Consider the following 54,902-nt stretch of genomic DNA (forward strand, 5'->3'; position numbering starts at 1 on the left):
TCATGGCTGGCATTATAGACATATTTCATACAAAAACTTTCTGCGAAAAAAAGGCGCTGTACAAAGTATGTCCAGAAAAGGAAACTGCCTTGATAATGCAGTAATTGAAAACTTCTGGGGAACCTTGAAATCAGAATGGTTTTATCTTAATAAGTTTTCTTCAGTTGAAATATTTCTGGAACAACTAGAACATTACATTTATTATTTTAATTATGAAAGAGATTCAGGTGTCCTTAATTATCGGACACCTGTTGATGTTCGTAATGAAAAACTGGTAGCATAAAAACTGTCCAAAAAATTGGGTTCAGTTCAATTTCAGGGTTCGCTATCCGCTCAGTCCTTCGGACCGGCTTCGCCGCCCTTCAATTCTCCGGCCCGCTGCCGTCTAAAAATGCAGCCGCCTCAAATGCGTAATCCGGCTCACATTGATATTCAAATGCTCTTCTTCATCCTTTAATGCCAGAGTCAAAATCGCATCGCTTTCCATGCGCTCAAGATTACGTGGAGTTCCCACAATTGTCGAATAACCGGCGCCATTTGCCTGCGGCATTTTGATTTCAACAAGATCACCCTCTTTTATCGCCGCATCAATCAAATAAAATTTACCAGTAAAATCCATTCCATCTGCTTCAAGAATTTCCGTCCGGACAGCTTCGCTTGAAAGCTGTTCAGCCGTTACAATCAGGCGATTTTTAATTCGGTTGGCAAGATTTTCCTTTTGATTTTTATCCAGCTCCATACTTGCAAGCTTTTTTTCCAGGCTAACAAGGAGATTTTCTGCTTCTTCAGCATTTGAAGATGAAGGGCAGCTTTCGCTGCGTACTCCAAGTCTTCCATCCACGTGCCCGGCGCCGTTCACAAACGCCGGCTTTCTTCCATCTCTCAGCAAAGGAAAATCAAGTACCTCGGCCTTTGTAACAGCAGTCTTTAAATTTTTTGCAGGCAGCCCGCATTCTTCAAAGAAAGCATTGATGTTTATGTCTTCCGGCAGATTCAAAAGATAAATTCCGTCCGTAAGTTTTTCCTGCACGTACTTCTGGATTTTAGGATTGTTTTCCGCAAAGGCAATATTCTCTTTTGCAACCTTCAGCACAAAACCGTGATACAAAACCGCAGCAGAATAGGAATTATACCATTCTTGAATATTCACCTTCATATTCTGCGGAATTTCGTAAGGACAGAAAGTTTCCAGAGTTTTGAAGATTTTCTCTACATCCATGCCCGAATCAAAGGCGCTGGTAGCAGAAGTTTTTGTAATTTCAAACTGGCTTACAATTCCATAGCTTTTTACATCAAGAAAATGTGTAAGCGGCAAAAGTGAGGAAAGAGCAAGTCCCGGCATCAAAGAAACAGAAAATGCAGATTCAATATTTACAGGCTTAATGTTCTGAGGAGCAAGAGCCTGCAATTCTGCAGCAGTATAAATCTCCTCACCGTCAGTACTCAATCCCTTTTTCTGAATAAAACCGAATTCCACTGCTGAATCCATCATGCGGTCAAGGAAATCCTTGTTCTGAGCGGCATCTTCCGGCTTTTGCTGGGCGCGGGCAGCTTCAAGAATTTGGGCAAAGCGGCCTTTTAGAGCGGCAGAGCCTGCCCCTGCACTATCACCTTTCTGCCCCAGAATAAATGCAAGGCGCAGAATTGATTTTTCTGTAAGGCCATCCTGCGGAATTGATGCAATAGTGTCCAGCAAAAGCTGCGACTGCTTTCTAAGGCCTTCGCGGCTTAAGTGGGTAGAAGATGCGGCGCAAAGGAAAGCGTACTGCTGCTTGGGAGAAAGTTTTGCAAATTTTAAAAGCTTATCGTCATCAACATCAACTTTCTTGCTTTCGTGGAAAAGTCCCAGGTTCAAAAAAGCTGTCATCAAAAGCTGCATGCACTTTTCGCGGCCGGGAAAAATCTCTTCAAGACGGTTTATAGCGTTCTTTTTCAGCGAGCCGTCAGTTTTCAGGGTAAAAGTATTGTTTCTAACGCAGCAGATAAATGAGGCCAAAAACTCCTGAGTAAGGACAAAATTATCATCCATATTAAGGTTCATAACCTGAGGTCGCGGAAGAAGTTCTTCTATATTCAAAAGAGGTTCAAGAGACGGCAGAATTACCGGATTCAAAAGCAGATAAGTTTTTCCGTCGTCCTTTGTGACAGAATAAATTAAAAGGCGGTCGCGAAGATTTGCAAGCTTGGTATAGAATTCTGAAATCTGGTAGCTGCCGGTAAAAAACTGAAGAAAGGCTTCCTTATCAATTCCCTCCATAAAATAAACGGCGCTCAAAAACTCAAGGTCTTTTGCGGTTAAAAGTGTAAGGATTGCCTTTGTATTTTTAGGAGTCTTTAAAAAACTTGCCAGCTGGCTTGCAAGGCGCTGCTTGTTGTAAGGAGTCTGGATTTTTCCCAGATAAAGACGCATGAGGTTGAAAAAATCTTTATCTGGCAGGGCAGAAATTGCTTCTGCCCAGGTATTAATGGTATTTTCCATTTAGCGTCCTCCTGCCTAGAGCTCGCAGCCCGGCGAATAGCGCACAATTCTATACTGATAGCCCTGTTCGGCAAGGAACTTCTGACGGTTAGAGCCGAACTCCTCTTCTACAGTATTGCGTGTAATCAAAGTGTAAAAACGCGAAGTTCTTTCTTTTGGCCTGAGAATTCGTCCAAGACGCTGAGCCTCTTCCTGACGGCTTCCAAAAGTTCCGCTTACCTGAATGGCAAGGCTGGCATCAGGAAGATCAATCGCAAAGTTTGCAACTTTAGAAACTACAAGCACGCGGATTTTTCCGCTTCGGAAGTCGGCATAAATCTTATCGCGTTCAGCATTAGGAACCTTACCGGTAATAATCGGCGCCCCGATTTTCTTTGCAATCTGATCAAGCTGCTCAAGGTACTGCCCAATTACAAGGATTTTATCCTCCGGATGAGTATTTATGATTTCTTCTACAACCGGAAGTTTTTCCACATTCTGACTTGCCATCTTGTGCTTTTCGCGGACAGTCGCAACCGCGTAATCAATTTCCTGACTTACAGGAAGGTCAATGCGCACTTCTATACACTCGGCAGTTGCAATCCAGTGGTCGCGTTCAAGCTCCTTCCATGGAACATCATAGCGCTTAGGGCCTACAAGACTGAAAACGTAGCCTTCGCAATGGTCTTCGCGGACAAGAGTTGCTGTAAGGCCGACACGGCGCACAGCCTGAAGCTCGGCAACTACGCGGAAAACCGGAGCCGGCAGCATGTGAACTTCATCGTAAATAATAAGCCCCCATGGGCGTTCGTGGAAAATACTGAAATGAGGATAAGGACCTTCCTTATCCGGCCTCCAGGTCAAAACCTGATAAGTTGCAACCGTAACCTGCTTGATTGTCTTAGATTCACCGGTGTATTCGGCAATCTGGTCAGCAGTAAGATTTGTTTTATCTAAAAGTTCATCAATCCACTGGTGAACGGCAGAAATATTCGTGGTAATAATCAGTGTACTTGTTTTAAGCATGTCCATAATCGTCATGCCAACAACAGTTTTACCAGCTCCACATGGAAGAACGATTGTTCCAAAGCCAGTTCCGGGTCCCTTGTCACCAACAAGGGCATGTGCCGCTCCCCTCTGATATTCGCGAATAACAAGGTCTTTTCCGCTGGAAGTTTTTTCCCGAAGGCTAACATCAAGAGGTTCACCATCCTGAAGAACAACTTCATCCTTTACCGGCCAGCCAGCCTGAAGTAAAAGCTGTTTGATTGTTCCCCGGTCTGTAAGATGAAGCAGAAAGCAATACTGTTTTTCATCATCTGTGAGCGGAGTCAAAAGCTTCTGAGCTCCGTCCTCTCCCTGTGGCTCTACATAAGTTGAAGCACAAAGATATTTTTTTACCGCAGGATTTACCCCGATTTCCTTAAAAACAGGTGCAGTTTTTGCAGTAAGATAAAGATATTTTTCTATGATTGGTTTTCCGTCTTTGTCTTTAGTCTCTGTTTCTTTTTCAGGCCCAGGAATAAGCCGCAAAGTTCCAAATCGGTTTGAGATTTCCTGAATCCACTGGGGAATAGACTGGGGCACATCGTAGCGGGCATATTTTTCCAGCACCGCTACCGCATCATCAGCCGAAAATCCAGCACTTGCAGCATTCCAGAGAGAAAGCGGAGAAAGTCTGTAAGTATGAAGATGCTCCGGTGACTTTTCAAGCTCGGCAAAAGGAATAAGCGCATTTCGGCATTCTTCTGCAAGCGGTGCATGCACATCCAAAAGAAGAGTTCGGTCACTTTGTACAATCAACGGATTTTCGTAATTCATAATAGCCAATTATTATACTAAAAATCCGCCCTAACGAAAACCAGAAATCTAAAAATAAAAGAATATTACAATTATTGAAGCACCATCTGGTCGTTGGTCATTCCGGATTTTTTGATTTCGCGGAACTTCTGTGCAAGGTCATCAAGTGTAAGCTTCTGCTTTTCTTCTCCGCTTACGTCATAGATGATTTCGCCTCCGTCCATCATCAAAAGCCGGTTACCGTAGTCCAAAGCCTGCTGCATGTTGTGGGTTACCATCATTACAGTAAGGTTGTATTCCTCTGCAAATTTTCGGGTAAGCTTCATGATTAAAGCTGCGTTTGTAGGGTCAAGGGCAGCTGTATGCTCGTCCAGAAGCAGAAGTGCCGGCTTAGACATTACCGCCATCAAAAGGGTAAGAGCCTGACGCTGACCGCCCGAAAACTGTTCTACGTTGTCGTTAAGACGTTCTTCCAGTCCCATGTTCAGAACTTTAAGCTGTTCCTTAAACTCGTCTCGGAGTTTCTTGTTCAGACTGATTTTTAAGCCCTTCCAGCCTTTTTTGCTGCAGATTACCATGTTGTCTTCAAGACTCATTTTTCCGGCTGTTCCCAAAAGAGGATTCTGGAAAATACGACCGATATATGAAGCGCGCTTGTATTCTGCATCGTCTGTAATTTCGTGCTCTGTATTGTTGTCGTCCAGGAAGATTTTTCCCTGTGTAGGGCTCAAAGTTCCTGCAATCAGATTGTAAAGAGTCGTTTTACCAGCACCATTTGAACCGATTACTGTGATAAAATCACCCTTATTGATTGTAAGAGTGATGTTTTTAAGTGCTGTATTTTCATCCGGAGTCCCGGCATGGAAAGTAATTCCGATATTTTCAAGTCTTAACATTTTCGCTCTCCTTTTGTGCCGCATTTTGCAGGGCGCATAAGGTGTTTTTTTAAATCAGTTTTGCCTTTCATGTTTGCAATAATAAGACAGATTATGATAAGAAGACCCGTAATCAGCTTGAGGTCGTTTGGTGTAAGGTGAATAAAATGACCGTAGCGGCGGGCAAGAAGCATGAGGGCACGGTAAATAATCGAACCAATCAAAACGCGCAAAGTCTGATACTGAATCTTATTTGAGCGGATGATGAATTCACCAAGCATCAAAGAAGCAAGGCCGCTTACAATAACGCCGGTTCCGCTTCCTACGTCGGCAAAACCGTTATACATTGCAGTAAAGGCACCAGAAAGGGCTGCAAGGCCGTCTCCAACGCAAACGCCGATTCCGCGAACAATCTGAGGATTTACACCCTGCGATACAATCATCTGCTCGTTTGAACCGAGGGCGCCCATTGTAAGTCCCAAATCTGTGTGGAAGAAAAGGTCCAAAACGGCCTTAAAAATCACGATAAAGATGATTAAAAAAATCAAAATTCCTGTATCGCCTGGCAAAGAAGGAAATTTATCTGCAAAAAAGTCCTGAATGCGGGAGAACAAAGTCTGAATGCGGAGGAAAGAAACGTTTGCACGATTACTCATGATGCGGAGGTTTACAGAATAAAGCATTGTCATCATAAGGATTCCGGCAAGCAGATCAGGGATGCGGAGTTTTGTGTACAAAAATGTTGTACAAAGTCCGGCTACGCAGCCGCCTAAGAAAGCGAAAATAAGAGCAAAAAACGGCGGAACTCCGTGCAAGAGGCAGGCTGCAAGAATACAGCCGCCCATCGGGAATGCGCCGTCTACTGTCATATCACAGAAATTTAAGGTTCTGTAGGAAATAAAAAGGCCTAAAACCATTATTCCGTAGATTAGGCCTTCGATAAGAATTGTTTCTAACATGGAAAACTCACTGATAAAAAAATCAAACACCAATAAAAAAATGGCTTCCGGTCGTGTATCGTAGACCAAAACCGCGCGATATCGCGCTACACGCTGATTACTGCAAAGTAACTATAGGACTGACCGCTTACGCGGTCGCAGTAATCAGAGTGTTTTTGGCCTGCGACACACTCCCTGGCGCCATTTTTTTATAATGCAGTCTTATTTCTCTGTAAGTTTACCATTTTCGATAATAAATGTCGCCTGTTTGAGGTATTCTTCTGGGATTGTAATTCCGCAAGCCTTTGCTACGTCCAAATCAAAGAGCAAATCTGAATCACTTGGCTGTGTCATAAAGCGAACCGGGATTTCTGATGGTTTCTTGCCGTTCAAAATCTGAACTACGATTTCACCAGTTGCGTAACCTGCCTTGTAGTAGTTGAAGCCGCTAGCCATGAAACAGCCGCCGTTTTTAGCACCAGTTACGTCACCAGAGAAGATTGGCTTTTTAGCCTTGTTGAAAACGCTTACCAGACTTGGAAGAGCGCTGAATACTGTGTTGTCTGTTGTAAGATAGATTCCGTCAACGCGGTTTACGATTGCTTCAGCAGCCTGACGAACTTCAGCAGAAGTAGAAATTGACTGAGTTACAAGTTCAAGACCAGCTTCTTTACAGCCTTTTTTTACGAGTTCAAGACCTGAAATTGAGTTGTCTTCGTTTGAAGTGTAAATGTAACCAAGAGTTTTGATTCCTGTGATTTTCTTGAAAAGCTTGATGTGTTCAACTGAAGGAAGCTCGTCACTCATACCAGTGATGTTGCGTTCACCGTGTTCAAGAGTTTTTACAAGGCCAGCTCCAAGAGGATCTGTTACAGTACCAAATACGATTGGTGTATCTTTCATTGTATTTGCAAGTGCGATTGCGATTGGAGTTGCAATACCAACTGCAACGTCTACGCGCTCGTCGCGGAACTGAGCCGCAATCTGGTTAGCTGTATTTACATCGCCGTTTGCGTTCTGCAAGTCATATTTTGCATCGATTCCGGCAGCCTTAACTGCATCAATTACACCGCGTTCAACGTCATCAAGAGCAACGTGCTGAACAATTTTTGCAATACCGATTTTTACCTGCTTTGCTTTTTTAGCTTTTGCAGCAGAAAGTGAAGAAAGGCAGAGAGAAACTGCCATAGCTGTAAGTATAATTTTTTTCATATTTATCCCCCTAAGGTTTTATGTTTCTATTTATAGTAACATAATAAGAGGATTTTGCTTTGTTGTCAAGCGAAAATTTAAAAATAACTACTTTCTGCGGACAATAAATTCTGTCTGTTCTTTCTTGGCAATCTTTTCTGCGCGTTTCTTGTAGATTTTGTAAAGTTCGGCCTGAGCCTGGAAAGGAGCCTTTCCTTTTTCAACAGGCAGCCAGCTTCCGTTCGACTGCAAAACCTGAGCGTTGGTATTGTCTTCAAAGTAAGTGTCCAAAATCATCTTAACTTCCTTGAAGGCATCCTTATCTAGAATCGGGAACATAAGTTCGATTCGGCGGTCAAGGTTGCGGCTCATCCAGTCGGCAGAGGCGCAATAAAGTTCAGGATTTCCGCCATTTTCAAAATAGAAAATGCGGGAATGTTCAAGATATCGGTCTACAATCGAAGTAACTGTGATATTTTCACTCATGCCAGGCACGCCCGGAACCAGCATACAGATTCCGCGGACATTGAGCATAACCTTAACGCCTGCCTGACTTGCCTTGTACAAAGCGTTGATAACTTCCTCGTGGGTAAGGCTGTTCATTTTTGCGATTATAAGCCCCGGTGTGTCCGGCGTGCTTCTTTCAATTTCACGCTGAATCATGCTCAAAAGGCGGGATTTAATTGTAACAGGCGCCATTCCAAGATAAGTCATCTTCTGCAGGGTTGAATAGCCTGTTACCAGATTGAAGAAATTTGTAGCGTCGCTTGCAATTCCAGGATTTGAAGTAAAAAGCGAAATATCTGAATAAAGCTTTGCAGTTTTTGGATTGTAGTTTCCGGTTGCAAGGTGAACGTAACGGCGGATTGTATCTGCTTCGCGTCGCACAATCATAAGGATTTTTGCGTGAACCTTAAGATTTACAAGTCCGTAAATTACGGTAACGCCGGCCTGCTCCAGCTCATTTGCCCAGGCGATATTGCGCTCTTCATCAAAGCGGGCCTTAAGCTCTACAAGAACGACAACCTGCTTTCCGCGGGCCGCAGCTGCCTCAAGTGCCTTGATAATCGGAGAATCGCCGCCTGTACGATAAAGGGTCATTTTTATTGCAAGAACATTGTCGTCGTCAGCTGCATCACTTATCATCTTTACTACAGGGTCATAACATTCGTAAGGAACGTGTAGGATTTTATCGTGAAGTTTAAGAGTATCCCAGTAAGGCTGGTCTTCCGGCAAATCGCAGGGATAAAAATGCTCCCAGCGGTCAAAAGACATCTTTCCGTCTTCATCCATGCTTCTAAGTCCCATAAGAACACCAGGATTCAAAAGGCCGTCTGCCATATAAATATCTTCATCAGAAAGTTCAAGCTTTTCCTTCAGGAATTTCAAAAGTTCAGGACTTTTTCCATTACAAATCATTGCAACCGGGAAAGAAGATTTTCGCTGAATAAGAACATCTTCCATGGCGTGAATAAAGTTATTTCCGGCATCTTCATCAACTGCAAAGTCTGCGTCACGAACAACCTTAAAAAGCATGGACTGTTCAACTTCAAGGCCAGGGAAAAGCGAGGTACCAAATATAGAAACAATGTCTCCTAGCAGTGCAAACTGTTTTTCATTTTTATTTTCACTAGGAAGCCAGTAGATATGAGAAATTCCGTCAGGTATTTCAACAAAGGCAATTCGCGGAACCTCATCGCTGCCCTTAAGCGCCTCACCACCCTTTTCCATTTTAATTCCTTCAATCGGAGTCAAAAGGAAGGCTGCATAAACTGCAAGATTTTTGATATGAGGAAAGGCCTCTGTATCTGTACGCAGCGGTGTCAAAAGCGGATAAATATCAGTTTTAAAAATTTTACTGATAAACTCGCTCTGGCTCTGTGTGTATTTTTCCGGCGGAATGTAAACAAGGCCGTTTTTTGCAAGTTCCGGCAGAACATCGTTCATAAGACAGTTCTGCTGCTCACGGATAATCTGATGAGCTCTGGCAGAAATACTTGTAAGCTGAAGTTTTGGAGTAAGCCCCGAAACATCAGGAAGGTCAGGATTTTCGTACAAGGCGCGTTTTACAGAAGCAACGCGAACCTGAAAGAATTCGTCAAAGTTAGATGTTACAATAGAAAGAAACTGCAAACGTTCCAGAAGCGGCAATTCCTTTCTCAAACCCTGATACAAAACGCGGGCATTGAATTCAAGCCAGCTCAGTTCTCTGTTAAAATATCTGATTTCCATATCTCTGCCTCCGTAAAGCCTTTGAGAATTCCTCTTCTATCCAATTTAAACCAGAATTACGTTATAACCAAAAACGCTCTCAAACATTCCGGCCTTTTCCTGAAGGGCAATTCTCTCCAGAACCGGATTTTTAGAATTTTTTGTAGTAATTAAAAGCGCATTCTGCTGCAATTTTACAGAAATATCATTAAAAGTCTGAATATGTCCGCGGTCCATGGCATCTGCAATACGCAAAATTGCCGTAAGTTTTAAAATCAACATACGGTCGGAACGCGGCATCATAAGGAAATTTTCTTCATCCTGAGGCATCTGGCTTCCCCGGTGATATTTTGAAATCTCGGCAACAATCGAAATTTCACGTTTTGTAAGTCCGAAAATATCTGAATTCTGAATGATATAGGCGCTGTGGAAATTATGATGGGCAAACTTGATGAAAACTCCTACGTCATGCAAAAGGGCGGCAATTTCCAGCAGCATTTTTGCGTGCTCTTCCAGTGATATTTCATCTTTCAGGCAGTCAAAAATCTTTACGGCTATCATACGGACACATTCTGCATGGTTCTGGTCACCGTGATACTTTCTGAGAAGATTTTTTGCCGAAGCAAGAATCTGCATGTTGTATTCATCCTGCAAAAGTTCGTTCTGGGCAGGATTTTTATTCAAAATTATTCCGTGGCGGATATTTGTTTCAGGAACGATGATTTTTGTCGCCTTTGTCAGGTTCAAGAAGAGCTGATAAATCAAAAGGCTTACCTGCAAAGTTTCAGCTTCTGAATAGGAAATACGGAAACGTCCTACCATTTCATCAACCGAATAATCCTGAACTTCTCGCCTGAATTCATGAAAGCGTTCAATATCGATTTCCCAAAGGAAGGTAGAAATCGGATGGCCTACAAGCAGAGCCGCAAGGTTCATATCCTGACCCACGGCAATAAACTGGTTAACGTCACTAAAGTTCAGTTCAGTTTCCAGAGATTCCTTTGTATTGTTGATGGATTCTTCTACGTAGCGGCGGATATCATGGTAAGAAGCAATCTGACCGCCAATCTGATGTTCAATTCGCACGGTTCCAAGACGAAGTGAGTGAACTCCGGCCATTTTTCCGCCCGACATCATCATGATTTCGGTAGAGCTGCCGCCTACGTTCAGAATTAAAGTGTTATCATTTTTAAAATCTACCGGCTGATCTTTAAGGCAGTCTGAAACGGCAAGGTACATCAGTTTGTTTTCTTCGATTCCGTCTACAATTTTTACGCGGAAACCAGTCTGAACAAGAATACGGTCCATTACCGGGTCGCAGTTTTTTGAATCACGGAAGGCTGAAGTTGCAATACAAATTGCCTTATCTGGAGTGATTCCCCAGCCCGCAAGCTGTTCCTTATAGCGTTTTAAGATTTGAATACACTGATTTTGAGTTTCCTGACTGATAGCTCCGCTCGTAAATACATCTTTTCCGATTGGAAGCGGATTGTCCGAGCGGTCAAGGATATTCTGTTTTCTGTCTGGCGTAATTTCTGCTACAAGAAGGCGAACTCCTGTAGAACCTATTTCAATAACTGATTCTGGTGCTGACACTAAGCCGCCTCCTGCGAGAAATTATAGCTTATCAATAAGCATAGAACATTTTCCTGAAGGAATAGGAAGAGTCTTCTTCTTCTGATTCAAGATATTGATTGTAAAGTAGTAGAGCTTTTCGCTTTCCATCTGGATTTCCCAACCGCGGGTACTCTTATTACTAAGAATTGTGATAAGGTTTCGCTTGAGGGAAAGATTTTCAATTCCCATGATTTCAAGGTTAGGAATAATCCAGTCTACAGTCTTACGCGGCAAAGAAATTGAAAGTCCGATTACGTTTTCAATCATCAAAGCAATTGTAGAAAGTGCTGCAGTCAAAAGATAGCGTGGTCGGGCAAATGAAGGATCATCCTTCATAGAAGCCTTACCGTCTTTTCCAGGAAGATATGCTTCGTAAAGGTCGCCAGGAACGTTTTCTTCGTTTGGCATAAGAGTTTCAAGAACAAAGTAAAGGTGACGGATTGCACATTCGCGGGCAAGTTCAAGCTGACCGTAGCGTTCAAGTCCCTTAATTACCATAAAGTTGAAGGCAGGCATTACGCTACCGCAGTAACCGTTTCCTTCTTCGCTGAAGTTAGGGTTATCAACGCTAAGGCTTGGGAAAGGATGCTCTGTTCCAAATGATTTAGGGTCGTTCAAATGATTTACAAGCAAATCAGCTTTATCAGCATTAGGGATTTCTGCAAGCATTGTCCAGTAAGCTGCAATTGTCTTTACGTTCAGGCGGTTTTCATTTTTGTCCAGATCGTAGTAGAAACCAGTTTCATTATCCCACATTAAAGAATTGATACGGGTTTTTAAAGAAAAATACATCTTGCGGTACTGGAAGCTCAAATCCTTGTCGTTGAGAATATCGCCGAGAGCCGACATGTAAGAAGCGTTAACGGCCATACAAGCGTTGAAGTCAACAGGATAGTAGCAGCCTTCGCGAGGTGAATTTATCATTGATGAAGCAACGTGAGGAACTGCATAAAGTCCGTTTTCCTGCTTGAAAGTTTCATCCAGCCATGCCATGTATTTCTGCAAAGTTGGCATAACTTCTTTAATACGGCGTTTGTTTGCAGATTTATGATAGAGGTTAAATTCGGCAAAAGCAAAAAGAGGCAGACCGACACCCTCTGGATTTAAAGAGTCCACTACCGGTGAATTTGTAACGGCATCATACTTCCAGCGGATAGCGCCATTTTCTTCCTGGCGGGCATAAAAATAGTCAATATTCTTGCATGCATCAAAATTTCTGTTTGAATAAACTAAGAAGAAAGTAGAAAAGATTGACTCAAACTGATTTACAATAAATTTTGAATTTTCCGGGTATACGAAGAGACCGTTATCGGTATCCTGTTCACCGTTTGCCGGATTAACCCAGAATGAAGAAACCCATGACCATGTTTTATTATAAATGTCTACAAAATCCTGATCATAAAAATGGATTTTTGGAAAATCATGTTTGTTCACAAAGAACTCCTACTTTTACTTTGATGTATTAACTAACTTGCAAATCAAAAGCGTAAAATATCGTATCTACTAATATAACACAGAATTTGCAAAAAAGTTTAAAAATTATAAAAAAATCTCAAATTTTTGCAAGAGGGCGAGCAGGCCAATACAAAGATAAAGTAATCTCTGAAAAATTATTAAAACTTCTTAAATTTTTTTTCAAAATTTTTGTCAAAACAACAATGTCAGAGGGAGTGTATATATAGAGGTTTTAATATGAAGATTTTTTCGTTTTCTCCCTTTGGCTATGAAGGGGCACTGGTTAATGTTGAGGTTGATTTGAGGCGCGGGATTCCCGCTGTTGATATTGTAGGGCTGGCAGACAGCGCGGTAAAGGAGTCCAGGGAAAGAATGCAGGCAGCAATCAGAAACTGCGGCTTTGATTTTCCGCCGGAGCGGGTTTTGATTTCCCTTAGTCCTGCTGATTTGAAAAAGGAAGGCGCCGGCTTTGACCTTCCGATTGCCCTTGCGGTTCTTGCGGCTAATGCTGAGAAAAACGGCGAAATGGATTTTATCCAGGCTCCTGTTCTTGTAATGGGGGAACTGGAGCTTTCAGGAAAAATCCGTCCGATTAGAGGAGTAAATGCGGCGGTTTCTACGGCAGCTTCCTGCGGAATCGGGATTTGTATTGTCCCGGAACAGAATGCTGATGAAGCCCGTGAAGTAAGCGGTGTTCAGGTTTACGGCGCAGATTCCCTTGAAAATGCTGTCCGAGCTCTGAAAGATATTTCTTTTTATAAAACAGGAAGCGGAAAAAATGAATCTGAAGATTTTGTTCCTAAAGGCTGCAGCCAGGTTGACGGTATTTTGTTTCAGGAAGATTTGGAAGGCTTTGAATTTGCTGACATTAAAGGCCAGTACAAACTGATAAGGGCTCTTGAGATTGCTGCCTGCGGAGGACACAACCTTCTGGCTTTAGGGGCGCCCGGCTGCGGAAAAACCATGGCAATTCAGAAATTTCCTGCGATAAATCCTGCAATGACAATAGAAGAAGCCCATTCCGTTACCCGCATCTGGTCGATAGCAGGCCTGATAAAACCGAGCCAACCGCTTATACGACTGCCGCCATTCCGTATTCCCCACCAGACGGCGAGTATAGAAGGCATTTGCGGTGGCGGGGTAAACTGCCGTCCGGGTGAAATTTCCCTGGCCCATAATGGTGTCCTTTTTCTGGATGAGGCAGCGGAATTCCGTAGCACTGTACTGCAGATGCTGAGAGTGCCGCTTGAAAACGGCAGCATAAGTCTTTGCCGGGCAGGAAGAACTACAACTTACCCGGCCAACTTCCAGCTTTTTATGGCAGTAAATCCCTGCCCCTGCGGCAACTTCGGATCAAAAACAAAAATCTGTCTTTGCAGCGCAAAAAGCGTCGAACAATACTGGAAAAAGTTTTCTGCCCCACTTTTAGACCGAATTGATTTGCGGGTTTTTGTTGATAACGAGGAAGACGGCATTAACAGTGAAAATCAGTCCCGTGAAGAACTGAAAACAACTGCTGAAATCAGAGAAAAGATTGCAGCCGGCATCAAGTTTATGATGCGCCGTCAGAATATGAAAAATGCCAAACTGGGACCTGAAGGAATAGCTCAGTTCTGCATTCAGGAAGACGCAAGCAAGGGTGTCCTTAATGCCGCCATCAACCGCTACGGCTTCTCCCCCCGCCTGACCGCCAGCTGCATTAAAGTCGCCCGCACCATCGCCGACCTGGCCCAAAGCGAAAAAATCCGCCCCGTCCACATGCGCGAGTCTGTAGACTACCATAAGTTATGCTGCAACATGGTGCCGGAGCTCGATTAGTGGGAAGACGAGTTCAAGTCTTCTGACAATTGTAAGTTGTGTTGAGTTAAATAAAAAAAACTCCCAAACAACATTTGCTCTGCAAATGTTAAACGAACGTAAGCCACGTTCGGAAGTTGGAAGTTTTTATTACGACGTTCGTATACCGGAGAAGAGACTTGAACTAGCCGATAATCGGAAATCCGTAAAAAAACGAGCCGAAAGGGTCGTTTTAGGATTATCCTACAATCGGCTCAGAGCGAGGGTAACCGAGCGAGAGTTCAAGTCGGTCACATACAAAACGCGTTGTTAAATAAAAAAAGCTTTCTCAAACACTGAGAAAGCTTAGCTACCGGAGAAGAGACTTGAACTCTTACGCCATCGCTGACAAAAGATTTTGAGTCTTTCGTGTCTACCATTCCACCACTCCGGCGAATGTTTGCAAAATATATCATAATTAAAAGGGTTTTTCAAGTGCTTATGAGCTGTTATAATAATTATGTGAAAATAAAGTCAAATGCTTTTGTGGGCGCCCAGCCGGAACTTGTTCTGAATACAGTTTTCGGTTACAACTCTTTCAGACCATCACAAAAGAACATAATCCAGAGCATATTAAATAAAAAAGATACACTTGCCATCATGCCGACCGGCGGCGGAAAATCAATCTGCTACCAGATTCCGGCTCTTATTCTTGAAGGCATTACAATTGTCGTTTCCCCTCTGATTTCCCTGATGCAGGATCAGGTTGCGGCACTGGAAGCCTGGGGCATTCACTCAGTATTTTTGAACAGCGCCCTGGAATCTCAGGAATATTTTAAGGCAATAGAAGACATTATCCGCGGAGACGTAAAAATCCTTTATATTTCCCCTGAAAAGCTTTCAACCGGACGAATACGAGAGCTTTTCAGTCAGAATAATCTTCAGGTCAGCTGCATCACCGTGGACGAAGCCCATTGTGTTTCCCAGTGGGGACACGACTTCCGCCCTGATTATATGGAAATCAGCACAATCCGCCGCTACTTCCCCAAAGCTGTAATGGTCGGGCTTACCGCAACTGCCACCGACAACGTACGACAGGACATCATCAAAAACCTTATGATGAAGGATCCGGCTGTTTTTATCTCAAGCTTCAACCGTGAAAATATCTTTCTGGAAGTTCAGAGTAAAAGGCGGGGACAGGGAGCAATTCAGCAGGTAATCAGTTATATAGAAAAACATAGAGGCGAAAGTGGAATTGTCTACTGTAATTCCCGCAAGCAGGTTGATGAAATGGCAGATATTCTTTCCACCATGAATTTATCTGTCGGAAATTACCACGCGGGCCTGTCCGATGAAATCCGCGCCAAAAATCAGGAACTTTTTGTAAAAGACGAAATCCAGATCATGGTTGCAACGATTGCCTTTGGCATGGGAATTGATAAACCCAACGTCCGCTACGTAATCAACTTTGACCTGCCTAAATCTATAGAAGAATATTATCAGGAAATAGGCCGTGCCGGACGAGACGGACTTCCTTCATCTGCGCTGCTTTTATACAGCCTGGGTGACATTCATAAAATCCGCTGGTTCTTTGAAGACTCCGCAAACCCGGAACAGGCTGAAAAGCTCCTGCAGAGTATGATAAAGTTTGCAGCTTCAAATACCTGCCGCAGAAGAACTCTTCTTGCTTACTTTGGCGAAAAATACCAGCCCTCTGAGGCAAATGCCGAATGCTGCTGCGACATCTGTAAAACTTACGGCGGAAAAATCCCCCTTACCGACATGACAATCCCGGTTCAAAAACTTCTATCCTGCATCATCAGGACAAAGGAACGTTTTGGCGCCTCTTACGTGATTGACGTTCTTCTTGGTTCACGGGAAAAACGCATTCTTGAAAACGAACATAATTTTTTAAGCACCTGGGGAATCGGGCGGGAACTTTCCAAGGATGACTGGTTTAATCTAGTGGAAGTGCTGATTCAGGAGCACATTCTGATTAAAAGCGGCGATTACAATATTCTGCAGATTACACCTAAGGGTTACGACCTTCTTTCTTCGCGCGAAAAAGTTGAGCTTTCGTTTGTGCCGGCACAGAAGGGCGCGGCGAAAGATAAGTCTTCTTCCGCAGTGGCAGACAGCCTCACATACGGGGAAGACAGGCCGTCTCTGGCATTTCCAAAACCTCAGAAAAAATCATCCTATATCGTTCATAAAAGGTCAGATAATATTGTCGCAGAAAAACCATCCGCTGACGACCCGCAGGCAGAAATCATCATCTCGAAATTAAAGGAATGGAGAAAAAAGAAATCCAGCGATATGAATGTTCCGCCTTACGTTATTTTTGGCGACAAGACAATATATGACATCGCGGCAAAAAAGCCTTCGTCAAAATCTGAACTTTTAAAAATATACGGCCTTGGTTCCGTAAAGGTTGAAAACTTCGGAAACTCGATTCTTGCGCTGATGGACTAGACCATATAACCGAAATCCAGGTCATCTGGGCCTATGCGCTCATTCTGACAGTCACGGACAGTGCGTTCCATGCAGTTATTCAGCTCACGGATATTGCCTGTCCAGGAAAATTCACAGAGTTTTTCAAGGGCGGTCGGCGAAAGAAATTTGCAGATTTTATTATTTTTCAGATACTGTTTTGCAATGTAGGGAATATCTTCGGGCCGCTCTCTAAGGGAGGGAATCGTAAGAACGTTATTACTAAAACGATGAAAAAAATCCAGCCTCATCGTTCCCTTATCAAGCATTTCGCGGATATTGGCATTGGTCGCAAGAATTATTCTTGTATCAATACTCAATGGTTTTGAACTTCCGACCGGAGTAAAGGCTTTGTCATCACCAAACCTGAGAAGTTTCTGCTGATCCGTAAATTTAAAGGTGCCAACTTCATCAAGAAACAAACTTCCATGATTTGAGCGCTTAAAATATCCCTCATCAGCTACTGCGTCCGTGTATGCCCCTTCCTTCTTTCCAAAAAGAGTGCTTTCGCTGATGGAAGAAGCAAATTCAGAAAGAGGGACTTTTATAAAAGGGCCGTTTTTCCGGGCTGAAAGATTATGAATCAGTTTTGCAGCAGAAGTTTTCCCGCTGCCGGTTTCGCCCAGCAGAAATACTGGCGTGTCCACCATCGAAACAGAGCGAAGCATGGAACGAAAATTCTGAATTTTAGGCGATATTCCCGCGAAAAATCCGTTAATTGTTTCATTTCTGGCTTCAATCACCCCATTGCCATTTCTACTATTATATCCGTCGTGGCACTGGGCAAAAAATCGCCGGGCAAAGGATTTAAAATTATTCTGAGTATTAAAAACCGTAATTGAAGAAAAACAGTAGGAAGTAAATAATCGAAGTTTTCGCTGAATATCTTCATTTAAAAGTGGGGAAATGAAGATTATGAAGGAACATTTATACTTGTGGGCCTGACTTAAAAAATATAAAGTTTCCGGCTCCCTGAAAGCATCAAAAATTACAATTCCTTCCGCATTATAAGTAACGCAGTCCAGACAGGAAAGTGTGTGAATCGTTGCAAAGTTATGTAATACTTCGTTGCAGAATAAAACAACATCTTCACGGGTAGTAACCAGAAAAATCTGGTTCTTATTCATGAAAACTGACATTTTAATCCCACTTAAATTCTTAATTATTTTTTAAGTTTTATAACTATGCGTTATATTATTTTATTTCTTAAAAAGTTTATACCATACAACAGTCAGGCTGAAGAAAAAGAGTCTGACTATAAGGAAGATTTTAAATGGGTTATGAGCAATTTCGGCAAAGAATTCCAGTCCCTTGTCAAAAGTTTTTTCATCTACACGGCGGACACGTTCAGAGAAAATTCCAAAGGCATCTTTGTAATAAAGGAAAGTGCTTGAAGAAAACTGATTGCGGCGGCGGTAAGCCCAGCAGTTCTTTTCGCGGATTCCGTCACTGACAAGAACAAGTGAAGGCTGTGCCTTAAAAATTGCCTGAATGATGTCCGGCTCACTGGTCTTTGGATAATAGCCTACATAACGGCCGATTACCTTAAGCGACGGGAAAGTATCTTTTATATTGTGTTCTACCTTGCTGATTGTCTTTTTTGATGAACCAAGAAGATAGATTGTCTTAAAATGAGAATCCAGAACTGAAAGAATCTGGATTACGGCGTTAAAAGGATTATAGCGAACAGGCACCGGCTTTTTAAGGACGGCTGCCGCACGAAGAATACTCTTAGAAATTGGGATGATTAAATCTGCGCTTTTAACGCAGTCAGCAAAATCACCCTTTCGGCGGGCTTTCAGCAAATCCCATATAGAAAGGAAGATAATCTGTTTTGTTCCCGGCTTTGCCAGAATCTCCATGATTTCGTTTTCAAGTTTATCCGGCTGGCAAATATCTACCGGTACACCAACTATTGAAACTCTTTCAGCCATTTTCCCCACCCTGTTTTTCCTGATTTAATTGAAAAATTGCGCTCTGAACCGCGGCAATTCCATAAAGCGCTGCGGTCTCGCATCTTAAAATATTTCCTTCAAAATGAATGGTAGAAAAAAATCCCTTTTCGTTCAATAGCTTAATTTCAGCAGGACTGATTCCACCTTCATTTCCGACGGCAATTGCCACCTTTGTAATCTTATCTTTTGATGAAACAAGCTTAAAGAGAGGAACTTCGCCTTCCGTGCGTTCCCAGAGGGCAAGAGCAAGGGAAGAAGCTTCCCCTCCACCGAAAACTTTCTTCCACCAATCTACAGCGTCCGTAAGCGTCATTGGTTCTACAATTTTAGTTGCCACCGGAGAGCCGCTCTGCTGCCTTGCTTCCTTTATAATGCGGTCAAAGCGTTCGCGTTTAGCCCCGGAAAACATGCTGGTACAGTTCTTTTCAGAAAAATCACCGATTACCGGTACAATCACGCTGATACCGCACTCCGTTGCCTGACGAACGATAAGCTCAAACTTCTGAGCCTTAGGTATAAACTGAAAAAGCACAAAGTCTCGGTCAGAAAAGGCATTTTTAATCTCGCCCGCCTGAGTACCGCGGGTAATGGAAGTGCCGGCGCGGGAAGAAGCATCTCCCTCTGCAGCATCACAAACCTGAAGGATAATTTTTTTTGCATTGTCATCAATAAAGGCAACCGTCGTTGACCTGAGTTCCCCGTCATCCAGGCGCACATTCAGCATATCACCTTTTTTTACGCGCAGAACCTGACGCAGATAGCGGAAATCCTTCCCTATCAGTTCAATGAGACCGTTTTTAATGTTTTCTTTTTCTACAATAAATTGACGCATTTATACTGTCATTTTCAGGCAATACCCTTCATTTTCAGACAAGGCCCTGTCATTCTCGGGCTTGACCCGAGAATCTATTTCACAGCAACCGTTTCTTTTTGAGTTGCCTCGTCCTGAAGCTGCTTCAAAGTCTTGGTCTTCTTCACAAGGTCAGAAAACTTTTCTTCCTGCAAAATTTTAATTGCGGCTTTTAACTGCAAATCGTAGTCCATATCATAAAGAGGAGTCGGCTGATGACGCTGAAGCTGAACTCTCAAAAGGCGGCGGAGCAGACGCAAATCAAAAGGATAATCAATTGCGATTCGTTCTGCAGCTGCGGCAATATCAATTTCCTTCATGTTAGGATTTGCCTCAACCATTTTGTTAATGACTTCGCTTTCAATCATCTTAACGTAAAGCTCTTCCTGCTCTTTTGTGAAAGTTTCCATATTTTTTACTTCCAGATCAGGCGGAATTCCGATTTTATCGATATTTGTGTCGCTCGGAGTATAGTAGCGGGCGATTGTAAGCTTAATTCCGTTCTGCTCGCCAAGTGGAACAACCTGCTGAACAGAGCCCTTTCCGTAAGTGCGTTCACCGACAAGGTAAGCCAGATGATTATCTTTAAGTGCCCCGGAAAGAATTTCAGAAGCGCTTGCCGAACCGTGGTTGATAAGCACAACTATCGGCATTTTTGTTACGACAGTCTTGTCTTTATTAGCTGTAAACTGATGATTTTCCAAAATAAGGCGGCTCTTTGTAGAAACAATCGGGCCTGCGTCAATGAATTTGTCACCAACATCAACGGCGCTTGTAATAAGTCCGCCAGGATTATCGCGTAAGTCAATAATCAGGCTCTTGTAACCGGCAGCCTTAAATCCGTCGATTGCTTCCTGAACACGCTTTGGAGTTTCCGGAGTAAACTGAATAAGGCGCATATATCCGATTTTTGTTCCCTCAATCATGCCGTCTTTTACGGTCGGAACTTCAATCAGAGCACGAACCAGCTTAATGTCAAACTTCATGTTGGCGCCGCGTAAAATCGTAATATTTACAGGACTTCCTACCTCACCGCGAAGGTTACTCAAAACCTCGCTCATAGTCATTTCAGGAGTAGGCTTTCCTTCTATCGCAACAATGTAGTCACCAGACTGAATGCCGGCTTTTGCTCCAGGGGAATCTTCGATTGGTGACGAAACTTCTACGTAGGCAGGTTTATCAGGCTTGTTTTCAGTCGGCTTTGAAATTGTAAGACCGACACCGCCAAATGAACCGTTAGTAGTATCACCAAGGTCGCGCATGTAATCTGAATCAAGGTAAAGGGTATAAGGATCACCGATTGCCTCAAGCATTCCCTTGAGTGCGCCTTCATAAAGAAGTTTTGCGTCTAAATCATCAACATAATTCAGCTGAACAAAATCAAAAACTGAATTAAGTTTTTTCATATATTGGAAACTGGAAATTTTTGTATCAGATTCTATTGAAGACTGAGCAAAGCACTGAGATGCAAAGGTAAGAACCACAAAAGTCAATGCGGCCCGCGAAATATTCTTAAACGTTTTTTTCATAACGTTTCTATTTTACGGCACAAAGAGTAAATTTTCCATATAAAACTTGCCATTTATGTGATATAATTTATTTATGGCACAGATAATTCCAATAGCAAGTGGAAAGGGAGGAGTTGGAAAAAGTCTTCTTTCTGCCAATCTTGCAATTGCCCTGGGTCAGCAGGGAAAAAAAGTTGTTTTAGTTGATCTTGATTTGGGAGCTTCCAATCTTCATCTTGTAATCGGACAGCATCCGGGTGTTGCAAGTCTTGGTTCCTGGTTTACTGATAAAATTGATTTTAAAGACATCATCCAGCCTACAGATTATGACAACGTAAGTTTTATCGCCGGCGACAGTCAGATTCCGGATTTGACTTCACTTAAACACGTTCAGAAAGTAAAACTTATCCGCAACCTGAAAAACATCAACACAGACTACGTTATCCTTGACCTTGGTGCCGGAACCCATCAGTTTATTCTGGATATGTTCCTGCTTTCTCCACAGGGAATTATTGTTTCTGCCCCAGCCGTTACCGCAACCTTGAACGGTTATCTTTTCCTTAAAAACGCAACCTTCCGCCTCTTATATACAACCTTCAAGCGAGGAACTCCTGGCCGCGCTTATATCGACGGACTCAAGAAAAATGCAAAATCCATGCAGAAGCTTTACATTCCTCAGCTTGTAAAGGAGCTTGAAATTCAGGATCCGGAAGCAACAAAGCTTTTTAAGGCCCGCATGGAACAGTTCCGTCCTCGTCTTGTAATGAATATGATTGAAGACCCTAAGGATGCTGAACGCGCACAGAGAATTAAAAAATCCTGCAATCAGTATCTTGGTCTTGAAATTGAATATCTTGGCCTTATGTACCGCGACATGCTTCAGGATAAGGCACTTGCTTCCCAGCTGCCGGTTGTTGTTTACAAACCTCAGTCGGTTTTGGGACAGGCAGTTTACCGCATTGCCGACAAGGTGATTGCAACGCCGCCTCGCAATTTTGACGCCGCCTTTAATCTTGAAGGCGCCAGCGACAACTTCCAGAATGCCGATGAAGAGGCTAACGAAGATTACAATATCAAGCTTGCAGGAATTGAAGACCTTGTTGCAGGTGGAACACTTTCCATCAGTGAACTTGCAGAAATGGTAAAAACTTTGAACTACGAGCTTACACAGGTGCGCAAGGAAAATCAGCTCTTAAAATCAAAACTGATTAAGGCAGCCGGACAAGGATTTAAGATTTAATATGAACTTTTTATACGTAAATTACCCTTCCTGGATTCATCCTCAGATTTTTCCCGGAATTAAATTTTTAGGACTCCTGCGCTGGTACGGTCTGATGTACGTTTTTGCCTTCGGAACCGCTTACTGGATTCTGACCAGGCTTTTTAAGGAAGGCGCTTTGGATTCACCTTCCCAGGCGACAGCTTCCAGCCCGGCAGGCAAAGCTACCGAAGATGATGTTTTCAGCTTTATTGCAAGCGGAATAGTTTTCCTTTTGATTGGCGCCCGCGTATTTTCCACTTTGATTTACGACACAACCGGACTTTACTGGAAAAAGCCCTGGCTGATTTTCTGGCCTTTTGACGCAGCCGGAAACTTTACAGGACTTGCCGGCATGTCTTACCACGGCGGCTTTATCGGCGGATTAATCGGAATGATTGTCTGGTGCCGCCTCCACAAAAAGCCTTTCTGGAAATGGTGCGATGCAATGTGCGTTGCAATTCCTTTAGGCTACACCTTTGGCCGCCTGGGCAACTTCCTCAACGGCGAACTTTACGGCCGCATTACGACAGCTCCCTGGGGCATGGTTTTCCCTGCCGCAGAAAAGTTTTCAACCTCAAAAGCCTGGGTTCAGGCCTTTGCAGAAAAAATCGGCATGGAAATTGCAGACAAAAATCTTGTAAACCTTCCCCGCCACCCAAGCCAGCTCTACGAAGCCCTTTTTGAAGGCGTAATTCTCTGGGCAATCTTGTGGTTTATGAGAAAGCATAAAAAGTTTGACGGCCAGCTGGGACTTTCATACGCCTGCGGCTACGGTTTCTTCCGCTTTTTCATCGAATACTTCCGCGAGCCCGACGCCGACATCGGCTACCGCATCGCCAAAGACGCCAGCGCCCCGCTCTACACCAACACTTCGCTTTTAAACTTCTCCACCGGCCAGATTTTATGCTTTTTAATGGTGGCCGGCTCGCTAGTTACAATGATTGTTTTGGGATTAACTCACAAGAAAAGTGGGGCGTGGGACGCAGGCGGAAAATGAGGGGGGACCGCAGACGGGGTGAGACCTCATTTTTCGCCGTAAGCTGGGACCCGCGCCACACTTTTCCATGTAGGAGGCACAAATGAAACTGACAATAAAATACAAGAACGGTTCATCCGAAACCCTCGACGTAGAAAAGCTGGGACACTACAGCAAAAACCCCTGCGTCCACTGCCGCAAAGACGGTGGCTGCTACGAACACGGCTGTTTCATGCCCGAAGAATGGGGCGACTTTTTAGACTTAGGGCATCACCACATCAGAGTGCAGGACGTAGAATCCATGCACGTTTCTGAAATGTAAATACAACAGAGGCTTTCAATGACAATTTTTCAGGGAATTTTACTCGGAATTTTACAGGGAATCGCGGAATTTCTCCCGATTTCATCGTCTGGTCACCTTGCCGTAGCGCAGAACCTTTTTAAGCTGGATGACGTTCCGCTTTTGTTCGACGTTTTCCTTCATCTTGCAACGCTTTGTGCCGTTTGCCTTTATTTCTGGCGTAAAATTGCCCGTCTTTTCTCTATTTTAGGAAGATGGATTGTACGCCGCGCACAGCCGGAAGGCAGTCTTCACCCGGAAGATTTACTTGCCGGATCTGACAAGGCAGGGCGGCGCACAATCATCGCCGTAATAGTGGCAACTTTCATTACCGCAGCTATCGGTATTGTCACCAGTAAAAAAATGCCCCAGCTTTCAATTAAATCTACCTGTGCAGGCTTCCTGGTAACAGCAGTTTTACTTATTGTAAGTAACCTGAAAAGAAAGCAGAACGAAGCTAAAGCTCAAAAAGAAGGCAGTACCCCAGCTGAAGGAGTTTCCCTCTTCCAGTCAATCGTAATCGGCGTAATGCAGGGCTTCGGAACTTTGCCTGGAATAAGCCGAAGCGGTTCTACAATCGCCGGTGCCCTTTACAGCGGAGTAGATGCAAAAGCCGCCGGAGATTTTTCTTTTATCATTTCAATTCCGGCAATTCTTGGCGCTTTCATTCTTGAACTTAAAGATTTGGGCGAAGTAAGCAGCAGCATAGGTGCCGCCCCTGTAATCGCAGGCTGCGCCGCAGCTTTTGCAACCGGCTACATTTCGCTGACATTCTTAATGAAAATTATCCGCAAGGGAAAGCTCCACTGGTTTGCGGCTTACCTGATTCCGGTTGGAATTTTGGGAATAATGTTCTTAAAATAGTAAGAATTTGACGATAACAAACTTATATGTTATATTAAACAAAAGGAAATGCCCGATTTATTCGGTCGTCTCCACTGTTTTGTGCAAAAGCCGCCAAGTGGTTCGGACGAGGCGGCTTATTTTTTACTCTTTATTTTTTAGGTAAGAGAGCAGCGCTATAACAGTGCTGATTACAGTAGCAACACAAGTTACAATTGCAATCAAAATTTCACATGTCATACGCAAGCCTCCCATTCTTTTATTCTCGCAAAAACGCAAGTTGACTTTGGGAGACGCCGCCTAAATCAGGCACTTCCAATAATTTAATTATACCACAGTAAATCCATATAGTAAATGCCTTATATTTTTTCAGTTACATAAAAATGGCTTTATATACGCCATTTTCTATGCAACTTTTTGTTTCCACAAATCAATAAATTTTTCGCTTTCATTAAACCAAGTTTCAAAATCCTTACTTTTCAGAGATAATTGATGAATATCTATAAGAAGATTTATAAAATCAGGAATTTCAATTTCATTGTCATAAATAAAAGAAATTATCTCTGAATACATGTTTATTGTCATTGGAATAACTGGAACTGGTTTTCCTATCCAACTTTCTTTATTAAGAATAAAAAATTGCCATTTTGTTCGAATATTAATTGAGGAAGAGATAAATAATCCAAATACATTCTTATCATCATGTTCTTTAATGAATCTAAAAACATGATCTATAACACTTGAGCCTTCATGCTCCCATTGTCTAATGCCTGTCATTAATGATACTTCAGGAAGAATAATATACTCATCTGTATATAATTCCATATCAGGAGTATTCCCTATTCCCGGCGCAAAACTCTTTGGAGTTAAATCTTCTTCAATATTAAAATTTCTTTTTACAGATTTCTTTCCTCTTATTGCTATCAGACTTTTCCATGTATTTACTTCTAGCCATAAAGCACTCATATCATCATCATTTAAAATAAGTTTAAACCTATCCAATATTTCATCTCGAACTTCCTTAGTAAAAGCTAGATGTTCAATAAAATTGTTTTCTCTTAACGAAGTAATATACTTTATGAGATTCTTTTCAAGAATTTTATTTTCAGATTCTGTTTTTATATTTTGTAATGTTCTTGAAATTTTTATTAATTCTGTTTTAATTTTTTTTGCAGAAATATTATCAGATTCATTTTGTGTTTTTTCAATTATATTTATCTTTTCTTGTATCAGAAGTTTTCTGTTTTCGATATTGTCCCAAGGCAAAGAAATTGAATCTGAGGAACCGAACCATGAAAAATACTCTCTTTTATCTTTAAACTCTGGATTAATAAAGTCGTATTTTTCTGCTAAAAGTTTGAATTTTAGTTTTGCATGTTCAGCGACTCTGATTTTTGCAGCTATACCAGGTCCATGAACAGAGAAAAGGCCTGTATAAACCAAAGCTCTTGAAAATGCATCTGCGTAATCATAATATGATTCGATTTTATTATCTAAAGCGCCATAAGTTTTTATAAAAAGCTTTTCACAAAGAATTTTTGCATCCTTTTGTTTATTTTCTAATTTCTGATATTCTGTCTTAAAAATTGCAATAGCATTTAATGTGTTCGTTATTAATTCATTATTTGAACATCCAAATAAAAGCACAATCTCACTTCGATTAAGAGATTCAAATTTTTCCAATGCTGAAATTAATAATTTCATAGGAAAAATTTTCCATTTTCCAATTTGATTTTTTTTATATGTATGATTTGGAAAATAGATTTTTAGGAGTTGTTTTAAGAAATCTTCATTATCAAAATTTTGTTCAAGAATTAATTGTCCTACTTTTGTGGTCTGTATTGCATTTGTTTCGTCATCTACATATCCAAAACCGTAAAATTCAAATGTTGATTTGTCATTTCTTGCATCACCTTCAGCTTCTTTTCTATCAAACATTCCTGACGAAAATTGTTCTAAGCTTAGGTCTCCAATTTCTGAGTTTTCATCTGAATGTGCATTATATGTATAAAGTCTTCTTGCAGGATGTACAGGTTTATTATCAAATACACTTTGTCTACCTGAATTTTCTTCCCAATTCAATCCTTCCAGTTTTTCCAAATTCTGAAAACCACTGAACAGTTCGTATTGTACTTCTTGGTTTTGTTCTCCATCCCCATGTGTACATCTTAGTTTACCTCATAGTTTGTTATAATTAGATGTTTTACATCTTTTTTGTTCCGATTCTTAAAACTCACAAGGTAATGCTTATCGAATGATGCAATATTAAAATCTTTATACAAATTTTTAATAAAATCGGTTTCTTTTATCACAAGTAAAAATTGTGCTTTTGTATTTTTTAGATACTCACAAAGTCTAATCTGATCTTCTTTATCAAATGGATTTTTTGCATAAGTAGAAAATTCGGTATCGTATGGTGGATCTAGAAATATGAAGTCGTTATTGTTTATAATCAAATTATTCAAGAAAGATTCAAAATCTTCATTATAGATTGAAGCCTTTTCTAATTTAGAAATTAAAAAAGGATTTTTTAATAAATTAATCTTATTACTGAAATCTTTTCTGTTATAACTTATTCCTCCATAAGGAACATTAAAGGTACCATTCTTGTTATAACGAAACATAGATGAATAACAATATTCTCTAATAAAATAAAACACTGCAGAATAAATATTTGGATTGTCATTCAAATCTAATTTATTATAAATACTTCGAAGATACATATAATAAGAACTCTTCAAAGCGCATTCCATATTATAAAATATTTCTTCTTCTGGTAATGTTCCTTTTATATTTTGAATTTTATTTGCTCGATTTATTTTAGAGAACAAGTTTCTTTTTAATTCGTTTTCCAAAACAGCTGAATGTAAAGTTGAAATACAAAGATTCTCTTTTAACTCCACGAAATGAATCTTTATATATTCTTCTAAACTATTCCTATTGTTTAATGCAAACAGTTTTATTAAAGATGCTTTGTTTTTTTCTGAAAATTCTTCAATATATTTCCAAGATTTTGCTATTACGGTTAAATAACTAAAAAATGCGCTACTTTGTGTCTTTATACTAGAATATAAAGCTATCAGTTCTGAAGATTTATCATTTATATAATATGTTTGGGCATCCGTATTTAAAAACACAGCACCACCACCTACAAAAGGTTCTATATATTTTGAAAACTTCTTTGGATAAAAGTTTTTTAATATATTCAATTCTTTTTCTTTTCCACCAGCCCACTTTATGAATGGTTTTATATGTGATGTACTATCATTTTTTTGCATGCAAAACTCACAAGTGTGATTAATTATTATTTATTAATCACACTTGATTAATTATATAACAATTAGACGACTTTGTGTATTTTTTCTCAAAAATAATCAAATTTGCTTAATTATTTTTAATATGGGTTTTAAGGAAAATCTAAAAGAAGAATTATCTTATCAAGGAATACTTGTAAAAGAACTTGCTGAAAAAAGTGGAGTTCCAAAAGGTACAATAGACCATTATCTTGCTGAAAAATGTACAGCTCCTATTGCCGAAAATGCGGTAAAAATTGCACAAGCACTCGAAGTTTCTGTAGAATATTTAGTCACAGGAAAAGAAAAAAACAAAAATGCTGATGAGACTCAAAATCAAATCCATCTTTACAAAAAATATTCAAACCTTATTGCCCTGGCCGAAAAATTAGATGACCGCCAATTAAAAGCAATAGAAAATTTGATAGAAAGTATTTAATTGTCGTTTTATCAAAGCAAACTGACAAGTCACATTTTTTATGTTAAAATCAAACTATTAGGAAGAGATTTCTTCCGATTTTTAGGGGCATACGGCGGGAGCGTGGAGCTGCTGCGAAGCAGGCCGCTTGCGGCTGACCCTTAGGGAACAGCGGAAGGCGACTAGGAAGTACTACTCGCCTGAAATACTGGAGAAATACATGTTTGTTGAATTAAATTATGAGCCTTTGCTGGAAGATTTTTACGATAACGGCCAGCTGAAAATTGAAGCGATTCTGAAGATTCTTGAAAACTCGGGAAATCATCATTCGGATGCGGCCGGCGACCAGATTTTAAAGGGAAGTTCGGACGGTACTGCCTGGATTTTGACCGACTGGTATGTGGAAATAGACCGCTGCCCGAAATACGGCGATAAAATTAAGGCGGTGACCTGGAGTCAGGGCGCAACTTCCATGTTCAGCACTTCCCGCGATTTTGAACTTTTCTGCAACGGAGAACTTTGCGGAAAAGGAACGACCCGCTGGATTCATTATGACTTGAAATCTAACCGGCCAAGCAAGGTAACAGAAGAACTTCTGGCAAAATATCAGCCGGAGAAGAAATCTGTTTTTGCCGATGCCAAGCTTCCTAAAATTGAAACGCCGGAAACTTTCAGCCGCGAACTTGAACTGACACCGCGCAGAAACGACATCGATTTTAACCACCACGTTCACAATCTGATTTACGTTGATTACGCAATGGAAGCCCTGCCTGAGGAAGTTTACCGCGCCCATAATTTCAATAAAATCCGTATTACCTATAAGAGCGCCGTAAAAGAAGGTGAAAAAATCTGCGTGAAATATGCTGGTAACGGGCAGGCTCATACTGTGTTTATTTACGGAAGCGACGGATCGCTTAAAACTATGATAGAACTCGGAGAAAGAAAATGAAAAAAATCCTTGCAATGATGATGATTGGGGCCTGCCTTAGCCTTGTAAGCGCAAAAGAAAAAGAGGACAAAGAAAATACTAAGACCGAACAGGCTGATAATAATGAGTGGAAGGAAGTCGGCGAACAGGGGAAAAAGGCCCTGAAAGAAACCGGAAACTTTTTCAAAGACTTGGGAAAGAAAATCGGAAATGATGCAAAGGACGCCGCAGAGGAAATAAAGGAATCTGCAGAAAATACAAAAGAGAAGTCCAAAAAGAAAAAAGAAGATAAGAAAACAAAAGATATTTAATGAAAGCCATTTTTACAAATTCACAAGACCTGGAAAAATCCGCTAAGGAGAAATTTCTATTTCCGCCATTTTTGATGATGGAAAATGCGGCGGCGGGGATGGAAGCCTCTGTAATGGAAGTTTTGCGTCAGAATGAAAGTGCCGTTAACGCTGGCGCTAAAAGTGCCGTTAACGCCCGCCCCTGCAAAATCCTTATCGTTTGCGGAAGCGGAAACAACGGCGGCGATGGCTATGCCCTTGCACGCAGAATTTCCGGCAAAGCGGAAGTAGAATGCACTCTCATTGCACTCAGCCAGCCAAAAACAGAAGAAGCTATCCATCAGCGGCAGATGGCCGAGGCTGCGGGCATTTCAGTTTTAACTGAAGCAGATTTCTGGGCTCTGGAAAAAACAGAGGGCCTTTCAGACTTTTCTGTCATTGTAGACTGCATTCTTGGAACAGGCTTCACTGGCCAGCTTAGAGAAAATATTGCCTATATTGTAGAAAAGCTGAACGAACTTCCCGCATATAAAATTGCCTGCGACATTCCGACAGGCCTGCGTTTTAAAGCTGACACTACAATCACAATGGGCTGTTTAAAAACTGCCCTCTTTTCTGACAGAGCAAAGGCAGTTTGCGGCAAAATCATTATTGCTGGACTTGGTATTTCCCGCGAAAAATTTGAAAGCTGCGGAAACCCGGATGCTTTTTTAATTGAAGAAAGCGACATCAAACTTCCCTTACGGAAAAACAAAGCCGCCCACAAAGGAACCTTCGGGCATACAGCAGTTTTTGCCGGCGAAAAATCCGGAGCGGGAATTCTTGCGGCAACGGCGGCCCTCAACTTTGGAAGCGGACTTGTAACTCTTGTAAAATCCCAAAATTCAAACCTTGCCCAATTTAAGATTTCTCCGGAGCTTATGATAAGCGACCAAATTCCTGCAAATACAAGCTGCGTTTTAATCGGAAGCGGACTGGGCTTTGGAGCTGCCGCAGACAAGGCGCTTCAAAAAGTTTTTGACTGGTATAAAAATGCAAAATCAGCAGCCTGCGTGCTGGATGCAGATTTATTCAGCAATAAAAAGCTTTTCGAAATTTTACAGACACTTTCAGCTTTGCAGCCTCAGGGGAAAATAATTCTTACACCTCACTTAAAGGAACTTAAAAATCTTTATCAGGCAATTTTCCCGGAAAAAGAAATATCGGTAGAAGAACTTACTTTTGCAGAAAGGCGAATAGAAATCGGAAAGGAAATTACGGCAAAGTTCCCGAATCTGACAGTAATAATGAAAAGCGCAAATACTTTCATTGCGAATGGCGGGCAGACTTACATATGCGACAGGGGCACTCAAAGCCTAGCAAAAGCCGGCAGTGGTGACGTCCTTGCCGGAATGGCGGCGGCACTGCTGGCTCAGGGCTACACTGCCCTTGATGCCGCAATTACTGCCGTTTATGCCCACGCCCTTGCAGGCTCAAGCTTTGCAAATGGTGAGGACTGGGGATTAACAGCTGAAAAACTAATTAATAGACTGGGAAAATAGCGGGGTTTTAGGGGCACCGCCCCTAGGAGAAGGGGTAGCGGAAAACGCCGAAGGCGGTTGGAGCGAGGGGGAGACCTCCCCCTCCTGCATATTACAACTTACCGCTTTCAGCGGCACCTGGTAGACCGATGTCGTTACGGTGGAAGGCGCCTTCAAAATGAACGGCATTGATTCCACGGTAGGCAAGCTTCCAGGCTTCATCAAAAGTGCTTCCGTAAGCGCTGCAGGCAAGAACACGACCGCCGCTTGTAAGAAGCTTGTCGCCGTCTTTTACTGCACCCGCAATGAATACCTTTGCTGTGCTTTCTGCAAGCTCTGCTGCATCATAAGTGATTTCGCAGCCTTTTTTGTAGCTTCCAGGGTAGCCGCCGCTTACAACAACAGGGGCGCACTGGAAACCTGGCTTCCACTTGAATTCAAAGTCTTTGAGAGTACCGTTCAAAATTGCAGTACACATTGCGGCCATATCAAAATCCATCAAAGGAAGAACAGCCTGAGTTTCAGGGTCACCAAGACGAACATTGTATTCAAGAAGTTTTGGACCGTTTTTAGTGAGCATTACACCAAAGAAAATAAATCCGCGGTAATCGAAACGCTCTTTGATAAGTCCGTTGAGGGTTGGCTCGAGACAGTCTTTTTTGAACTGCTCCATGATTTCTGGAGTTACGTCAGAAAGAGGGCAAACTGCACCCATTCCGCCGGTGTTTGGACCTTTTGCGCCGTCGTTCAGGCGTTTGTGGTCGCGGGCAGGAAGGAAAGGAACGATTGTAGCGCTTCCCTGCACTGCATATTCAGGAGTTACAGAAACTGCAGCCAAAACTGAAATCTCAACTCCTTCAAGATAATCTTCAATTACAAGTTTTTTGCCGGCGTCACCTACGCGGCCGCTTTCCATAATATCTTCGATAGCGGCAAGGGCTTCTTCCACAGTTGCGGCAACAACTACACCCTTTCCGGCAGCAAGTCCGTCAGCCTTAATAACGATTGGAGCGCCGTGCTTTTTTACATATTCAATTGCAGCGTCTTTGTTTACAAAAGTTTCGCTGGCAGCACATGCAACGTTGTATTTTTTCATAAAGGCCTTGGCTACGTCTTTACTTCCTTCAAGCATTGCGCCGGCTTTTTTAGCGCCGACACAAGGAATATCAGCCTTCCAGAACTCGTCTGCAATTCCTTCGCAGAGAGGATCTTCCGGACCGATTACAGCCATGCGGCAATTTTCATGCTTTGCAATAGCAACACAAGGATTCTCACCCTCTGCAATATAATCACAATCTTTTGGATTTACATTTACACACTTATTTTCATCAGCCGTTCCGCCGTTTCCAGGCACCACGATGATTTTATCAACCAGTGAACTCTGAGCTAATTTCCAGCAGATAGTGTGCTCACGACCACCACCGCCAACAACGATTATATTCATGGCTAGGATTATACTGAAATCCCGCTAAACTTTCTACAATTTGGTTAAAGAAGAGATTCAAGGATTGTCGGCTTGTTTTCACGAACTCTGATTTTGCTGTAATTTTTTTCTGCAATTACACGGCTTCCGCTCAAATACTGAACGGTAACATCATAAAGACCAGGCTCAAGTTCCAGTCCGCTTGCATAGGCCTTTCCAGGAAGTGCGTAAACCTGACGAATATCAGCTGTTTCGGTTTTATCAACAGCTTCGATTGCAGGAGGAAGAGCATAGATAGCGGCTATGGCAGCGGCTTTTGTTATGGCAATTGCAACAGGATTATCAGCCTGCTCGGCAGCAACCTGGGCGCTGACAACAGCCGTTGCCGCCGAAATTACTGCAGAAAGTTTTTTAGCAAGACTGCGGCGGACACTTCTTCCATAAGCTTTTTTTGCCTTTGATTTTACATCCTTTTGAACGGCATAATTAAAATCTTCAAGCAGGGAAAGAGTTTTTTCCTGGCCGTTAACAATCATTTTTACAGCAGTTATGCGGCTATTATCTGTGTGAACAAATTTCGGATAAACAAATTCAATGTCAAAATCAGGAATCGTAACGATTATTTTGTTGATTACAAAAGGAAAAGTCGGAATAGGCCCGATTACAATCCTTTCTTCTTCACGGCGACCGATTAAATCGGTAAAGGAAATAACATCAAGGCGGCCTTTACCCCGGGAAATATTTAATTCACTCTTAGTATCAAAAGATTCATTCATGGAATGAAGCATTTTTGCGTCGAGTTCCGCATTGCCAAAATCGCCTTCCCTCATGTACAAAAGAAGACTCATGTAGCGGGCAGCAGGAGAATCCTTAAAAATATCAGCGGAAGTAGGCTTAGCAGGAGCGCTGCCGTTAATTTCTGCAGGATTTATATTTAAGCTGGTGTAGGCATTCTGAACTTCAGAATCAGCATTGTAATTATCATCAGTAAGTAAAAATTCACCGTATTTTGCAAGATAGGTTTTCTGCTTGTCGTTCATTCGGCGGATTTCAACACCGGCTTCATCTTCTTCGCCGGCATTATAATAATTAAAAAAGTTGAAAATATTTAAATAGATGTATTCGTAGGGATTTGCTTCATATTCAACGGAATTTTCATTAAAAACAGCCGCAGCAAATCCCTGAGAAATGCTTTTTGTAACAGACGCATCCATAAGACGCTCTGTCTGATTCATCAAATCACGGGAAGCAGCATAGTCTCCTGTAAGATGATAAAGCATGGCTAAATCATAATTATCGCGGATTAAATTCTTTTTCTGTTTTTTCTGTTTAGACAGGATTTTCAGGGCATCATCGTAGCGGCCTTCATCCAAAGCGGCCAAATACTTATGATTTTCCTCTTTTTGTGAAGATTTTGATGAGCCCTCTTTTTTTGAATTTGATGCGCAGGAAGCAAAAAGCATTACCCCCAGCGCAGCAATCAGCAGACGTGATTTACGCATTAAAATTTAGACTTTGGTCTTTTGATGAATTTTTTAATGTCGCTGTTTTCACCCTGCCACAAAATCTTATTTGATTCAATGTCGATAATTTCCATATCAACGTAGTAAGTACGAACCTGCTTGTTGTCAACTGTATCAACGATTGTACGAACCGAACCCTGAAGCATAAAATCAGCTCCAAGTTCCTGCGCGATTGCCTTTGCAGATTCTGCAGTAGAATACTGTGCCTGATTATCTTTTTCAGCTCTCAAAGCAAGGCGCTGTTCTGAATCAGCAACGAATTCCATTGTTCCGTTATTGATGATAGCAGTCTGGAAACGGCGTGCAAGATTTATTGTATCAATGTGTTCGCTGCTCTTGTTTGTAATCGGTCCGATAATTACTAAAGGAGCCTCTCCGCTTTTTGTTTTGTAATTCTTGATACGTGTTGAATTTGCGCAGTCGTTGATCAAAGTTTCAGTTACAATTCGAAGATCGTTGTCGTTCCAGAAACCAGAAAGGTCAATTGTTGAATCTGCATCTACGCGGGTAACTTTTGTACTTGCGCAAGATGACAAAAATACTGCGCATGCAAGAATTAATGCTGATAAAATGTGTGTTTTTTTCATTCGTTTTCTCCTGTTTATAATTATAACAATATTGTAACACAGTTTGTTACAACTGTGAAACTTCATTTTGACCAACAGTACGAATTCCTGCTTTTTCAAGGATTTCTTCGGTTTTTTGAACGTCGGTACAGCGGATTACCATGAAGGCAGCGTTTGTCTGGCGGCCTGTGAATCCGTACATGTATTCAACGTTGCGGCCATTGTCTGCAAGGAGTTTAAGGATTTTATTAAGACTTCCTGCTTCGTCCGGGATTTCGATGGCGATAACCGGGGTTGTCTTTACGATGTAAGAAGAGCGTTCAAGGGCAGCCTGAACCGGGATTGGGTCATCCACGATAATTCGGGCAATTCCAAAGTCGCTTGTATCGGCAATCTGAATTGCGCGAAGGTTGATATTATGCTCTGCCAGAACGTTTGTGAGTTCTGAGAGGGCGTTTTTACGGTTTTCAATAAAAATTGAGATTTGATTAATTGTCATTTTTTCCTCCAATTAACAGGTTCTAGGTTTTAGGTTCCAGGTTCCAGGGGTTTTAGGGGGTAAGCAACTTGTTGCGTCCCCCTAGGTGAAAGGGGTGTGGCGAAGACCGCAAGGGCTGAGCCCAGGGGAAAGGCTTTTCCCCTCATCCTGACACCTATAACCTGGCACCTATAACCTTTAATCATGTAACTTACGCGTATCAATTACACGCTTAGCCTTACCTTCCGAGCGGGCGATGCTCTTTGGCGCAACCAGCGTAACCTTAGCTTTAATCTGGAGAACGCTGAGCAGAGCACTTTCCAGAGCCTTTTCCTGCTGTGTGATTTCCGAAATAACGTCGCTGAACTTGTCGGCAGTCATTTCCACCTTGATTTCGAAAGTATCGGTGTTGTTTACGCGGCCAACATGAATCTCGTAGTTTGCAGGGTAACCGTTCTGCATAAGAACGCCTTCAATCTGGCTTGGGAATACGTTAACACCGCGGATGATAAGCATGTCGTCAGTGCGGCCCATTGGCTTACTCATGCGGACAAAGGTACGACCGCAGGCACAAGGAGCGCGGTTCAGAACGCCGATGTCTTTTGTGCGGAAGCGCATAAGCGGGAAGGCCTGCTTTGTGATTGCAGTAAATACAAGCTCGCCCTTTTCGCCGTCTGGGAGACGCTTTCCGGTTTTAGGATCAATAGTTTCGATGATAAAGTGGTCTTCGTTTACATGCATGCCGGCCTGCTCTGCGCATTCGTAGGCAACGCCAGGTCCCATAACTTCGGTAAGACCGTAAATATCGTAAGCTTTAATGCCAAGCGACTTTTCGATGTCGCGGCGCATTTCTTCAGTCCAAGGCTCGGCACCAAAAATACCAGCCTTAAGATGGATGTCGGCAGGAGTCAGGCCCATATCCTTGAGAGTTTCGCCAAGGTAGGCAGCATAAGACGGAGTACAAAAAAGAATTGTCGATTTCAAATCCTGCATGAAGGTAATCTGGCGCTGGGTGTTACCGCTGGAAATAGGAATAACCTGAATGCCAAGCTTTGTTGCGCCGCCGTGAACGCCAAAACCACCGGTAAAAAGACCGTAGCCGTAAGCGTTCTGGGCAATATCGTTTTCATCGCAGCCAATAGCTACCAGCTGGCGGGCAGTACAGTCGTCCCAGATGTCCAGGTCTTCTTTGGTGTAACCAACGACAATCTGCTTGCCGGTAGTTCCCGAAGAAGCGTGAATGCGCACAACCTGACTCATAGGAACGGCAAAAAGTCCGTAAGGGTAAGTTGCACGAAGGTCGTCCTTGCAGGTAAAAGGAATTTTATCCAGATCATCAAGCCCGCGGATATCATCCGGAGTAACTCCAGCCTCCTCGCAGCGCTTTCTATAATACTCAACATTCTCGTACACATGACGGAAGTTTTTTGCCAGCCGCTCCCCCTGAAGTTTTCTCAGCTCTTCCAGCGGCATACATTCACTTTCTTTCTGGTAGTATTTTAAATTCATTTTAATCCTCACATATAAGAATCTTTCTCGAACATTTTGCTTTGCAAAATGTTAAACGAAGGTTAGATGCATTTAAATTTGAAAGTTAGATTTCGACCTTCGTACATCCCAGCTTGAACGCTTTTTTATTCATTTCCAAAAACTGTGGTTTTACAAGCTTTTCGATGGCAGAAAGCCATGCAGACTCCGGGAAGTCCATGTAGCGGCTCAAACGGCCCATCAAAACGATGTTTACTGCCTTGCTTGTTCCAGCCTGCTCTGCAAGACTGAGGCAGTCGATTGCATCAACCTTAAGTCCGGCAGCCTTCATGCTTCCTTCCAAATCGGCAGGATATTCAGCGGCACCAGTAATTACAGGCATAGGGTCAATTTTCTGAGTGTTTACGACAACCTGACCGTCCTTGCGAAGATATTCTGTGTAACGGGCAGCCTCAAGAAGCTCAAAAGAAACGATAAAATCTGCTTCTCCCTTGTCTACGATTGGCGAATAAACCTTGTCGCCGTAGCGTACGTAAGTTACAACCGAACCGCCGCGCTGGCTCATTCCGTGAACCTCGCTGACTTTTACATCATAGCCCGCATCAAGCAGAACCTGTCCCAAAGTTTTAGACGCAAGCAAGGCACCCTGTCCGCCCACGCCGACAATCATTATATTTTTTACCATTACAACGCTCCAAATTTACACATCTGCGTACAAACACCGCAGCCCACACAAAGTGTCGGGTCAATTTTAGCTTTTCCGTCCTTCATTGCAATTGCAGGACAGCCAATCTTCATACACATTTTGCAAGATTTACACTTAGCTTCATCAACCACAAGAGCAGGCTTAGCCTTTACTTCCTTCAAAAGCACACAAGGACGGCGGCTGATAATCAAACTTGGCTCTTCAACCACAAGTTCTTCTTTTACAGCTGCTTCACATTCTGCGATATTGTAAGGGTCTACCACTCTCACGCGGTTAATTCCCATTGCGCGAGCCAGAGCTTCCAGATCAACGCGGCCGGCAGGCTCTCCATAAAGATTCTTTCCGGTTGTCGGATTCTGCTGATGGCCAGTCATACCTGTAATCGAGTTATCCAAAACGATTACAGTTGAGTTTGACTGGTTGTAAGCAATCGAAGCAAGACCCGTCATACCCGAATGCATTAAGGTCGAATCACCGATAACGGCAACAGATTTCTTTTCGTTTTCAGCGCCCCCTGCCTTATTCCAGCCATGCAGACCAGAGAAAGAAGCGCCCATACAAAGAGTCACATCCATTGCGCTAAGAGGTGCAACCGAACCCAATGTATAACAGCCGATATCACCAAAAACGGTAACCTTAAGCTTGTTGAGGGCATAAAACATTCCGCGGTGAGGACAGCCCGCACACATAATAGGTGGGCGAACAGGAATTGCAACATCAAGCTTTGTGCCCTGAGAAACTTCGCGTCCAAAAGCAGCCGCTAAAATATTCTGACTGAACTCGCCGCAAATCGGGAACATATCTTTTCCATGGATTTCGCAAGTCAAGCCAAGTCCGCGAACAAAAGTTTCGATTACAGGATCAAGCTCTTCTACTATAATCAGTTTTTCAAGTCCGTCAGCAAACTTTTTAATCATTTCAGCCGGAAGAGGATTTACCATTCCAAGCTTGAGGATATTTACGCTGTCACCAAGAACTTCCTTTACATACTGATAAGCAGTTGAAGAAGTGATGATACCAGTCTTAGAGTCAGCCTTTTCTACGCGGTTAATTCCGCTTGTTTCCGACCACTTTGCCAGGTCAGCCATTCTCTGTTCAACAAAAGGATGACGGCGGATAGCGTTGGCAGGGGCCATTACATATTTTGTAATGTCCTTTTTGTATTCCTTGTGGGCAGGAGTTTCTCGCTCGCAAGCTTCTGTAATACTCTGACTGTGGGCAACGCGTGTACACATCTTGTATAAAACAGGAGTATCAAATTTTTCACTGATTTCAAAAGCCAGCTTTGCAAATTCACGGGCTTCATCAGAGTCAGAAGGCTCAAGCATAGGAATTTTTGAGGCAATGGCGTGATGGCGGCTGTCCTGTTCATTCTGACTTGAATGCATTCCAGGATCATCAGCAACACCGATTACAAGACCGGCATTTACACCGGTATAACTCATCGTATAAAGAGGGTCAGCGGCAACATTCAAACCAACGTGCTTCATACCGCAGAAGGCGCGGCGGCCGGCAAGACATGCGCCAAAAGCTGACTCAAGGGCAACCTTTTCATTTGGAGCCCACTCACAATAAATTTCCTTAAATTTTGCTGCTTCTTCTGTGATTTCTGTACTTGGAGTACCAGGATAACTGGAAATAAACTCACAGCCGCCTTCAAAAAGACCTCTGGCAGCTGCTGCATTTCCTAACATCAGTTGTTTCATTTTGTCCTCTATAAAAACTATTTAATAATATTTCAGATGTTTAATATATTTAAAAGTTTAGCATTTAAAAGCAATTCCTTCTATATGTATAAGCACAGGCTCCCGGGCAAGGCTCATAGTGCAAAACCTAGGGAGCGACGGCACAGCCGATAAAACGCTCCAGTGGAGCGTTTTAAGCGAGTCTCCGAGCAGCTGTGCTGCGAAGGCGCAATAATGCGCTACACGCTGATTGTTGTAAAGAAACTATAGGATTGACCGCTTACGCGGTCGCAACAATCAGAGTGTTTTTGCACCACGAGCCTCACCCTCGCGCCTGTCTTACAACGTACAAGTATCTTTATATCATTAAAAAACTAATCTGCTCTTGGCCGGTGGCAGTTGGAGCAGCCTACTACGTGGACGTGTTTTTTACCAAGTTGTTTGTTAAAAAGGCGGGCGGTGAGGCTCTGATCCTGACCTACGGTTTTTCCGCAGACGGGGCAGGTTCTTTTTACGCCGGGTTCGCAGGTTGGATAGCAGTGAGGGCAGCCCATCACAATCATGAGCTGGTCGGGAACGTTCATAGGACGGAAAACTTTGGAAATCAGGTTTTCACCTACAAAAAGGTCGGACTGACATAAAGGGCACTTTACAGGCTGGACTGGACGGGTATTTTTGGAATTTGCCTTAAACCCGGCGCCATTCCGCACAATCCAGTATACAAGAGCAATAATTACGGCTGCCGCGGCACCCATCATCAGATAATCCATACTATTATTATATCTCATCTCCATAAAAAATTTGAAAATTCTTAAAAAAATTCAAAAATTTTTGAAAAATTCCCTAAACTAAATTTTTCACCCACCGATAGATAAGTAAAGGGTGGTGGAAACCCGTGAAGATAAAATCACGTAGGCAAAACCGCCAAAATGATTTTATCTAACCAACCAAAGAATAAGGAGATTATTATGGTTATTAATCACAATATGAGTGCAATGTTCGCTCAGCGTTCCCAGGGAATTCAGGATCTCAATGCCCAGAAAAACATGGAGAAACTTTCTTCAGGTTTGAAAATCAACCGTGCAGGCGACGACGCTTCAGGGTTGGCAGTTTCTGAGAAAATGCGTTCTCAGATCCGTGGTTTGCACCAGGCTTCTACAAACGCACAGAACGGCATTTCATTCATTCAGACAACTGAAGGTTTCTTGCAGGAAACTACAGACATCGTTCAGCGCATCCGCGAGCTCGCAGTTCAGTCATCAAACGGTATTTACACATCAGAAGACCGCATGCAGATTCAGGTAGAAGTTTCTTCTTTGATCGCCGAAGTAGACCGCATCGCTTCTTGTGCTCAGTTCAACGGTATGAACATGCTTACAGGACGCTTCGCTCGCCCAACAGGTGAAAATGAAGTTACTGCTTCTATGTGGTTCCATATTGGTGCTAACATGGATCAGAGAACTCAGGTATTCATCGGTACAATGTCAGCTATGGCTCTTGGTCTCCGCAACGTTGGTGATGAATCTATCATGACTTTGGAAACTCCAGATGAAGCTAACCGCGCTATCGGTACTTTGGATGAAGCTCTTAAGAGAATCAACAAACAGCGTGCTGACCTTGGTGCTTACCAGAACCGCCTTGAAAAGACAGTAACAGGTCTTGATATCGGTGCTGAAAACCTCCAGGCTTCTGAATCACGCATCCGCGATACAGACATGGCAGCTACAATGGTTGACTTCACACGTGACCAGGTACTCAGCCAGGCTGGTACAGCTATGCTTGCACAGGCTAATCAGTCAAGCCAGAATGTATTGTCTCTTCTTCGCTAATAGAAAGGCTGCTTAAGTATAAAAGAATGGCGTCCGCATGGACGCCGTTTTTATTTTAACAAAGACTGATTAGCCTGTGCTGTGAGCCACCAGATATGATGCACTTGATGCGTTAGCAGCAAGTGGTAGCAGGTTCACTGCACAGAAGTCTGTAGAAAAGCATTACGACCTGCGCAGCTAATCAGTCATCACAGAACGTTCTTTCACTCTTGCGCTAGAAATAAGCTGACTATACGAACAGGCCCTCAAACGAGGGTCTGTTTTTTTTTAACTTTCTCTTCCATTAAATAAATGCATTAATAATTCTTCAAGGAAAACTGGCGCAAGGGAACGAAGCATGGGGCAAAAACATTCTATTTTTGTCTGCCGCGCTAGCGGCGCGTTCAATAGTTTCCTAACAAAAATAGCATGTAGCGAGGTACCGAGCGGTTTTGAACCATGCTTCGTGACCGGGAGCCATATTTTTAATTGAAATTATTTATAATACGTTTATTTAAACATTGTTTTATGCTATAACTCTACCATGAAAGTTGCGATTTTTTTCGGGTCTAAGTCTGACAAAGACACAATGAAAAAGGCTGCCGATGTTCTTTCTGAATTCGGTGTGGATTACAAAGCTTACATCATTTCTGCCCACAGAGCCGGAGCTCTTTTAAAGCAGACTGTTGAGCAGGTTGAAAAAGACGGATGCCAGGTAATTATTGCCGGTGCCGGATTAGCAGCTGCCCTTCCTGGTGTGATTGCGGGAATTACAACTCTTCCTGTAATTGGTGTGCCGCTTGAATGCGTAAGCGAAAAATCAAACGGACTTGGCGGAATGGACGCTCTTTTGAGTATTGTTCAGATGCCTCCTCAGATTCCGGTCGCAACGGTTGGAATCAACAGCGCAAAAAATGCGGCTTATCTTGCAGTGCAAATTCTTGCACTTACAAATCCAGAACTTAAAGAAAAAATAATTGCTTTTAGAAAAAAGCTTGCAGATGATGCGGCAGCATCGGGAATAGATATTAGGTTCTAGGTTTGAGGTGCTAGGTTCTAGGAATGGCAGAAAAAGTTGAAAGTCATAAAGATTTAGTTGTCTGGCAAAAGAGCATGGATTTAGTTGTGCTTGTTTATAAATTAGTACAAGAACTTCCAAAATCAGAACAATATGCTTTAAGTGACCAGATAAGACGAGCAGCTGTTTCTATTCCTAGTAATATAGCTGAAGGTAAATCAAGAAATTCAATAAAAGAATATAAACATTTTATTGGAATAGCAAAAGGGTCTGTCGCAGAACTTGAAACTCAGCTTTTAATCTGCGAAAGAATTGGATATTTTAATAAAGAAGAAATAAGCAATACATTAGGTCTTTTGGATGAGGTTTCTAAGATGCTGACAAAATTAAATAATGTCCTGGCACCTAGAACCTAAAACCTAAAACCTAAAAAAAGCGACTGAAAGGAGCATAGAAATGGCATCTTACAAAGAATCAGGTGTAGACGTAGAAGAAGGTTATCGCGCAGTTGATAAGTACAAGGAACACGCAAAGAGAACTGCAATTCCGGGACTTTTGACTGGTTTGGGAAGTTTTAACGGAATGTTTGAGGTTCCAAAGGGATATAAAAATCCTGTAATTGTTAGTGGAACTGACGGCGTTGGTACAAAACTGGACATTGCCTTCAAAATGAAAAAATATGACACTGTGGGAATTGACTGTGTTGCGATGAGCGTAAACGATATTCTCTGCTCTGGTGTTCAGACTTCCTTCTTCCTTGATTATGTTGCCTGCGGAAAGCTTGATGCTGATGTTGCTGCTGACCTTGTAAAGGGCGTTGCTGATGGTTGTGTTGATACCGGCTGTGCTCTTCTTGGCGGCGAAACTGCTGAAATGCCTGATTTTTATGATGACGGAAAATATGACCTTGCCGGCTTTGGTGTAGGTGTTGGCGAAAAGAAAGAAATGATTACCGGCCAGGATATCCGCGAAGGCGATGTTTTGATTGGTCTTTCGTCTACTGGTGTGCATTCAAATGGTTTCAGCCTGGTTCGTAAGCTTGTTCAGAATTTTGATGACCCTTTCCAGATTGACGGAAAAGATACCGGAAAAACTATCGGCGAAGTCCTGCTTACTCCTACACGAATTTACGTAAAGCCTGTTATGGAAGTTTTGAAAAAATACCGCAAGGCTGTTCACGGAATGGTTCACGTTACTGGCGGCGGATTCTACGAAAATATTCCTCGTATGTATCCAAAGGCTAAAGAGGGAAAAAAGCAGCTGATTTCTGTAATCAACCGCGGAAGCTGGGATATTCCTCCTGTATTTGGTGAACTTATCCGCCGTGGTGCTGATACTGCTTCTATTTACAATACTTTCAACATGGGAATCGGTTTTGTGCTTGCAGTCAGCGCAAAAGAAGCTGATGATATTCTTGCAATGTTCAACGCAAATGCTTCTAAATACCACAAAGATTACTGCCCAGACATGAAAGCCTACAAAATCGGCCGCGTAGAATACGCTAAAGGTGAAGTAAAGGGTCAGAAAGACAGCGTTCTGTTTGAAGATTAGATTAATAGCCACAGATGAACACAGATAAGACACAGATAAGGAGAAACTTTGGAGATTAACGAAATAACGGAGAAAATAATCGGAGCTTCTTATAATGTTGCAAATACTTTGGGAAGCGGCTTTCTTGAGAAAGTTTATGAAAATGCTCTTGTTGTTGAATTAAATCTGCTTGGACTTAAAGTTGAAGCTCAAAAGTCATTAAAAGTTTTTTATAAAGATATCTGTGTCGGTGAGTATTTTGCAGATTTATTTGTTCAAGACGAAATTGTCGTTGAACTAAAATCTGCAAAAACTTTAGTTTCTGTTCATCAGGCTCAATTATTGAATTATTTAAAAGCTACAAAAAAGAAAATCGGATTGCTTATAAATTTTGGCTCACCTAAGGTCGAAATTCAACGTGTTATAAACACATAATCTGTGTTTATCTGTGTCCCATCTGTGGCTAATCATAAGGGGAAAATAGTATGCCAAAAACTAAAGTTGCCGTGCTGGTTAGTGGCGGCGGAACAAACCTTCAGGCTTTGATTGATTACCAGACTGCTCAGGGCGATTCCTGTCCTTACGAAATTGTCTGCGTCATTTCTGACACAAAAAAGGCCTTTGCATTGGAACGTGCCGCTAAGGCTGGTATTCCTGGCGTAATATGTTCGCCTTTTGCCGTTATGGGGGCTGAGGTTGCAAAGTCTGCATCCCGCGATGAAAAACGCCTTGCAGTTTCTGACGCCGTTCTTGCAAAATGCCGCGAGTTCGGCGCTCAGGCAATCGTTCAGGCCGGCTGGCTCACTGTTTTAAGCGGAAAAATCCTTGAAGAATATAAAGATAAAATTATAAACCTGCATCCGGCTCTCCTTCCAAAGTTCGGTGGAGTCGGTATGTGGGGGCACCACGTTCACGAAGCTGTTTTAGCCGCCGGCGAAAAAGAAAGCGGCTGTACCATCCATCTTGTAAGCAGTGAATGTGACGGCGGAAAAATCCTCATCCAGAAAAAAGTCCCTGTTATGCCAGGCGACACCCCAGACTCCCTCTACGAGCGCATCGCTCCTCAAGAGCATAAGGCGATTGTAGAAGGCCTGCTGCTTCTCACAAAATAAGATTAAACTCAATTCTGCCTAAAAAATTCCGAAAACCTCAAATCCTGTGCTATAATATATGCATTAAAATAATATATTATTGCTGAGGAAAAAATGCCTGTTACAGATTTTTTGGAGCGAAACGCTAAATTATATCCTGATGAAATTGCCCTTGTAGAGCTTAATCCTGAAATGCCAGACAAAAGACGCCTTACCTGGAAGGATTCCGACCTGATTGAATATACAAAAAATGCCCCCTACCGCCGCGAAATCAGCTGGGCAGTATTTGACGAAAAGGCTAACCGTTTTGCAAACATGCTTATCAACCGCGGAATCAAAAAAAGCGATAAAGTTGCAATCCTTATGTATAACTGCCTTGAATGGCTGCCTATTTATTTTGGTATTCTTAAGACCGGTGCCATTGCCGTTCCTTTCAACTTCCGCTACGACTCAGATGAAATCCTTTATTGTGTAGACCTTGCCGACGTTGATGTTCTTGTATTCGGCTTTGAGTTTATAGGCCGTATCGAGCAGATTGCAGACAGGCTTATGAAAAAACGTCTTTTGATTTATGTAGGAGACGGCTGCCCTGATTTTGCCGAAAGCTACCGTGAGCTTGCCGCCGACTGTTCAAGTAAGGCGCCGGACGTAAAAATCACTGATGATGATTTTGGCGCAATTTATTTTTCTTCGGGAACTACAGGCTTTCCAAAGGCAATTCTTCACAAGCACCGCAGTCTGACTCAGGCTGCCGAAATGGAACAGGTTCACCATCAGACCGGCCGCGACGATGTTTTCCTTTGTATTCCGCCTCTTTATCATACCGGCGCCAAATTCCACTGGATGGGCAGCCTTGTTGCCGGAAGCCGTGCCGTCCTACTCAAGGGAGCAAAACCTAAAACCATTCTGGATGCCGTTTCCAATGAGCACTGTACGATAGTCTGGCTTCTGGTACCCTGGGCTCAGGATATTCTTGATGCTTTTGACAGGGGCGAACTTAAAAAGGAGGATTATAAACTTGATCAGTGGCGCCTTATGCACATTGGTGCCCAGCCTGTTCCACCTTCTTTGATTAAACACTGGCATGAATATTTCCCTGATCAGGCTTACGATACAAACTACGGACTTTCTGAATCTACCGGCCCCGGCTGCGTTCACCTTGGAATGGAAAATACCCACAAGGTTGGTGCAATCGGCGTTCCCGGCTACCGCTGGCAGTGTAAGATTGTTGACGAGCACGGCGTGGAAGTTAAGCGGGGAGAAGTCGGCGAGCTTTGTGTAAAAGGCCCCGGCGTTATGACCTGTTACTGCCACAACGTTGAAGCAACTGCCGATACAATCAAAGAGGGCTGGCTTTTTACCGGTGATATGGCAATGCAGGACGAAGACGGCTTTTACTTCCTTGTTGACCGCAAAAAAGACGTTATCGTCAGCGGTGGTGAAAATATTTACCCGGTTCAGATTGAAGACTTTTTGCGCACAAATCCAAAAATTAAGGATGTTGCCGTTATCGGCCTTGCAGACCGCCGCCTTGGCGAAAAAACTGCCGCAATCATCGAGCTTAAAGATGGCATGACCGCTACAAAAGAAGAAATCGAAGACTTCTGCCAGGGACTTGCCCGCTACAAACGCCCTAAGGAAATCATTTTTGATACAATTCCCCGAAATGCCACCGGCAAGATTGAAAAACCTGCCCTCCGCAAACGCTATGGCGCCGACCAGCTGGTTGCCCAGGAAAACAGAGGATAATGAAACTTATTTCCCTTTCTTTTGACGACGGACCAAACCTTACAGGCTCGGTAATGAACGATATGCTGGACCTGCTTGAAAAACACGGCATTCCCGGCTCTTTTTTTCTGATTGGAAATAAAATTAATGAGCAGAATGCCGCCGTAATCAGGCGGGCTATGGCTTTGGGCTGCGATATCGAAAATCATTCCTGGTCACATCCCGACGCCGTAAAAGAAGGCCTTTCCCGCGCACAAATCGAAAACGAGTTCTTACGCACCGAAGAAGCCATTTTTAAGGTAACCGGGCGCCACACAGAGTTCTACCGCCCGCCTTATATTTCTGTAAATGATTTAATGTACCAGGCCGTACCCCGACCCTTTATCTGCGGTCACGCCTGCCAAGACTGGATAGCTGAATACTCTGCAGACACCCTGCTTGAAAAAATGCTTTCCGGCACCCAGGACGGAGTAATTTACCTTCTCCACTGCGGAGAATCAAACCTCAACACCCCGGAAGTCGTTGACCGGGCTATCCCAATCCTGAAATCCCAGGGCTACGACTTTGTCACCGTGCCGGAACTTTTCCGCCGCAAAGGCGTGCAGCCCATCCAGGGAAAACTCTGGACGGTGGTGGAGTAAAGGCTATTTCAGCAAGCTATTACAACTTACTGATAATCTTTCTATTAATTCTTCTGTAGTAGAGAATAGAAAGTGTAAGTGCAAATACTTCAGCAATCGGGAAGCAGAGCCATACCATGTTCAAATTGCCGGTAAGAGAGAAGAGATAAGCAACCGGCAGAAGAACGAAAATCTGACGAATCAAAGAAACTGTCATACTGTAAACGGCTTTTCCGAAGGCCTGGAAAACGTTTGAAAGCGAAATGGCGATTGCAGCACCGATAAAGCTTGGCGCAATCAGGCGGAGAGCCGGAACACCAATTGCCAGCATCGAATCAGAAGCGCTGAAAAGTCCCAGCAGAACATGAGGGAAAAGCTCAAAAATTGATGCTCCCACCAGCATGATTGTAGATGCCGAAATAATCGAAAGGAAAACCGCTCTGTAAATGCGCTCCTTGTTCTTAGCGCCATAGTTGTAAGCGATAATCGGAACAACACCGCTGTTGAGACCGAAAACCGGCATAAAGATAAAGCTGTTCAGCTTAAAGTAAGAACCGTAAACGGCAATCGCAGTTGTGCTGAAGGCACCGATAATCAGGTTCATAAAATATGTAGTAACCGAAGTTATAGAGGTTAAAATAATAGAAGGAACCGCGATTTTGTAAATGCTGCCGATGATTTTTCCGTCCGGGCGGAAGCCTTTTAGGCTGATATGAACTTCGTGGTTCTTGAGCAGGTTGGCAGAGCAGGAAACACAGAGGCTGGCAAACTGTCCGATGATTGTTGCAATAGCCGCACCGTAAACTCCCATTTCAGGAAAAGGGCCCAGGCCGAAAATCAAAACCGGGTCAAGAATGATGTTTGTGATTGCACCCGCCAGCTGAGAAAACATTGTGTAGATCGTTTTTCCGGTCGACTGAAGAATACGGTCGAACATAATTCCGATAAAACAGAAGGTACAGCAGTAAACAATTACGTGCATGTATTCAAGACCGTACTCAATAATCTGTTCGTTTGAAGTCTGCGAGTGCAGGTAAACCGGAATAAAAAAGAAGCCCAGAACAATAAAGGCAATTGAAGTTAAAAAGGAAATGAAAAGTCCGTTTATTGCAGTTTTATCTACCGCTTCCTGATTGTGCTCACCAAGACGGCGCGAAAGAATTGCGTTTACGCCGACTCCGGTACCAATAGAAAATGACATAAGCAGATTCTGAACCGGGAAGGCAAGCGAAAGCGCCGTCAAAGCTTCCTCGTTAATCATTGCAATGAACATAGAGTCCACGATGTTGTACAGAGCAAGAATAAACATGGAGAACATCATAGGAAGCGACATATTAAGAATTAATCTTCCAACCGGCATTACGCCCATTTTGTTTTGTGTCTGAGGTTTGTTTTCCATAGGACTGCTATTTTATTCCGATTTGGTGCAATTTTCAAGAGAATAGCAAAGAATTACAAGGTTTTCTAATGACTCTCCAGCCAAGGCTTCAGATTTTCCGTCCAGAAGCGGTCTTCAATTTTCTTACCGCCGCAAGTGTGCCCCAGCTTCCTGTCAGCGCGAATCTTTTCCCCGTGGAAGTCACTTGCCGCCGTCACAAAATAGCCGATTTTTCCAGCCAGTTCTTCCAGCCTCAGGCACTCCGTAACTCTTGCTCCCGGATGATATGCTTCCAGCCCAACAACGCCCCTGTCATAAAAATCCTTAAGCGCGTCCGGCAGCTTGCCCCAGGACAAAAAGAGCGACATCGGATGCGCGATAACAGGCGCCCCACCCGACTCGCGGATAGCCACAATTGCCTCGTCCAGGTTAGTACCAACCTTCTTTACATACCAGGGCCGCCCATGAGCCAGAAAGCGATCAAAGGCCTGCTGCCTGTGTTTTACAATCCCCTTTTTCTGCAGCATTGCCGCAAAATGAGGTCGCCCAAGAATCGTATTTGGATATTCGGCATACATTTCGTCAATCGTAATATCAACCCCGTCAGCCCGCATCTTATCGATGATCTCGCAATTGCGACGGTGGCGGTTCTCCACAACATTATCTAAAATCTGCTGAAAGCTTGGGCTTATTTGCTTTAGTCCCAGCCCCAAAAGATGAAATTCTCCCGTTGGAAAATTAATGCTAAGTTCAACTCCGGGAACCAGGGTAATTCCGCACTCTTCGGCAGCCTTCTTCCCCATTTCCAGCCCGCCAATCGTGTCGTGATCTGTTATTCCCAAAACTGATATATTTTTTTCTGCCGCCTTCTGGACAATCTCTTCAGCAGAATACTGTCCGTCAGATGCAGATGTATGAACGTGCAAATCAATCATTTTAAAATAATAGCACAAATTAAAAGTCTATGGTATAATTAATATCAAACTGTTTGCGTGGGGTTTATAAAAAAGTATGCCAAAGGCCATAAGATATACAGCAGATTCAATCATTTATTTTGCTGGAAATCAGGATTATCGAATTTTTATTTTGCAGAACGGTGTCGTTAATCTTTCCAGTACAGATATCGAAACAGGAAATGAAGTAAACGAAAAAGTAAAAGCTGGTGAATTCTTTGGCGTTAAATCTGCACTTGGAAAATTTGCCCGCGAAGAAACAGCCCGCGCAGTTACTCCGGTAGTTATTATTGCCCTTACAGTTCAGGAATTTGAAAACATCTTCGTAAACAATAAAGATTTGATTTTGAAAATGCTCCGCGTATTTTCAGGTCAGCTCCGTCAGGTTCACAAAAAGACCGAATCAGCCCTTAACAATGTCTCTACAGACTTGCAGTCCGGCCTTCTTTCACTTGGAACCAGCTTTTTCGCAGATGAACAGTACCGCTCGGCAGCAGACGTTTATCTGAAATTCCTCAAGCGCTATCCTAATTCAATTCACAAAGACGAAATCATGCGTCAGTATCAGGAAGCAAAACTCAAGGCAGACCGTCTGGCAGCTCTTAACAAGTCAGACATCAATTTTGAAGAAGATGATATGGACTCTTCTAACCGCCTCTTTGCCCTTCCTGCAGCTTTTGAGCGTTTCGCAAAAGTTTACGAACCAGGTCAGGTTATCATTGCAGAATTCGAACCTGGCGACAGCTTCTATTTAATTCAGAAAGGTAAAGTTCAGCTGATTAAGTGCGTTAACGGTTCAAAAAAGAACCTTGATATCCTTAAACCAGGCGAACTCTTTGGTGAAATGGCAATTCTCGATAACTCACCGCGTTCAGCAACCTGTATGGCAATCGGCAAAGTAAAATGTCTGGAATTCAATAAGGAAAACTTCCAGCTTTTGATTACAGGAAACCCTCAGATTGCCCTCCACTTGCTCAAGCTTTTCTGCAAGCGCATTAACGACCAGAAACGCCGATTCAGAATTCTCTGCATCAAAGATTATCAGGCACGTATTTCCGACGTATTCCTTCTTCTTGATGAAATGAATCCTACTTCTAAGGAAAATGAAAAACAGCGCCGCTTCAACGTAACAATCAACGACGTTGCCAACTGGGCAGGACTTCCAGCTGAAGTTACAAAAGACGAATTATTTAAGCTTGCCGCTCAGCGCAAAGTTGAAATTTATGACGATTATATGATAGTCTCTAATATCAACGAAATGAAACGTCTCTACGAGGCCCGCTCCCTTTCCGGCAGCCTTTAATTTGTGATTTTTTAATTTGTTAATTTCGCCGACTTAGCTCACCTGGTAGAGCAGCTCCCTCGTAACGAGCAGGTACTCGGTTCAAGTCCGGGAGTCGGCTCTAAGATTATTAACCTGGCAGTTTGCACAAATTGTGTAAACTGCTTTTTCATTTTTAAACACTTGAACCAACTAGCGTAGTGAGCGCGCCTAGTTCAACACCAGCGATGGATTCACGCTCTTTCCATTTTTATATACTGTAAAGTGCAGATGCGGTCCCGTACTCATACCTGTACTGCCTACACGCCCAATCATAGTGTTTGTGTAAACAAAATTTCCTTTTTTACAGGTAATCTGACTCATATGACCGTAAAGAGTCTTATATCCCGAATGATGAGTAATAATCACGTAATTTCCGTAAGTAGCGTTAAAGCCGGTAGTAGTAACCTTTCCGTCTAGCGCCGCATAAATCGGAGTGCCGGTAGAAGTTGCCATATCAAGACCGCCGTGGAAAGTTCTTTTTGCCGCATTAAATGGTGAATCTCGCCAGCCGTAACGAGAAGAAATCCAGTAGCGACCGTGCAAAGGACGATGAAACAAATCACCGTTAATTTCCTGACGGGTCATCCAGTCAAGCGCCGCCTCAGGCACAAAAAGCGAAGTTCCAGCCTTAAGCTCTGTATCCAAAGCAAGGGCATTTACGCTGGCACACTGAGCCGCATCGACCTTGTAATTTTCCGCAATTGTAGAAGGAGTTTCTCCGTCCTTGCGAACTGTATAAATAATTCCCGGCATAGAAGGAATTTTCAAATACTGACCCACCTGAATCAGGCGGGAAGATTTAATATTGTTAACGCTGATAATTGTATCTGTAGTAATGTCGTATTTGTCGGCGATATAACCAATCATATCACCCTGTTTAACGCGGTAAGTCTGATAAGTAATTGAAGCGTCAGACATTCCGCCAGAAGCTTCGTCGGAAGCAGAAAGCTCTTCGCCTTCATTTAAAAGTGAATCAAGATTTGCAGCATATTCAGGCGCACGGGCAGATTCAAAACCACCCACACCCTTGCGGAGATTATATGACTTTATAGCTTTACTAAGGCCTGCTGTAAGGGCAAAGCTGGTACAAAAACAGGCGAACGAAATGAGCACAAGTTTTGTGTGTTTCCAGTCCTTCATCATAATTAAACCATTTTGTATTTTATTCAGTAATTCTTTCATTATAAAGCCCAATCCCTAATAAGTCCAACTTTTATTTTTTATTGATTCCGATTAAATATGTCTCAAAACTTTCTGCACGACAGGCTTCAGGCTTAAATCCCTTGGCAGAAGTAAAAATTTCACGCATTGATTTAAGGAATTTCTGCTGATCCCCGTTCTGGAAGATTTTTACAGTAAAGTTTCCGCCCTGCTTAAGCATAGTCTGGGCATACCAGATAGCCATTTCTACAAGCTGTTCGCTTCTGGCAGTATCAACAGTGCGGTTACCTGTAGTTTTAGGAGCCGCATCGCAGACAACTAAATCATAAGGTCCGTTTTCCTTGATTTGTTTTCTGATTTCTGGAGCGTTCAAGTCGCCCTGAATAAATAGAAGATTATCGCCCTTTACGGATTTAGAAAGCGGATTCAAATCACATGAAACAACTTTTCCGCTGCCATCCATCTGGCGTAAAAGGAATGTAGTCCAGCTGCCCGGAGCCGAACCAAGGTCAAGAACCGTGTAGTTCTTCTTTATCATTCCGAATTTTTCGTCAATTTCCTTTAATTTATAAACTGAACGAGCCGGATATCCTTCCGAAAATGCTTTCTGTGACCAGAAATCCGGTTTTTCATAACTATTTCCTGATTTTCCCATACTTTTATTTTCGGAATTTTTTCACTTCACCTTAAGGCTATTTTACCTTAAGTTCAAAAACTCCGTCCCATTTTTCAGGCGGCGGATTTTTCCTGAAATGCCTGATTCTGTCCAGGAAAATTACCGAAGGCATATCATTGTAACGCTCTACGCAAGTCCTGAAAGCCAACTCGGCCTTATCCCAGTTCTGGCGGCGGTAAAAATTAAGTCCCTTTTCAAACAAATCGCGGATTTCGTAAATCTTAACAGAAGCATCTTCCTTCTGCTGCAAAATCTCATAAATACGAAGCGGCTCCTTTTTACCCTTCACAGTGAGCAAGTCCAGCTCGCGGCAAATAAAGCTTCCCTGCAGTTTTTCAAAAACCGCCTCAGTGATAATGGCCTTGGAACCGTAAGCCTTGTTGGCGCTTTCCAGGCGGGCCGCAATATTTACAGTATCGCCAATCGAAGTAAAGTCCATGCGTTTATTAGAACCCACCGAACCAAAAATTACGCGGCCGGTATTAATTCCAATTCCCATGGAAATAAAATCCGTACCTTCCACAAGAGAAGCCTGCTGAGCCTCCCTCATAGCCGCCCTGATTTCCATAGCTGCCTTGCAGGCATTGTATTCTTTTCGCGGGCCGGCAAAAAAGGCCATCATTTCATCACCCACGTACTTATCAATATCACCGTGATTTTTAATGATGATTTCAGTTTCCAGCTCCAGATACTGATTCAAAATTGCCACAACTTCACGAGCAGGCCGGCCTTCGCACATGGAAGTAAACCCGCGGATATCCGTAAACAAAAAGCACAAATCCTTGGTAACGCTGAGTTTTGAATCAGACTCGCGGTCGGCATATTTGAGCGTCGTATTTGAAATATAAGGAATAATGCCACGCAAAAGCGAAATAAAATCATTAATGGCAACTGAAAGGTCTTTAATTTCATCCTTAGACTTAATCGCGTCATTAAAAACAAGGGAGTCGGCGCCAATCTTTCCATGGCTGGAAATAATCTGGGTGAATTTTGAGGAAGCCTCACGTACATTGGACTTAAGGTAAATCAAAGGAGTTGTGATATAGTCGGTCAAAAGAATTGTAATCAAAATGACTACATAAAGGAAAATTCCCGTCAGAGTAAGCACAAAAACCTTAGTCTTAAAGTAAGTTTCCATCAAAACTTCTTCGCGGTAGGTTACAATAGAAAATCCAACCAGCCTTTTTCCAGCCTTGCGGTTAAAAGTAACCGGATGAATATACTTGCAGGTTCCCTTTTCCTTATTATAAACCGGCTCCTTAAGATAAACCCCGGTTTTATATCTCTTGATGTAATCAAAAGCCTTGTCAGCCGGAATATTTTTCTCATCCTCCGGAATGCGTGAAGGCCGACCCGTTGTGTAGGCAAAAACCTTATAATCGCTGACATCCGAAACCGACTCAATTTTTTCTATATAAATTGGCGTAGAATCCTTTGTGATGATGATATCAATGCGCTCATAAGGAGTAACGGAAAATTCATTTGAATGACTCTGCTCTTCAAAAAAGAGTTTTATCTTTTCATTCATGCCTTCTGCCGACTCATAAACCGCAGCCGCCTGTTCAGCCTGAGCCCGTCCCGTATTTCCCATGCTGGCCACAAGCATTCTGTGATTATCGTGAAGAATAAGAACCGTAAAAATTCCCAGCAGCATAACGATTGCGGTAAGAATGGTAACCAGCACCTTTGTTCTGATGGAAATAAAATGGTCACCAAAATGATGGGCTTCCTGTTTTTTGATTTTTTCTATCGTTTCGTATTCAATTTTGCCGTTTCTGTGGTGAAAAAGCATAAAAAAGGTAAGATGCACGTGCATTATCACCACAAAAAGAACTATAAGATAGATATAGGGCGGAAGCAGCAAAAACCAGCGGCGTGAATTGGCAAAAGTCACCATGCACCAGATAGAACACAAAAGATAAAGGGTAAAAGCTGTCAGCGTTACAATATGTCGTGTACGCTCAAAAGCTCTTTTTGTAAAAAGTGTGATTATAAGAAAGATTGAAAAAGCAGGAAGAAGAAGGAGGGCAAAAAAACTCAGACAGAATGGAAAAAGCTTAAGTTCCGCAGCAATTTGTCTGCCGGTAAAAATACTGAAAATGACTTCAAAAGGCGAAAAAAACTTAAGCGACGCTTCTCCCAAATCCAGAAGATTAAGAGATTCCGCCGAAAGCGGCAGAAAAAAGAGCGCCCCAAAAACCACCGCCGGAAAAACCCTGTTAAACCAGAACTTAAAATCCTTCATAAAATCCACCCGACTTCAATTTTAAACCATTTCCCCGCCTGTGAAAAGATTTAAAAGCCCCGCTTATCAACATTAAGCAATAAGAATACGTCGAGTCAAGGCACGCGTACGCTTAAAGCCTTGACTTCGCCGTTTTTAGGGTTTGTAATAAACCCTAAATAAAAAAAGCGATGCTGATTGAAGTGCACCCCTAAAGTTGGACAAATAAAGTTCGCTTTAGGAGGTGCATTTTTTATGTCAAAATATTCATATGAATTAAAAATGCAAATAATACTTGAGCATAAGACAAAGCATTATGGGGCTTTTATACTTCAAAGAAAGTATAGTATTCATCATAGCATTATTGAGCAATGGATAGCTCAGTACGAATTGAATGGAAAATTTACAGAACCAACGCGCCATTTTAGCGGAGAATTTAAGCTAAAAGTGCTAAACTATCAACAAGAGCATCATCTTTCCGATTCTGCCACAGCATTGATTTTCGGTATAACAAATTCTGGAACAATCT

Annotated in this window: 47 protein-coding genes, 2 tRNA genes and 1 pseudogene; 22 read left to right on the plus strand and 28 right to left on the minus strand. The window is 42.6% G+C overall.

Features of this window, described 5'->3' with window-relative positions; translation table 11 throughout:
• Positions 1-283 (plus strand): IS3 family transposase (locus T530_RS0111350; protein WP_038074589.1); only part of this gene is annotated, 283 nt, incomplete at its 5' end.
• Between the two features lie 102 nt (positions 284-385).
• Here T530_RS0111350 and T530_RS0111355 read toward each other — a convergent pair.
• The 8 genes from T530_RS0111355 to T530_RS0111390 all read right to left on the minus strand — a co-directional run bounded on the left by T530_RS0111355 (position 386) and on the right by T530_RS0111390 (position 12,524).
• Positions 386-2,479 carry a helicase-associated domain-containing protein gene (locus T530_RS0111355; protein ID WP_027729114.1) on the minus strand — a complete coding sequence of 698 codons (2,094 nt, stop codon included), beginning with the start codon at positions 2,477-2,479 and terminating at the stop codon, positions 386-388.
• Between the two features lie 15 nt (positions 2,480-2,494).
• Complete coding sequence (locus tag T530_RS0111360; protein WP_038074592.1) at positions 2,495-4,279, minus strand: DNA repair helicase XPB; 1,785 nt, start codon at positions 4,277-4,279, stop codon at positions 2,495-2,497.
• 71 nt (positions 4,280-4,350) lie between these two features.
• Entirely contained in the window at positions 4,351-5,154 is an 804-nt protein-coding gene (locus T530_RS0111365) for an ABC transporter ATP-binding protein (protein WP_027729116.1), read from the minus strand.
• On the minus strand, positions 5,148-6,092 hold the full coding sequence (locus T530_RS0111370; RefSeq protein ID WP_027729117.1) for an ABC transporter permease: 945 nt from the start codon (positions 6,090-6,092) through the stop codon (positions 5,148-5,150). The genes T530_RS0111365 and T530_RS0111370 overlap by 7 nt, the downstream gene beginning before the upstream one ends.
• Before the next feature lie 201 nt (positions 6,093-6,293).
• On the minus strand, positions 6,294-7,283 hold the full coding sequence (locus T530_RS0111375; RefSeq protein ID WP_027729118.1) for an ABC transporter substrate-binding protein: 990 nt from the start codon (positions 7,281-7,283) through the stop codon (positions 6,294-6,296).
• 87 nt (positions 7,284-7,370) lie between these two features.
• Positions 7,371-9,494: a polyphosphate kinase 1 gene (gene ppk1 / locus T530_RS0111380; protein ID WP_027729119.1), complete on the minus strand. Its 2,124-nt coding sequence runs from the start codon at positions 9,492-9,494 to the stop codon at positions 7,371-7,373.
• A gap of 45 nt (positions 9,495-9,539) precedes the next feature.
• Positions 9,540-11,069 carry an HD domain-containing protein gene (locus T530_RS0111385; RefSeq protein ID WP_027729120.1) on the minus strand — a complete coding sequence of 510 codons (1,530 nt, stop codon included), beginning with the start codon at positions 11,067-11,069 and terminating at the stop codon, positions 9,540-9,542.
• A 21-nt stretch (positions 11,070-11,090) separates the two neighbouring features.
• The gene (locus T530_RS0111390) at positions 11,091-12,524 is read right to left on the minus strand and encodes a trehalase family glycosidase (protein WP_027729121.1); all 1,434 of its coding nucleotides are present in this window, start codon (positions 12,522-12,524) and stop codon (positions 11,091-11,093) included.
• 258 nt (positions 12,525-12,782) lie between these two features.
• On the opposite strand from T530_RS0111390, the gene T530_RS0111395 reads away from it, so the two are divergent.
• Positions 12,783-14,363: a YifB family Mg chelatase-like AAA ATPase gene (locus T530_RS0111395; RefSeq protein WP_027729122.1), complete on the plus strand. Its 1,581-nt coding sequence runs from the start codon at positions 12,783-12,785 to the stop codon at positions 14,361-14,363.
• Between the two features lie 329 nt (positions 14,364-14,692).
• On the opposite strand, the gene T530_RS0111400 is transcribed toward T530_RS0111395, so the two are convergent.
• Positions 14,693-14,775, minus strand: a tRNA-Leu gene (locus T530_RS0111400).
• 47 nt (positions 14,776-14,822) lie between these two features.
• On the opposite strand from T530_RS0111400, the gene recQ reads away from it, so the two are divergent.
• Positions 14,823-16,793, plus strand: a complete 1,971-nt coding sequence (recQ, locus tag T530_RS0111405) for a DNA helicase RecQ (protein ID WP_051537972.1) — start codon at positions 14,823-14,825, stop codon at positions 16,791-16,793.
• On the opposite strand, the gene T530_RS14890 is transcribed toward recQ, so the two are convergent.
• From T530_RS14890 to T530_RS0111425, 4 genes are all read right to left on the minus strand, one after another.
• Positions 16,790-17,950 (minus strand): sigma-54 dependent transcriptional regulator, encoded by a 1,161-nt coding sequence (locus T530_RS14890; RefSeq protein WP_051537968.1) that lies wholly within the window; start codon positions 17,948-17,950, stop codon positions 16,790-16,792. The two genes, recQ and T530_RS14890, sit on opposite strands and share 4 nt — an antisense overlap.
• Positions 17,951-18,010: 60 nt before the next feature.
• On the minus strand, positions 18,011-18,745 hold the full coding sequence (locus T530_RS0111415) for a WecB/TagA/CpsF family glycosyltransferase (protein WP_027729124.1): 735 nt from the start codon (positions 18,743-18,745) through the stop codon (positions 18,011-18,013).
• Positions 18,738-19,598, minus strand: a complete 861-nt coding sequence (locus tag T530_RS0111420; RefSeq protein WP_027729125.1) for a 16S rRNA (uracil(1498)-N(3))-methyltransferase — start codon at positions 19,596-19,598, stop codon at positions 18,738-18,740. The genes T530_RS0111415 and T530_RS0111420 overlap by 8 nt, the downstream gene beginning before the upstream one ends.
• A 74-nt stretch (positions 19,599-19,672) precedes the next feature.
• The gene (locus T530_RS0111425; RefSeq protein ID WP_027729126.1) at positions 19,673-21,145 is read right to left on the minus strand and encodes a S41 family peptidase; all 1,473 of its coding nucleotides are present in this window, start codon (positions 21,143-21,145) and stop codon (positions 19,673-19,675) included.
• Between the two features lie 73 nt (positions 21,146-21,218).
• Between T530_RS0111425 and T530_RS0111430 the strand changes: the two genes are divergently transcribed.
• From T530_RS0111430 to T530_RS0111445, 4 genes are all read left to right on the plus strand, one after another.
• Positions 21,219-22,364 (plus strand): P-loop NTPase, encoded by a 1,146-nt coding sequence (locus tag T530_RS0111430; protein WP_027729127.1) that lies wholly within the window; start codon positions 21,219-21,221, stop codon positions 22,362-22,364.
• A 1-nt stretch (position 22,365) separates the two neighbouring features.
• The gene (gene lgt, locus T530_RS0111435; protein WP_027729128.1) at positions 22,366-23,382 is read left to right on the plus strand and encodes a prolipoprotein diacylglyceryl transferase; all 1,017 of its coding nucleotides are present in this window, start codon (positions 22,366-22,368) and stop codon (positions 23,380-23,382) included.
• A gap of 82 nt (positions 23,383-23,464) precedes the next feature.
• Complete coding sequence (locus tag T530_RS0111440; RefSeq protein ID WP_027729129.1) at positions 23,465-23,683, plus strand: hypothetical protein; 219 nt, start codon at positions 23,465-23,467, stop codon at positions 23,681-23,683.
• An 18-nt stretch (positions 23,684-23,701) separates the two neighbouring features.
• Positions 23,702-24,565 (plus strand): undecaprenyl-diphosphate phosphatase, encoded by an 864-nt coding sequence (locus T530_RS0111445; protein ID WP_027729130.1) that lies wholly within the window; start codon positions 23,702-23,704, stop codon positions 24,563-24,565.
• A gap of 384 nt (positions 24,566-24,949) precedes the next feature.
• On the opposite strand, the gene T530_RS0111450 is transcribed toward T530_RS0111445, so the two are convergent.
• Together T530_RS0111450 and T530_RS0111455 are read right to left on the minus strand one after the other, a co-directional pair.
• Positions 24,950-26,644, minus strand: a complete 1,695-nt coding sequence (locus T530_RS0111450; protein WP_027729131.1) for an AlwI family type II restriction endonuclease — start codon at positions 26,642-26,644, stop codon at positions 24,950-24,952.
• Positions 26,645-26,712: 68 nt separating this feature from the next.
• A complete protein-coding gene (locus tag T530_RS0111455; protein WP_051537969.1) occupies positions 26,713-27,822 on the minus strand; it encodes a DNA adenine methylase in 1,110 nt (369 codons plus the stop codon).
• A gap of 121 nt (positions 27,823-27,943) precedes the next feature.
• Here T530_RS0111455 and T530_RS14305 point away from each other — a divergent pair, with 121 nt between their 5' ends.
• From T530_RS14305 to T530_RS0111475, 4 genes are all read left to right on the plus strand, one after another.
• On the plus strand, positions 27,944-28,276 hold the full coding sequence (locus T530_RS14305) for a helix-turn-helix domain-containing protein (protein WP_038074598.1): 333 nt from the start codon (positions 27,944-27,946) through the stop codon (positions 28,274-28,276).
• A 199-nt stretch (positions 28,277-28,475) separates the two neighbouring features.
• Positions 28,476-29,204, plus strand: coding sequence for an acyl-[acyl-carrier-protein] thioesterase (locus T530_RS0111465; protein ID WP_027729133.1), 729 nt, complete (start codon positions 28,476-28,478; stop codon positions 29,202-29,204).
• On the plus strand, positions 29,201-29,494 hold the full coding sequence (locus T530_RS14310; RefSeq protein ID WP_038074601.1) for a hypothetical protein: 294 nt from the start codon (positions 29,201-29,203) through the stop codon (positions 29,492-29,494). Before T530_RS0111465 ends, T530_RS14310 begins: the two co-directional genes overlap by 4 nt.
• A complete protein-coding gene (locus T530_RS0111475) occupies positions 29,494-31,014 on the plus strand; it encodes a bifunctional ADP-dependent NAD(P)H-hydrate dehydratase/NAD(P)H-hydrate epimerase (protein WP_027729134.1) in 1,521 nt (506 codons plus the stop codon). The genes T530_RS14310 and T530_RS0111475 overlap by 1 nt, the downstream gene beginning before the upstream one ends.
• Positions 31,015-31,105: 91 nt before the next feature.
• Here the strand turns inward: T530_RS0111475 and purD are convergent, their stop codons facing one another.
• The 8 genes from purD to T530_RS0111515 form a co-directional block, all read right to left on the minus strand.
• Entirely contained in the window at positions 31,106-32,437 is a 1,332-nt protein-coding gene (purD, locus tag T530_RS0111480) for a phosphoribosylamine--glycine ligase (protein ID WP_027729135.1), read from the minus strand.
• 44 nt (positions 32,438-32,481) lie between these two features.
• Positions 32,482-33,918 (minus strand): hypothetical protein, encoded by a 1,437-nt coding sequence (locus T530_RS0111485; protein WP_027729136.1) that lies wholly within the window; start codon positions 33,916-33,918, stop codon positions 32,482-32,484.
• Positions 33,918-34,526, minus strand: a complete 609-nt coding sequence (locus T530_RS0111490) for a penicillin-binding protein activator LpoB (protein ID WP_027729137.1) — start codon at positions 34,524-34,526, stop codon at positions 33,918-33,920. Before T530_RS0111490 ends, T530_RS0111485 begins: the two co-directional genes overlap by 1 nt.
• A 46-nt stretch (positions 34,527-34,572) precedes the next feature.
• Positions 34,573-35,004 carry an ACT domain-containing protein gene (locus T530_RS0111495; protein ID WP_027729138.1) on the minus strand — a complete coding sequence of 144 codons (432 nt, stop codon included), beginning with the start codon at positions 35,002-35,004 and terminating at the stop codon, positions 34,573-34,575.
• A 177-nt stretch (positions 35,005-35,181) separates the two neighbouring features.
• Positions 35,182-36,492, minus strand: coding sequence for a phenylacetate--CoA ligase family protein (locus T530_RS0111500; RefSeq protein ID WP_027729139.1), 1,311 nt, complete (start codon positions 36,490-36,492; stop codon positions 35,182-35,184).
• 85 nt (positions 36,493-36,577) lie between these two features.
• Complete coding sequence (locus T530_RS0111505; protein WP_027729140.1) at positions 36,578-37,156, minus strand: indolepyruvate oxidoreductase subunit beta; 579 nt, start codon at positions 37,154-37,156, stop codon at positions 36,578-36,580.
• Positions 37,156-38,883: an indolepyruvate ferredoxin oxidoreductase subunit alpha gene (gene iorA, locus T530_RS0111510; protein ID WP_027729141.1), complete on the minus strand. Its 1,728-nt coding sequence runs from the start codon at positions 38,881-38,883 to the stop codon at positions 37,156-37,158. The genes T530_RS0111505 and iorA overlap by 1 nt, the downstream gene beginning before the upstream one ends.
• A gap of 353 nt (positions 38,884-39,236) precedes the next feature.
• Positions 39,237-39,632 carry a hypothetical protein gene (locus T530_RS0111515; protein WP_027729142.1) on the minus strand — a complete coding sequence of 132 codons (396 nt, stop codon included), beginning with the start codon at positions 39,630-39,632 and terminating at the stop codon, positions 39,237-39,239.
• Between the two features lie 198 nt (positions 39,633-39,830).
• Between T530_RS0111515 and T530_RS0111520 the strand changes: the two genes are divergently transcribed.
• The 8 genes from T530_RS0111520 (at position 39,831) to T530_RS0111555 (ending at position 46,678) form a co-directional block, all read left to right on the plus strand.
• A complete protein-coding gene (locus T530_RS0111520) occupies positions 39,831-40,691 on the plus strand; it encodes a flagellin (protein WP_027729143.1) in 861 nt (286 codons plus the stop codon).
• 523 nt (positions 40,692-41,214) lie between these two features.
• Positions 41,215-41,709: a 5-(carboxyamino)imidazole ribonucleotide mutase gene (purE, locus tag T530_RS0111525; RefSeq protein WP_027729144.1), complete on the plus strand. Its 495-nt coding sequence runs from the start codon at positions 41,215-41,217 to the stop codon at positions 41,707-41,709.
• A 23-nt stretch (positions 41,710-41,732) separates the two neighbouring features.
• A complete protein-coding gene (locus T530_RS0111530) occupies positions 41,733-42,104 on the plus strand; it encodes a four helix bundle protein (protein WP_027729145.1) in 372 nt (123 codons plus the stop codon).
• Positions 42,105-42,144: 40 nt separating this feature from the next.
• Positions 42,145-43,239 (plus strand): phosphoribosylformylglycinamidine cyclo-ligase, encoded by a 1,095-nt coding sequence (purM, locus tag T530_RS14315; protein WP_051537970.1) that lies wholly within the window; start codon positions 42,145-42,147, stop codon positions 43,237-43,239.
• 48 nt (positions 43,240-43,287) lie between these two features.
• Complete coding sequence (locus T530_RS0111540; protein WP_027729146.1) at positions 43,288-43,653, plus strand: GxxExxY protein; 366 nt, start codon at positions 43,288-43,290, stop codon at positions 43,651-43,653.
• Between the two features lie 50 nt (positions 43,654-43,703).
• Positions 43,704-44,330, plus strand: coding sequence for a phosphoribosylglycinamide formyltransferase (purN, locus tag T530_RS0111545; protein ID WP_027729147.1), 627 nt, complete (start codon positions 43,704-43,706; stop codon positions 44,328-44,330).
• A 93-nt stretch (positions 44,331-44,423) separates the two neighbouring features.
• Positions 44,424-46,058 (plus strand): class I adenylate-forming enzyme family protein, encoded by a 1,635-nt coding sequence (locus tag T530_RS0111550; protein WP_027729148.1) that lies wholly within the window; start codon positions 44,424-44,426, stop codon positions 46,056-46,058.
• Positions 46,058-46,678 carry a polysaccharide deacetylase family protein gene (locus T530_RS0111555; protein WP_038074606.1) on the plus strand — a complete coding sequence of 207 codons (621 nt, stop codon included), beginning with the start codon at positions 46,058-46,060 and terminating at the stop codon, positions 46,676-46,678. Before T530_RS0111550 ends, T530_RS0111555 begins: the two co-directional genes overlap by 1 nt.
• Before the next feature lie 19 nt (positions 46,679-46,697).
• Here T530_RS0111555 and T530_RS0111560 read toward each other — a convergent pair whose 3' ends face one another.
• Both T530_RS0111560 and T530_RS0111565 read right to left on the minus strand, forming a co-directional pair.
• Positions 46,698-48,056, minus strand: coding sequence for an MATE family efflux transporter (locus tag T530_RS0111560; protein ID WP_027729150.1), 1,359 nt, complete (start codon positions 48,054-48,056; stop codon positions 46,698-46,700).
• Positions 48,057-48,121: 65 nt separating this feature from the next.
• The gene (locus tag T530_RS0111565; RefSeq protein WP_027729151.1) at positions 48,122-48,970 is read right to left on the minus strand and encodes a PHP domain-containing protein; all 849 of its coding nucleotides are present in this window, start codon (positions 48,968-48,970) and stop codon (positions 48,122-48,124) included.
• 76 nt (positions 48,971-49,046) lie between these two features.
• On the opposite strand from T530_RS0111565, the gene T530_RS15030 reads away from it, so the two are divergent.
• On the plus strand, positions 49,047-50,291 hold the full coding sequence (locus T530_RS15030; protein ID WP_027729152.1) for a Crp/Fnr family transcriptional regulator: 1,245 nt from the start codon (positions 49,047-49,049) through the stop codon (positions 50,289-50,291).
• Positions 50,292-50,318: 27 nt separating this feature from the next.
• A tRNA-Thr gene (locus tag T530_RS0111575) sits at positions 50,319-50,391 on the plus strand.
• Between the two features lie 89 nt (positions 50,392-50,480).
• Here T530_RS0111575 and T530_RS0111580 read toward each other — a convergent pair.
• From T530_RS0111580 to T530_RS14325, 3 genes are read right to left on the minus strand one after another with little or no spacing between them, the layout of a single operon-like run.
• A complete protein-coding gene (locus tag T530_RS0111580) occupies positions 50,481-51,494 on the minus strand; it encodes a peptidoglycan DD-metalloendopeptidase family protein (protein WP_027729153.1) in 1,014 nt (337 codons plus the stop codon).
• A 31-nt stretch (positions 51,495-51,525) separates the two neighbouring features.
• The gene (locus T530_RS0111585) at positions 51,526-52,128 is read right to left on the minus strand and encodes an RlmE family RNA methyltransferase (protein ID WP_027729154.1); all 603 of its coding nucleotides are present in this window, start codon (positions 52,126-52,128) and stop codon (positions 51,526-51,528) included.
• Between the two features lie 37 nt (positions 52,129-52,165).
• Complete coding sequence (locus T530_RS14325; protein ID WP_051537971.1) at positions 52,166-54,394, minus strand: adenylate/guanylate cyclase domain-containing protein; 2,229 nt, start codon at positions 54,392-54,394, stop codon at positions 52,166-52,168.
• Between the two features lie 234 nt (positions 54,395-54,628).
• Between T530_RS14325 and T530_RS0111595 the strand changes: the two are divergent.
• Positions 54,629-54,902 (plus strand): annotated as a pseudogene (locus T530_RS0111595) (transposase); the annotation flags it as partial.

The sequence above is a fragment of the Treponema sp. C6A8 genome (assembly GCF_000619925.1).
In the GTDB taxonomy this organism is placed as follows: Bacteria; Spirochaetota; Spirochaetia; order Treponematales; family Treponemataceae; genus Treponema_D.

Bases quoted from the DNA above. Each gene is read 5' to 3' on its own strand.
- T530_RS0111355 (WP_027729114.1), bottom strand. From the start codon at position 2,479: ATGGAAAATACCATTAATACCTGGGCAGAAGCAATTTCTGCCCTGCCA.
- T530_RS0111360 (WP_038074592.1), bottom strand. From the start codon at position 4,279: ATGAATTACGAAAATCCGTTGATTGTACAAAGTGACCGAACTCTTCTT.
- T530_RS0111365 (WP_027729116.1), bottom strand. From the start codon at position 5,154: ATGTTAAGACTTGAAAATATCGGAATTACTTTCCATGCCGGGACTCCG.
- T530_RS0111370 (WP_027729117.1), bottom strand. From the start codon at position 6,092: ATGTTAGAAACAATTCTTATCGAAGGCCTAATCTACGGAATAATGGTT.
- T530_RS0111375 (WP_027729118.1), bottom strand. From the start codon at position 7,283: ATGAAAAAAATTATACTTACAGCTATGGCAGTTTCTCTCTGCCTTTCT.
- ppk1 (WP_027729119.1), bottom strand. From the start codon at position 9,494: ATGGAAATCAGATATTTTAACAGAGAACTGAGCTGGCTTGAATTCAAT.
- T530_RS0111395 (WP_027729122.1), top strand. From the start codon at position 12,783: ATGAAGATTTTTTCGTTTTCTCCCTTTGGCTATGAAGGGGCACTGGTT.
- recQ (WP_051537972.1), top strand. From the start codon at position 14,823: ATGAGCTGTTATAATAATTATGTGAAAATAAAGTCAAATGCTTTTGTG.
- T530_RS14890 (WP_051537968.1), bottom strand. From the start codon at position 17,950: ATGTCAGTTTTCATGAATAAGAACCAGATTTTTCTGGTTACTACCCGT.
- T530_RS0111415 (WP_027729124.1), bottom strand. From the start codon at position 18,745: ATGGCTGAAAGAGTTTCAATAGTTGGTGTACCGGTAGATATTTGCCAG.
- T530_RS0111420 (WP_027729125.1), bottom strand. From the start codon at position 19,598: ATGCGTCAATTTATTGTAGAAAAAGAAAACATTAAAAACGGTCTCATT.
- T530_RS0111425 (WP_027729126.1), bottom strand. From the start codon at position 21,145: ATGAAAAAAACGTTTAAGAATATTTCGCGGGCCGCATTGACTTTTGTG.
- T530_RS0111430 (WP_027729127.1), top strand. From the start codon at position 21,219: ATGGCACAGATAATTCCAATAGCAAGTGGAAAGGGAGGAGTTGGAAAA.
- lgt (WP_027729128.1), top strand. From the start codon at position 22,366: ATGAACTTTTTATACGTAAATTACCCTTCCTGGATTCATCCTCAGATT.
- T530_RS0111440 (WP_027729129.1), top strand. From the start codon at position 23,465: ATGAAACTGACAATAAAATACAAGAACGGTTCATCCGAAACCCTCGAC.
- T530_RS0111445 (WP_027729130.1), top strand. From the start codon at position 23,702: ATGACAATTTTTCAGGGAATTTTACTCGGAATTTTACAGGGAATCGCG.
- T530_RS0111455 (WP_051537969.1), bottom strand. From the start codon at position 27,822: ATGCAAAAAAATGATAGTACATCACATATAAAACCATTCATAAAGTGG.
- T530_RS14305 (WP_038074598.1), top strand. From the start codon at position 27,944: ATGGGTTTTAAGGAAAATCTAAAAGAAGAATTATCTTATCAAGGAATA.
- T530_RS0111465 (WP_027729133.1), top strand. From the start codon at position 28,476: ATGTTTGTTGAATTAAATTATGAGCCTTTGCTGGAAGATTTTTACGAT.
- T530_RS14310 (WP_038074601.1), top strand. From the start codon at position 29,201: ATGAAAAAAATCCTTGCAATGATGATGATTGGGGCCTGCCTTAGCCTT.
- T530_RS0111475 (WP_027729134.1), top strand. From the start codon at position 29,494: ATGAAAGCCATTTTTACAAATTCACAAGACCTGGAAAAATCCGCTAAG.
- purD (WP_027729135.1), bottom strand. From the start codon at position 32,437: ATGAATATAATCGTTGTTGGCGGTGGTGGTCGTGAGCACACTATCTGC.
- T530_RS0111485 (WP_027729136.1), bottom strand. From the start codon at position 33,918: ATGCGTAAATCACGTCTGCTGATTGCTGCGCTGGGGGTAATGCTTTTT.
- T530_RS0111490 (WP_027729137.1), bottom strand. From the start codon at position 34,526: ATGAAAAAAACACACATTTTATCAGCATTAATTCTTGCATGCGCAGTA.
- T530_RS0111495 (WP_027729138.1), bottom strand. From the start codon at position 35,004: ATGACAATTAATCAAATCTCAATTTTTATTGAAAACCGTAAAAACGCC.
- T530_RS0111500 (WP_027729139.1), bottom strand. From the start codon at position 36,492: ATGAATTTAAAATACTACCAGAAAGAAAGTGAATGTATGCCGCTGGAA.
- T530_RS0111505 (WP_027729140.1), bottom strand. From the start codon at position 37,156: ATGGTAAAAAATATAATGATTGTCGGCGTGGGCGGACAGGGTGCCTTG.
- iorA (WP_027729141.1), bottom strand. From the start codon at position 38,883: ATGAAACAACTGATGTTAGGAAATGCAGCAGCTGCCAGAGGTCTTTTT.
- T530_RS0111515 (WP_027729142.1), bottom strand. From the start codon at position 39,632: ATGGATTATCTGATGATGGGTGCCGCGGCAGCCGTAATTATTGCTCTT.
- T530_RS0111520 (WP_027729143.1), top strand. From the start codon at position 39,831: ATGGTTATTAATCACAATATGAGTGCAATGTTCGCTCAGCGTTCCCAG.
- purE (WP_027729144.1), top strand. From the start codon at position 41,215: ATGAAAGTTGCGATTTTTTTCGGGTCTAAGTCTGACAAAGACACAATG.
- T530_RS0111530 (WP_027729145.1), top strand. From the start codon at position 41,733: ATGGCAGAAAAAGTTGAAAGTCATAAAGATTTAGTTGTCTGGCAAAAG.
- purM (WP_051537970.1), top strand. From the start codon at position 42,145: ATGGCATCTTACAAAGAATCAGGTGTAGACGTAGAAGAAGGTTATCGC.
- purN (WP_027729147.1), top strand. From the start codon at position 43,704: ATGCCAAAAACTAAAGTTGCCGTGCTGGTTAGTGGCGGCGGAACAAAC.
- T530_RS0111550 (WP_027729148.1), top strand. From the start codon at position 44,424: ATGCCTGTTACAGATTTTTTGGAGCGAAACGCTAAATTATATCCTGAT.
- T530_RS0111555 (WP_038074606.1), top strand. From the start codon at position 46,058: ATGAAACTTATTTCCCTTTCTTTTGACGACGGACCAAACCTTACAGGC.
- T530_RS0111560 (WP_027729150.1), bottom strand. From the start codon at position 48,056: ATGGAAAACAAACCTCAGACACAAAACAAAATGGGCGTAATGCCGGTT.
- T530_RS0111565 (WP_027729151.1), bottom strand. From the start codon at position 48,970: ATGATTGATTTGCACGTTCATACATCTGCATCTGACGGACAGTATTCT.
- T530_RS15030 (WP_027729152.1), top strand. From the start codon at position 49,047: ATGCCAAAGGCCATAAGATATACAGCAGATTCAATCATTTATTTTGCT.
- T530_RS0111580 (WP_027729153.1), bottom strand. From the start codon at position 51,494: ATGAAAGAATTACTGAATAAAATACAAAATGGTTTAATTATGATGAAG.
- T530_RS0111585 (WP_027729154.1), bottom strand. From the start codon at position 52,128: ATGGGAAAATCAGGAAATAGTTATGAAAAACCGGATTTCTGGTCACAG.
- T530_RS14325 (WP_051537971.1), bottom strand. From the start codon at position 54,394: ATGAAGGATTTTAAGTTCTGGTTTAACAGGGTTTTTCCGGCGGTGGTT.